Origin of the sequence: Rhodococcus sp. PvP016, from assembly GCF_017832185.1 — a bacterium.
Lineage (GTDB): Bacteria > Actinomycetota > Actinomycetes > Mycobacteriales > Mycobacteriaceae > Rhodococcoides.
This window is the reverse complement of record NZ_JAFIBH010000001.1, coordinates 4,441,821-4,498,002: the sequence shown is the minus strand read 5'-3', so window position 1 is coordinate 4,498,002 and position 56,182 is coordinate 4,441,821. Positions and strand designations below refer to the sequence as shown.

Sequence of the window (56,182 nt, the reverse complement as noted above, 5' to 3'; positions counted from 1 at the left end):
CCTGCAGTTCGTACACCGTGCGGCCGTCCTCCTCACGGGCCCGCCGCACCGCGGAGTGACCGGACGGGGCGATGTCCATCATGTGCAGATCCATGTCCCTCGACAGTCGTTCGAACACCTCGACCCCGCGCACGCTGTTGCCGCGGTCGTCGAGTCGTGGGGAGTGGACGGCGATCCCGAGCTGGCCGGGCAGCACCCCGATGATCGCGCCGGACACACCGCTCTTCGCGGGAATGCCGACGTTCGCGATCCAGTCGCCCGTGCCGTCGTACATCCCGCACGTGGTCATGGTCGAGAGCACCTGTCGCACGACAGCGGACGTCGCCACCCGGTCGCCACTCTCGGGATGGACACCGCCGTTCGCCATCGTCGCGGCGAGCATCGCGAGGTCGGGTGTGGTGACGTCGATGCTGCACTGTCGGGCGTACCCGGTGACGACCTCGTGTGCATCGCACTCGAGGACCTTCACCGAGGCGAGCATGTGGGCGAGCGCCAGATTCCGGTCGCTCGACTCCATCTCGGCATCGAACACGTCGTCGTCGATCGCGAGGTCGCGGCCGACGAACGCGGAGTGCAGCGCGAGGATCCGGTCGACGCGATGCTCGACGTCGCGCCCCTCGACCAACGAATGTGCCGCGATCGCACCGGCATTGATCAGCGCGTTGCGCGGTCGGCCGGTGTCGCGTTCGAGCGAGATCTCGTTGAACGCGTCACCCGATGGCTCGACGTCGATCTTGCGGTGCACGGCGTCGAGCCCACGGTCGGCCAGCGCGAGGGCGTAGGTGAGTGCCTTGGAGATGGACTGGATCGAGAAGGACGAGTCCACGTCGCCGGCGCAGTAGACCGTGCCCTCGACGGTGACGACGGCGACCGAGAACACGTCGGGGTCGGCCTCGGAGAGGATGCGGTTGCCCGTGAGGACCTCGCCGCCGTCCGAGTCCCGGCAGTCGCGCAGTACGGCCTCCAGGTAGTCGGTGATCGGTGACGTCACCGTGGCTGCCACTCGATGTGCGCGCGCCGGAGGATGTCGTCGGGGGTGACGGCGTGCAGTGCGTCCAGATAGGCGACCGCGAACGAGCCGGGCGCGGTGGCGGTCTCGGCCGCGATGTCGGCGGCGACCGTGGCGTGCGTGTGGGCCGCGATCGTCGCGACGCCGTGGTCGTCGACAGCGGCGCAGTATGCGGCGACGAGGGCGCCGAGCGAACACCCGGTTCCGGTCACCTTCGTCATGAGGACGCTGCCGCCGTGCACCGTCGCGAGTCCGCCCTCGTGGGCGATGTGGTCGATCGCCCCGCTCGCGGACACCGCTGTCGAGTAGGCGAGCAGGCCACGTGCGGCGTCGACCGCGTCCGCCGGATCGTCCGAGCTGTCCACACCGCGTCCGGACCCGTTCCGCCCGTCGGTGTCGAGTCCGGTCAGGCGGTACAGACCGATGATCTCGGAGGCATTGCCTCGCACGGCTGCGGGCCGGTGCTCGAGGAGCTCGCGGGCGAGTGCACCTCGCCACGGCAGTCCGCCGGCCGCGATGGGGTCCAGCACCCACGGGGTGCCAGCAGCGGCGGCGGCGGACGCGGTGGCCAGGTAGACCTCGCGCAGCTGCGGCTGGGGTGTGCCGAGGTTGATCAGCACCGCGTCGGCCACCCCGGCGAACAGCGGCGCCTCGTCCTCGTTGTCCACCATGGCCGCACTGGCGCCGGCGGCGAGGAGCACGTTCGCGGTGAAACCCGCTGTGACGTAATTGGTCACGGCGTGGACGAGGGGCGCGCGGTCGCGCAGCGCGACGAGCGCGTCGGCCACGGAGGTCGTCGGGTCGGTCATGAGACGCGTATACCCGCTCGGTGCTTCGCGTCACCTCACGCGGTACCGGTGGCGCATGGTCCCCGGTGTGTTGTAGCCTTATCGCAGCTGACAGGTCGTAGTTTTTGTGTGTTCGTGTTCATGCACGCTCGCTGGGAACTTGTAGTTGCGAGCGTGTGCGTCTTTCTGAGGAAACTCGGAGTTCGTCACGTTCAGTGCCGGCCCGGGTTTCACACGGTGTGAAACTCGAAGTATCAGCTGTAGGGAGCAACACCATGACTCAGGGCACCGTCAAGTGGTTCAACGCCGAAAAGGGCTTCGGCTTCATCGCTCAGGAAGATGGACCTGACGTGTTCGTCCACTTCTCCGAGATCCAGGGCACCGGCTTCAAGAGCCTCGAAGAGAACCAGCGCGTCGAGTTCGAGGTCACCTCGGGCGCCAAGGGTCCTCAGGCGAGCGGCGTTCGCGCGATCTGATTTCGGAGTAACCCACCGAAACTTCACACTGGGGCCGGACACCGACAGGTGTCCGGCCCCAGTGGCATGTCCGGGGGTGGGTCGCGCACAGGTTTTCGGACGGACGCTCGGCGCTCGTCCGACGCTCGGGTTAATGTTCCATCACAGCCACGAGCGAAACGGAGCACACCCGTGCCGAACACCCTTTCCAGAGCAACACTCTCCACCGTCGCAGTCGCGAGCGCGTTCACCCTGGTCACCGCCTGTGGGTCAGCGCCGGAAGACAGCGCGAGCGGCGGATCCGACTCGGGTGACTTCACCCCGTGCATGGTCTCCGACTCCGGCGGCTTCGACGACAAGTCCTTCAACCAGCTGAGCTACGAGGGCCTGCAGACCGCGGCCGGCGAACTGAACGTCGAGCCGATCACGGTGCAGTCGAACTCTCCGACGGACTACACCCCCAACTTGAACAACCTCGTCGACCAGGGCTGCGGACTCGTGGTCACGGTCGGCTTCGCGCTCGCGGACGCCACCAAGGAAGCCGCGGAGCAGAACACGGACGTCAACTTCGCCATCGTCGACGACTCGTCCATCGAACTGGACAACGTCAAGCCGCTGACCTACGACACGGCGCAGTCCGCGTTCCTCGCCGGCTACGCCGCCGCGAGCTACAGCAAGACGAACACCGTGGGCACCTTCGGCGGATCGCAGTTCCCCACCGTCACCATCTTCATGGACGGCTTCGCCGACGGTGTGAAGTACTTCAACGAGCAGAAGAACCGCGACGTCCGCGTCATCGGCTGGGACGTCGATGCCCAGAACGGCTCCTTCACAGGCGGATTCGAGGCGAACGAGGTCGCGAAGAACACCGCGCAGGGCCTCATCGACCAGAACGCCGACGTCATCTTCCCGGTCGGTGGCCCGATCTACCAGTCCGCCGCGCAGGCCATCCGTGACGCAAACCGTCCGATCGCGCTGATCGGCGCCGACGCCGACGTGTACGTCTCCGACCCGTCGGTGTCCGACCTCGTGCTCACCTCGGTGACCAAGGGCCTCGCCACCAGTACCGAGCAAGTGGTCAAGGCGGTCGGCGACGGCTCCTTCGACAACACCCCGTACGTCGGCACGCTCGAGAACGACGGTGTCGGCATCGCACCGTTCCACGATTTCGAGTCGCAGATCGATCCGGCTCTGCAGGGTGAACTCGACACGATCCGCGCGGGCATCATCGACGGATCGATCACGGTCACGTCGCCCTCGTCGCCCAACTGACGATGGCGTCGAACGACACCGCGTCCACGCTCGACAGCAGCCCCGGGCACGACCTGCCGAAGCTCGAACTCCGGGGCATCACCAAGCGTTTCGGTTCCCTGGTCGCCAACGACCACATCGATCTCACGGTCGAGGCGGGCGAGATCCATTGCCTGCTCGGTGAGAACGGTGCCGGGAAGTCGACGTTGATGAACGTCCTCAGCGGCCTGTACCGGGCGGAGGAGGGCGAGATCCTCATCGACGGGGAACGGCGCACCTTCGCCGGCCCCGGCGAGGCGATGAGCGCCGGGATCGGCATGGTGCACCAGCACTTCATGTTGATCCCGGTGTTCACCGTCGCGGAGAACATCATCCTGGGCAACGAGAAGACGACCTTCGGCGGTCGCCTGGACCTCGACGCGGCTCGTGCGCTGGTACGGGAGGTGTCGGCCCGCTTCGGGTTCGACGTGGATCCGGACGCGATCGTGGGCGATCTCCCGGTCGGCGTGCAGCAACGCGTCGAGATCATCAAGGCGCTCTCCCGCGAGGCCGACATCCTGGTCTTCGACGAGCCCACGGCCGTCCTCACGCCGCAGGAGACCGACGAGCTCATGACGATCATGCGTCAGCTCGCCGATGCTGGGACGGCCATCGTCTTCATCACGCACAAGCTGCGTGAGGTGCGCGTGGTCGCCGATCGCATCACCGTCGTCCGCCTCGGGAAGGTCGTGGGCCAGGCCGAACCGACCGCCACCGACGGCGAACTGGCATCCCTCATGGTCGGTCGCGACGTGCAGTTGCGCGTCGCCAAGGACCCGGCGCAGCTGGGCGACGCGGCGCTGGTCGTGTCGAGCCTGACGGTTCCGGGTGCTGCCGGCCCGGTGGTGAACGACGTGTCCTTCGAGGTGCGCGCCGGCGAGATCCTGGCGATCGCGGGCGTGCAGGGCAACGGTCAGACGGAGCTCGCCGAAGCACTGCTGGGTCTGCATCCGGCGATGACCGGTGAGATCACCCTCGACGGAGCCTCGCTGGTCGGTCGCGACGTGAAGTCCGTGCTGGACGCCGGTGTGGGTTTCGTTCCCGAGGACCGCACCGAGGACGGACTCGTCGGCGAGTTCACCATCGCCGAGAACCTCATGCTCGACCGGTCGCACGGTGGGCCGTTCTCGGCGCGGGGCAGCATCGTGCGGTCCTTCCTCCGGTCCTTCGCGTCGGAGAAGGTGTCGGAGTTCGACATCCGCACGCCGAGCATCGACACGGCCGTCGGACGCCTGTCGGGGGGTAATCAGCAGAAGGTCGTGCTGGCACGGGAACTCGGGCGCGACCTGCGCCTGCTCATCGCGTCGCAACCCACGCGCGGAATCGACGTGGGATCCATCGAATTCGTGCACAAGCGCATCGTCGCGACGCGGGACGCGGGCACGCCCGTCATCGTGATCTCGTCCGAGCTGGACGAGGTGTCGGCTCTGGCCGACCGCATCGCGGTGATGTATCGAGGCGCCATCGTCGGCATCGTGTCCGGCGACGCCTCGCGAGAAGAGTTGGGACTGCTCATGGCCGGAGGCCACTCCACCGACGCGAACACCGAGGGAGCCGCGTGACCGCGACGGACACCGCGACGCCGCCGTCGACGTCCGAGTCGGTGCTGCGCAAGATCGCCAGTGGCAGTGTGCTGCTGTCCCTGCTGTCGGTCCTGATGGCGTTCGTGGTCGGCGCGATACTCATCGCCGTCACCGATCCGCAGGTGCGTGAGACGGCGGGCTACTTCTTCTCGCGGCCCACGGACATGCTCTCCGCGATCTGGGACTCGGTCTGGGGTGCCTACTCGGCGCTCTTCCAAGGCAGTGTCTACAACTTCCGACGGCCTCGGTTCGCGGACGGTATCCGTCCGCTCACCGAGACCCTCACCTTCGCCACTCCGCTCATCGCCGCGGGTCTCGGTGTCGCACTGGCGTTCCGAGTCGGCATGTTCAACATCGGCGGCCGCGGCCAGATGCTCATCGCCGCCGCGTGTGCAGGCTACGTCGGTTTCACCTTCGACCTGCCGCCCTACGTGCACCTGATCGTCGCGATCCTGGCCGGTGTCGTCGGCGGCGCGCTGTGGGGCGGCATCGCCGGACTGCTGCGAGCGCGGACCGGCGCGCACGAGGTGATCGTGACGATCATGCTCAACTACGTCGCGTTCTACCTGATCTCGTACCTGCTGCGCACTCCCGGCGCGCTGCAGGCACCCGGCTCCAACAACCCCAAGACGCCCGCGATGATGGACGACGCGATCCTGCCGTCGCTGTTCGGCTCGAAGTACTCGCTGCACTGGGGATTCGTCCTCGTCATCGCCGTGACCGCAGCAGTGTGGTGGTTGCTCGAGAGGTCGAGCGTCGGCTTCCGGTTCCGCGTCGTGGGGGAGAACGCCTCCGCTGCCCGCGTGGCCGGCATCAAGGTCGAGCGCGTGTACATCTACGCGATGGTCCTCTCGGGTGCCCTGGTCGGCCTCGCCGGTGTCGCACAGGTTCTCGGGACCGTCACCACGGGCTTCTCCGCGGACATCGACGCCGGCATCGGCTTCGACGCCATCACGGTGGCACTGCTGGGGCGCTCGCGTCCGTGGGGAGTGTTCGCCGCCGGCATCCTGTTCGGAGCCTTCAAGGCGGGCGGCTTCGCGATGCAGGCCGCGGAGTCGATCCCCATCGACATCGTGCTCGTCGTCCAGTCGGTCATCGTCCTGTTCATCGCCGCGCCGCCCCTGGTGCGAGCGGTGTTCCGGTTACCCGAACCTCGAGCGAAAGGGGTGAGCTGATGGGCACACTCGCCACGGCTCCTCCCGACGCCGGGTCCCGTCCCGCCGCCTCCTGGAAGCTTCCCGTCGTCCTGGGCGTCGTCACCGTCGTCGCGCTGCTCGCCTTCGGGCTGCGGGGCGACAGCGGCACCAGCACGTTCTCGCTGGCCAGTGACAGCGACTTCGTCAGGTTGCCGGACGTGGGACTGCCCGCGCGCGCCACGTGCATCGCGCTGGTGATCCTGCTCGCCGCCCTCACGCTGGTCAGTGCGGTCCGCACTCGGGCGGGGCAGCGCACACCGGTGGCGATCACCGCGGTGTTCGCCGTCGCGTTCGTCCTGCTGTTCCTCACCTGGTCCGCGGTGGGCGAGACCATTCCCGTGCCGGGGCTGCTGCTCGGAACCGTCGCCCTCAGCACGCCGCTCATCTTCGGTGCGCTCGGCGGCGTCGTCTCCGAGCGTGTCGGCATCATCAACATCGCCATCGAGGGCCAGCTCCTCGGCGGCGCGTTCGTCAGCGCGGTGGTCGCGACGCTCACCGGGTCGCCGTACGTCGGTCTCGCCGCAGCCCTCGTCGCAGGAGCGTTGGTGGGCAGCGTCCTCGCGGTGTTCTCCATTCGGTATTTCGTCAACCAGGTCATCGTCGGCGTGGTGCTCAACGTGCTCGTCGTCGGGCTCACCAGCTTTCTGTACTCCAAGGTGCTGGTCCCCAGCGCGGCGACACTGAACACGCCGCCGCGCTTTCCCCGCATCGAGATCCCGCTGCTCTCGCAGATCCCGATCATCGGTCCGGTGCTGTTCCGGCAGACGGTCATCGAGTACGTCATGTACATCGCGGTCGCGGCCGTGTTCGTCGGCCTCTTCCGCACGCGGTGGGGCCTGCGGTTGCGCGCGGTCGGTGAGCATCCGCGCGCTGCGGACTCCGTGGGTATCGACGTCGCCCGCACTCGTTTCTGGAACGTCTGCCTCGCGGGCGCCATCGCCGGCATGGGCGGCGCGTACTTCACCCTGGGGTCGGTCGGTGCGTTCGGTAAGGAGATGACCGCCGGCGCCGGCTACATCGCCCTCGCCGCCGTGATCTTCGGACGCTGGGATCCCGTCCGTGCGACGCTGGCGGCCCTGCTGTTCGGATTCGCGTCCAACCTGCAGAACGTGCTCGGCATCATCGGGTCGCCGGTGCCCAGCGAGTTCATGTTGATGCTGCCCTACGTGGTCACCATCCTGGCGGTCGCCGGGCTCGTCGGAAAGGTGCGCGGCCCCGCTGCGGCGGGACGGCCGTACCCCTGAGTGCGGCCCTGATGTTTGTCGGGCACCGACCGTAGGGAACCCCCCTCTCCGGACGGTCGCACGGCCGCCCGTGCTCGAAGAAGGGACACCCGGAACTCATGTCACGCATCGCAGTCGTCGGCGGCCACGGCAAGATCGCCCTGAAGCTCGCGAAGATCCTGACCGAGAGTGGGCACCAGGTCACCTCGTTGATCCGCAATCCCGATCAGACCGCCGACATCGAGAAGACCGGCGCCACCGCCGTCGTCGCGGACGTCGAGGCGCAGACCACCCAGGAGATCGCCGGAACCGTGACGGGCCACGACGCCGTCGTCTTCGCTGCCGGCGCCGGGGGCGGCGATGCCGACCGCACGTACGCGGTGGATCGCGACGCCGCCATCCGCTGCATCGACGCGGCGTCTGCGTCGGGCGTCCCGCGCTTCGTGTTGGTGTCGTACTTCGGTGCGGGCCCGGATCACGGTGTCTCCCCGGACGACTCCTTCTACGCGTACGCCGAGGCGAAGGCCGAGGCCGACCAGCACCTGAAGAACAGCGACCTGTCCTGGACCATCGTCGCGCCGTCCGGCCTCACCGACGACGCCGGCACCGGCTCCATCACCACCAAGGAGCAGGGAGCGACGGGCGCCTCGGTCAGTCGTGACGACGTGGCCGCGGTGATCGCCACCGTGCTCGACACCCCGTCCACCGCCGGCCGCATGATCGAGTTCGACCAGGGCGAGACGCCCATCGCCGACGCGCTGAGCTGACTCCCGGTCGGAGCGGTCACCGGGTGAGAGGCTGACCCGGTGACCGTCCGACTCTTCGCCACCGATCTCGACGGGACGCTGCTGCGCTCCGACCGGACCATCTCCGCACGCACCGCCGACGCCATGGCGGCAGCGCGGGACGCGGGGATCGACGTGGTGTGGGCCACCGCCCGTGCCCGGCACTCCGTGCACGAGTTCGCCGAGCAGAGCGGTTTCCGCGGAATCGCGGTGTGCGCCAACGGCGCCGTGCTCATCGATCTCGCCGACGGGACGCCCGTCATCATCGAGACGGTGGGGATGGACGTCGCCGTCGGCCAGGCCGCGGTCGATCGGGTGCGCACCCTCGTACCGGGAACCGTGGTCGCCGCGGTCGGCCCCACCTCGTTCGTCGCGGAGACGGGCTACGCCGCGCTGTGCGTGTTCTCCGACCATCACCGCGACCCGTCCACCATGGACATCTCCAGTACGACACGTTTCCCGTGGTTGCGGGAGGACATGGTGAAGATCGTCGCCCGCCACGCCACCGTGCCGAGCGTGGATCTCTACCGCGCGTTGCTCGCAGGCGGCGTCGACGATGTCTCGGTGACCCATTCCGGCGCGCCCTACGTGGAGATCGCCGCGCGCGGAGTGTCCAAGGCGACCGCCCTGGCGGCGCTGTGCGAGCGCCGCGGCATCGCTCGGCGTGATGTCGCGGCCGCCGGCGACGCACGCAACGATCTGGAGATGTTGGCGTGGGCCGGCACAGCGATCTGTCCTTCCAATGCCATTCCCGAGGTGCAGGCTCTCGTCGATCGGGTGGTCGCGAGCCACGACGACGACGGCATCGCGGAGTACCTCGAGGAATTGGCACACCCCCGCGCCGGTCAGAGTTAGGCTACCCTCAGCTGCATGAGCGACGCAGCGACCAGCGAGCAGACCAAGGGCTGGCAGGGCACTGTCCTCAAGCTGATGGGCGGCTCGGACGTGCTGCTCACCGTCCTCGCGGCGGAGGACGTCACCCCGCACTACCGGCGGCTGACGGTCTCCGCGGGTGGACTGTTCACGCGCAAGCCGGTGCATCCGACGATGTGGTTGCGCCTGTGGTTTCCCACCGACGACGGCAGTGCGTCGCTGCACCACCGTGCCTACACGGTCGTGAACCCGGACCCGGAGAACGACCGCTTCGACCTCGAGTTCGCGCTACATGACGGTCCGGCCGCGCGCTGGGCCCGACGCGCCACCCCCGGCGCCACCCTCGAGGCGACGTTCCAGGGCTCGAAGTACGCGGTACCGGACCCGCTTCCCGCCGGATACCTCATCGCGGGGGACAGCGCGGCACTTCCCGCGGTGAACTCGTTGCTGGCCGCTCTGCCCGACGATCTCCCCGTCACCCTGTGGCTCGAGACCGTGCACGACGGCGACGATGCGCTCCCGCTCGCGGCGACGAGTGCCACGCAGGTCCATCGAGTACGACGGCGTGACGACGGTGCCTCGATGGTGGAAGCCGTCTCGGCCGCGGCCTTCGACGCGTCTCGCCACGCCGCGTGGGTCGCGTGCGACACGGTCACGACGCGCTCGATCGCGTCGATCCTGAAGTCCGACTACCGCGTTCCCCGTAAGTCGGTGAAGGCTCAGGGGTACTGGATCCCCTGAGCGTCACGCTCGACGGGGGCCGTCAGGAACGACCGTGATACGTCTTCGCCGCAGTGGTGGACAGCAGGGCCACGATGACGAACCCCATCAGGCCGTTGACGATCGCGGAGCCAAACGCTGCGGTGATGGCTCCCGCGGCGAGGAACGGCAGCACGATGACCGCGACGACCACCAGGCCGGCGATCCAGCTGAAGAACGTGTTCGGTGACGGCACCGCTTGGAACAGCAGGAGCATGAACGCTCCGGCGAGGATCGCGGCGAGGGCGCCGTACACACCGGCGATCCAGGGATCCTCCAGTCCGTACATCCAGAACACGCTGGTTCCGGTGCGGTTGTAGACGGCCTGGACGATCGCCGTGGCCACCCACCCTGCGATGAACGTCGTGATGGCGGTGGCGACGACTCCGCCGATGAACGGGCCGACGTCGAACTTCAGTCCGGACGATGCCGGCTTCTGCGGCGCGTAGCGCTGACCACCGGGCTCGGCGTAGGGCTCCTGCCGACCGTAGGCCCGAGTGCGGTCGTCGTAGCCGTAGTTGCCGACGTCGCGGTTGTCGGAGTCGCGCGGGTAGCGATCGCTCATCTGCCCAGTCCTCTCGATCGGCCGCGCACGCGTCAGCGCCGCAGCGTTCAATGGCCCAACCCTAGCTGCGTGTACCCGTCACCGGTGGTACCGCACCGGCCCGTCGGATCTCGTCGTCGAGCGCCGCGGCGATGGTCTGGGCCGTGGCGGGCAGGACGGTCACCACGTCGGTCGCGTGCACCAGGTAGCGACCGTCGTCGACGGCGTCGATCCACCGTCTGCCCGCGATCGCCTCGAGCGGACCGTCGCCGCCGTGTCCCACGACGATCTCACCGAGCCCGTCCCGTGGTCCGTCGAGAATGTGGATCACGCGCTCGCGGTCGGTGTCGCCACGCGAATCGTGCAGGTGGGACGACGGAGCGCGGACCACGTCGTCGCGGGACACGGACGATGACGCCCTCTGTCCCGGGCGGCGGTGGGGCAGCGCCGCCGCGACGGTGTGGGCGACGCGCTCCGCTGGTACGGCATGAACGTGCACCGTGCCGCCGGTGTCGGAGGTGGGTCCCGGTTCCTGGACCACCACGACGGCGAGCGGGATTGCGGAGTACGAGGTTGCGGCTCGGATGCGGACACGTCGATCTCCCGACTCCACCCCGCAGGCGGTGACCTGGAGTCCGGGTCCGCCGAGCAGGGACACGGCGGCCAGCAGCGATCGGTCGCCGAGGCGGCGGCGGGCGGCCTCGCGCTCCGCACGCAAGTCTGCGGCTGTGCGGGCGGGCGTGGTCCAGGAGAAGGGGAACGGCACTCGATCGCGGCCGATTCGATCGAGGAGTACGGCGAACTCGAGTGACGTGAGGTTCCACGAGGCGACCCCCGTGGGAGCCGCTCGAACGATCACCCGATCACCGGGGGAGCGACGAGCGGGAGCTCTCCGATCAGGCGGTCGCCATTGTCCGCCGTGACCAGGTAGCCCGCCGTGGTGTGTTCGCCGTCCTGGTCTCCACCGGCGCGGCTCCCCGGCATCATCGCGCCCGGTCCGTAGGCCCCCGCGCGGGTGCCGGCTCCGGAACCGCCGGCGCCGGCCGCCGTCGCGCTCTGCAGGACGGGACCGGTGGTACCGCCCGAGGCGCTGCGCCCGGACGAGGATCCCGGACCGAGTGTCCGCGCGCCCGACCCGCCGGATCCCGACGACGAACGCTGCCCTGCCGTCCCGTACCCGGCGGGGGTCGAGCCTCGTCCGAAGCCCGCCGGTGAGGTCGCGGCCGGCCGGGGCGCCGACGGGCCGACCGGTGCCGTGTTTACGGGTGCGACACCCGCCGGCGTAGCTGCGCCACTCGGGGTGCCGCTCGTACCGGCTCCCGCAGAGTTCGGGGCGGCGGCCGCGGGCGGTGTCCCCGCGACGGGTGTCGAGTCGCCGACCGACGCCGCCGTGGTCGGCGCGGGAGTCGCGGAGAGAGACGAGAGTGCCGTCGAACCGAGCGATGCGGCGTCGACACCTCCGCGCGCGCCACCGGCGGCCGCCGCCGACGACGAGGAACCCGACGCGGAGCCGCCCGCCGGATCTCCCGGCGGCGTCAATACCGGCACGCCGTGATCGGCTCGGACGGCGGTGGGGACGTAGGTGCCGTTCATGACCGCCACGGCCTCGGCGCGCCGCTCCTCCTCCTCGGCCATCATCGCGGTGATCGACCCGGCGGCGCCGACGGGTCCGAGGAACGCGGCGGTCATCGCGGTGCGCGCCCAGTCCGACGGTGTGAAGGACTGTGGGGCGGGCATGGTGGCGCGGGTGAGCGCGAACCCGTCACGAGACTGCTCGAGCTTGCCCGCGACTATGTCCATGAGGTCGAGGGTGCGCAGAGACTCGGTGCGGTAGGTCGTGATCGCGGCGAGTGCGGAGTCCGCCGCTGCTCCCTGCCAGTCCGTCCCGAGCACGGCGCCGAGGTCGTTCCACAGGGTCCACACCAGCACGGTCGTCCTGGTGTGGGCCTCACGCCACATCGCGGCCCCGGAATCGAGCAGCTCCGGCGTGAGTTCGGTGGTGTGCGCGAACATCTCGGGGTGCGACATGCCGTCGAACGACTCCGGGACCACGACACTCTCGCCGCTCGCCGTGTCGCCCACCCTGGACCTGTCGACGGCCTCGCGGGCGACCCGGACGGCGTCGTCGGCGTGGAACTCCGCCGTCAGTCGCGCCGCGGACTCCGCCGCGTCGCTGTCGTGTCCCGTCGCGAAGTCGACCATCTCCGACGCCGCGCCCGAGATCGTCTCGCCCGCGGCGCCGATCACTCCCGTGATGTCGAACCCCATGTTCGTGTCCTCCCCGACCGCGATGCCACGATCCCCGTGACATTCGACGCGCGGACCGGCCGCACGGTTCCGCGTACGGTTGACGCGTCTCTCCCACGCGCCGCGATGCTCCTCGAGAGATCGCCGACGCTCCCGACACCGAAGGAACATGCACCATGTCGGACCACTCAGTGCCGGGCGAGGTTCGCGAGAGCACTCCGTCCGGCGGGCCGCCCGTGGGCCGGCTCGCCGTCGTGACGATCGTTCTCGCGATCCTTTTCGGGACGCCGCTGTGGACACTCGCGTACACCGGCGCGGACTGGCCGATCGCTGCGAGGATCACCGCGACGGTCGTTGCGGTCGGTGCTGCCGCAGCGCTCGTGGTCGGCATGGCGAAGGGGCACGGCCGGGCACACTCCGACCGATGGGCCCGCATCGGGGACACCCTGCTCGGACTGGTGTGGATCGCGTTCGTGTGGTCCGTCATCGGCCTCGTCGTCCGGCTCGGCCTCGGCCTCGTCGGGGTCGACGATCCACTGCGATCACGCATCGTCGCCGGCGCGGTGCTGGCTGTCATCGTCGCACTGGCGGTGTGGGGACGACGCGAGGCGATGCGGCTGCCGCGCACGAAGCACGTGACGGTGACGCTCGATCGACTCGGCGCGGGACTCGACGGGCTCCGCATCGTCCTGGTCACGGACACGCACTACGGTCCGATCGAACGGTCCGTGTGGTCCTCCGACGTTGTGGCGGAGATCAATCGTCAGGACGCCGACATCGTCTGCCACGTGGGTGATCTCGCCGACGGGTCGGTGGAGCGTCGACGCGAGCAGGTGGCTCCGCTCGAACGGGTGCACGCGAAGTCGGCGCGCGTCTACGTCACGGGCAATCACGAGTACTTCGGCGAGGCCCAGGAGTGGCTCGACCACATGACGTCACTGGGCTGGGACTCGTTGCACAACAGGCACATCACCGTCATGCGCGGTGGTGACAGGCTCGTCGTCGCAGGGGTCGACGACAGGACCGCCCGCGGGTCGGGCGAGGTGGGGCACGGCGCGGATCTCACCGCCGCGCTGACGGACGCAGAACCGTCGCTGCCGATCTTCCTGCTGGCGCATCAGCCGAAGCAGATCGACGCGGCCGTGGCGGCGGGAGTGGATCTGCAGGTCTCCGGGCACACACACGGCGGGCAGATCTGGCCGTTCGGGCTGCTCGTCCGACTCGATCAACCGGTCGTCCACGGCCTCAGCCGACACGGTGCCCGCACCCAGCTCTACACGAGCCGGGGCACGGGTTTCTGGGGTCCGCCGTTCCGCGTCTTCGCACCGAGCGAGATCACCGTGCTGACGTTGCGGTCGAGCTCTCTGGTGTGACGTTTCCGGCGTGAGTCGCGGCGACGCCGGCCACCGCGTCCGCCCAGTGTCCGGAGCGGACCAGGGCCAGGGTGAGGAGGAGCCGGTCGTCCGGTGCGGTGATGGATCGGCCGGTCAGTTCCTCGACCTGATGGAGCCGGTATATCACCGTGTTCCGGTGGCAGTACAGGAGTTTGGCGGCGTTGGTGGGTGAGCCGTCGGTGGCGAGGACGTGCGCCAGAGTCCGGAGCAGTACCTCCCGCTGCGCGGGTGGGTGTCCGTTCAGCGATCCGAGCGCGTGGGACACGACCAGATCCGAGATCTCGTCGTCGGCGGACATGACGATGTGGGGCAGTCGGTCCGTGGCCACCGCCGCGGGCGTGTCGCCCGCGCCGATGGTGGCCGCGGCACGCGCGGCAGCTCGGTAGGCGGCGGCGAAGGACACGAGTCCGTCCGCCGACGCCGCGATGCCCACCGGTCCTACCGCGCGCGCGGCGAGAGCCTCGGCCACGGGCGCGAGGTCGGTCTTGGCCGGGCACACGACGCCGAACTGGACGCCGTCGCGAATGTGCCAGTGCGACAGCGATGTCACGCCGTCGACCGCGTCCTCCGGTGAGGTCAGGGGTGGATCGCCCCGCTCGGACAGCGGGCCCACCACACACGCGACCCGATGCTGTGTGGTGAGGCCCAGTGTGTTCCGCGCATCGACGACGAACGCGGGATCGGCTCCGCGCCCGTCGCGCAGTCCGTCGAGAACGGCGAGGATCTTGGTGACGTCGCGCTGCTGCATCCGTGCGGTCTCACGCCGGTAGGAGTCGACGAGAATCGTGTTCTGCGCATCGAGTGCGTGCCACAACCGTTGGCCGGCGACGAGAAGCAGTCGCGGCTCGAGCAGCCCGGGATTCGCGCCGCGAGCGTTGACGAGTTCCTCCCACAACGTGCGACTACCGAGGGTGTACGCCTTGAGCACGAGTTCCATGGGGATGCCCTGGCGCGCCCGTTCGCGACCCGTGCGCCGCCACACCTCGGTGTTGTCCTCGCTTCCGTGCTGCGTGCCGCTGAGCTTGCGCAGCCCCAGACGGATGTGTTCCCGCGTGCTGCGACGGACCACGGCCGTGATGTCGGAGCCGGCCTGGAGGTAGTCGGGGTCCTGCTCGAACAGGGCCAGCGTGATGGAGTCGGCGATGGCGTCCGCCTCCGGGATCAGCGCCGCCCACGCGCGTTGGATCGCGGCTCGTTCCTCCGTCGACAGCCGTCCGCGGACAGGGTGCAGCCCCGATCCACGGCCGATCGACGGCGACGCCATGCGCGCATTTTTGCGCACAGCGCCCGACGGTTAGAGCGGTTTGACCGAAATTGGTGCCCCGGGCATGACCCTTTTCGTGCGCGGAGACCATATCGCCGACTGTGCGGAGTGACCATAGTGAGTGCCACCGAGATGTGAGGTGGGCCACTGTGTCAACGATCGAGACCATGACCGAGTCCGTGTTCGAGCTGTCGTCCGTCACCGTGTCGTTCGGCGGCATCGTCGCCCTGTCGGACGTCGGACTCGATGTCCGACGGAGCGAGGTCGTCGGTGTCATCGGACCCAACGGGGCCGGCAAGACGACACTGTTCAACGTCGCGTGCGGCCTCGTCGCGCCGCAGTCGGGCACCGTGACCCGGAACGGCCGGGTGGTGCGCCGGCTGAAGCCGACCGCGCTGGCCGCACTCGGCATGAGCCGCACACTGCAGGGCCTCGGGCTGTTCGACCGGATGACCGTGGTGGAGAACGTCATGGTCGGTGCGGACCATCTCGCCCGGACCTCGATCGCCGCCGGGCTGCTCGGACTCGCCCGGAGCGGGGCCGACACCGCCGCGATCCGCGACCGTGCTCTGGCCACGTTGTCCGAACTCCGCATCGACGAGTACGCCGACCGATATCCGCCCAGCCTGCCGTACGCGGTGCGCAAACGCGTCGCGCTCGCGCGGGCGCTGGTGGGGGAGCCGACGTTGCTTCTTCTCGACGAGCCGGCGTCGGGTCTGTCGAACGCGGAGATGGACGAGTTGGGTGAGCTGGTCCGCGGGCTCACCTCGCGGATGTCGATCCTGCTGGTCGAGCACCACATGGATCTGGTCATGAGTGTCTGTGATCGGTTGGTGGTCCTGGACTTCGGGAAGGTCATCGCGCGCGGGACACCCGACACGGTGCGCGAGGATCCCGCTGTGCTCGCTGCCTACCTGGGGGACGAGGTGGACCGTGACGCGTGACGTCGTGCGGGACGAGGCCACCCTCGACGCCCTGACCGTGTCCGATCTGACGGTGCGGTACGGCGCCGTCACCGCGCTCGACTCCGTGTCGCTGCGAGTGCCCCGCGGCGCGGTCACCGCGGTGCTCGGGGCCAACGGTGCCGGCAAGACGACCCTGCTCCGGACGATCTCCGCGCTGCACCCGCCGGTGTCCGGCCACATCCGGATGGGCGAGGTCGACCTCGTCGGGGCGAGTCCGGAGTCGATGTCACGACGGGGACTGTCGCACGTGCCCGAGGGTCGCGGGGTCATCGTCGAACTCACCGTCGAGGAGAACCTGCGGCTGGGAGCGTTGGGCCGCAACACGTCCGCGGCCGCGGTGGGGATCGATCGCGTGCTGACCATGTTCCCGGCTCTCGCGGAGCGTCGGGCGTCGACCGCGCACACGCTGTCGGGCGGTGAGCGCCAGATGCTGGTGATCGGGCGCGCCCTCATGGCGACTCCGACGATCCTGCTGCTCGACGAACCGTCGCTCGGGCTCGCTCCCCGCGTGGTGGCACAGATCTTCCAGACGCTGCGTGACTCGGTCGACGCGGACGGCCTCACCGTCGTACTGGTCGAGCAGAACGCCCGCAGCGCACTGTCCATCGCCGAACACGCCGTCGTGCTGTCCCTGGGGACGGTCGCGCGGGAGGGGCCGGCGGCCGACCTCGTCGGCGACGAGGAACTCCGCCACGCCTACCTCGGCTTCTGACCACCCTCACGAAAGGACGACAGAGTGCAACAACTGCTCACCATCGTCATCAACGGAGTGACCAACGGGATGGTCTATGCCGCATTCGCTCTGGCGCTCGTGCTCATCTGGCGCTCGACGCGCATCGTGAACTTCGCGCAGGCGCCCATGGCCATGATCACCACCTACGTGGCGCTCGTCGTGGTCGATGCCGGCTACTCCTACTGGGTCGGCTTCGCCGCCGCGCTCGTGTCCGGTCTGGTGCTCGGCGCGCTGATCGAGCGGCTGATCATCCGGTACGTCGACAGCGCGTCGCACATCAATCCGGTGATCCTCACCCTCGGTCTCTTCATCGTGATCCATGCGGTGGCGGCGCTGGTCTTCGGCAACCAGTTCCGGTCCTTTCCCGCTCCCTTCGGGCTCGACGGTCGGCGCATCGGGTCCGTGGACGTGGCGCTGACGGGCAACGACATCTACAAGGTCGTCGCGGTGCTGGTGGTGCTCGCCGCGCTGGTCGCGCTGTTCCGGTTCACCGATCTCGGACTCACGATGCGCGCCAGTGCTTTCAGTCAGGAGGTGTCGCGCCTGCTGGGAGTGCGGGTGGGCCGCATGCTCACGCTGGGATGGGCGCTGGCCGCGGTGGTGGGGTCGGTCGCAGGTCTGCTCATCGCCGGCGGGTCGTTGGTGCACCCCGGCTACATGGACTCCGTCGTGGTGTTCGGATTCGTGGCCGCCGTGCTCGGCGGTCTCGACAGCCCGGTGGGCGCCGTGGTGGGCGGTCTGCTGATGGGCGTCGGCCTCAGTGCAGTCAGTGGCTACATCGGGCAGGACCTGGTGTCCTTCGCGGCGCTGGTCATCCTCATTGCGGTGTTGTTGTTGCGTCCCAACGGATTGTTCGCTGCCGCGGCAGCGAGGAGGGTCTGACATGACCGTGACGACGACCGACACGCCCACCCCCTCACCCGCACGCTCGCGCGTCGCCCGCGCGGTGTCGACTCCGGTGCGGCGCCACCTGCTCGGCGCTCTGCTGGCCCTCGTCGTGGTGATTCTCGTGCTGGAGAGCGTCAGCACGTTCCGGCAGAGCCAGCTGACGTCGGTGGCGTATCTCGCGATCGCCGCGGCCGGACTGACCGTGCTCACCGGACTCAACGGTCAGCTCTCCCTCGGGCACGGCGCGTTCATGGCGGTCGGCGCGTACACCGCGGCACTGATGTTGCGGGCGAACGAGTCCGGCTGGTCGGTGCCCCTGGTCCTGATCGCGGCCACCGTCGTGGCCGGTCTGGTCGGGGTCGTCGTCGGGGTCGCCGCGGCGCGATTGCACGGGCCCTACCTGGCCGGCGCGACGTTGGCGCTCGCCGTCGCCGTCCCCGGTCTCGCGCTGTACTTCTCGGAGTACCTCGGGGGCGAGCAGGGGCTCATCGTGCCCAGTCCCGACGTGCCGTCCGCGCTCGACGACATCGCCTTCTTCGTCACCGGGAACGAACTGACGTCCACGAAGTTCGTGGCCTACGTCGGGTGGTTCCTGCTCGTGCTGGTGTTCTTCCTGTTGGCCAACGTGTCGTCGAGTCGTGTCGGACGGCGGTGGCGCGCCGTGCGTGACGACGAGGTGTCGGCCGAGATCGCGGGGATCGACCTCGGCCGGGCACGGGTCCTGGCCTTCGTGGTCAGCGCCGCGTGTGCCGGTGCCGCCGGCGCGATCATGGCGATGGCCTCCCGCATCGCCGCGCCCAGCGGGTTCACGCTGGTGTTGTCGCTGACACTGCTCTCCGCGGTGGTCATCGGCGGACTCGGTTCGCTGACAGGTGCTCTCATCGGTGCCGCGCTCCTCACCTACATTCCGCCGGTGGTGACCAACCTGGGCCTCGACGCCGGGTTGAGCAGCCTGCAGGCCGCGGAACTCGCGCCTCTGGTCACCGGCATCTTCACCGTGGTCGTGATCCTCTTCGCGCCACTCGGACTGGTCGGCACGGTCCGCGGTCGTCTCGTACAGCGTCGTCTGAAGAGAGAAGGAGTTCGATGAACAGGTTCCGAACATGGGCGCAGCGGGGCACCGCTCTCGCGGCGGCCGTCGTACTGGTGGCCTCGTGCGGTGCGGGTGGCCGTGAGGAGGCGGAGGAGTCCACGGAGGGCTCGACCGTCGGCATCACCGACACCTCGGTGAAAATCGGTGCGCACTACCCCCTGACGGGAGTCGCTGCGCCCGGGTACAGCGAGATCCCCACGGGCGCCAAGGCCTACTTCGACTACGTCAACGCCGCCGGCGGAGTGAACGGTCGTCAGATCGAGTACCTCGTGCGTGACGACGCGTACGACCCGACCACCACCACACAGGTGGTCAACGAGCTGGTCCTGCAGGACGAGGTGTTCGCGATGGTCGGCGGTCTGGGCACCGCGACCCACAGCGCGGTCATCGACTTCCTCAACGAGGAGGGTGTCCCCGATCTCTTCGTGTCCTCGGGTGCGATCATGTGGGGCAACGATCCGGCCAAGTACCCCAACACCTTCGGATGGCAGCCCGACTATCAGGTCGAGGGCAAGATCATCGGCGACTGGGTGCAGAAGAACCGGCCGGACGCCAAGGTGGGGCTGTTCCTGCAGGACGACGACCTCGGCCGGGACAGCGAGGCCGCGGTGCGGCAGTACCTCGAGGATCAGATCGTCGGCGTCGCCCGCTACACGTCCGGCAACACCGACGTCGCCCCGCAGATCGCGTCACTCCAGGCGGCGGGTGCCGATCTGATCCTGGGCTTCAACGTCCCGTCCTACACCGCGCTGAGCCAGCTGGTCTCCCGCCGACTGAACTACACGCCCGAATGGTTCTACAGCTCCATCGGATCCGACGTGGACCTCGTGGGGTCGCTGCTCGGGCGCTTCTCGCAGGGCGCGGTGACCGACGGCGCCTCGTCGCTCGAGAACATGATCTCCCTCGAGTACATCCCCGGCATCGACTCGCCGGACAACCCGTGGACACAGTTGTGGCAGAAGGTGTGGGCCGCCAACGGAACCGGCGAGGAGCTGACCAACTACCGCATCTACGGCATGAGCCACGCCTACGCCTTCGTGCAGGCCCTGCAGGCCGCGGGCGAGAACCCGACCAGGGAGTCGATCGTGTCGGCGCTGCAGTCGCAGGGCAAGGATCTGCCCGGTCCTCAGCTCGCCCCGTTCCGCTACTCGGAGGACAGTCACCTCGGCATCTCCGGTGCCAGCGTCTACAAGATCACGAACGGCAAGCCGGAGAACCTGACCCCTGTCCTGGTCACGGACATCGGCGACTCGGCCGTCGAGGAGTACACCGGTGAGGAGGCGACCCCACCGGAGAGCGGCATACCCGACACCCAGCCGGCGGGATGACTCGGTAGGCGGGATGACCCGGGGGCGGGGGCGTCGACACGCCCCCGCCCCCGTCACGTGTCGGCCCCGCTCGTCGGCAGTGGTCTACCCGCCGTGCTCGGTTCCATGCAGGACGGCGGTCGCGAGAACGGCAGGGTGAGCCCGTCCGGCCCACGTGCCGACCAGGGCGTGGCGATCGGCCGGGTCGTCCAGCGGGACGTGGTGCAGGGTGAGCGCGGCGGTGCCGACGTCGACGACGGTGTCGGTGCCGCGGGTGTCGACCGACGGCGCGTGGACGTCGGGAACGTCGGCGTCGGCCTGTCCGGTTCCGTGGACGAGCGCGGTGACGGTCCGCTCGGGACCGGGCTCGGCGTACTCGAACGTCGCCTGAGTTCCGCCCGTGAGAACGGTCCGCAGCAGCGTCGCGAGGTACACCGGATCGTGCGCCGCGTCGTGCACGTGGCGGGTCCCGAGCACGCTGTGTTCCATGGTGGTGATCAGCGCCGTCTCGGCGCCGGGAAGCGGTGCCGATCGGTAGGTGAGGGGCACGTGCAGGATCGTCCCGTCGGCGGCGCGGAGCAGGTGCGACTCCAGTCCCACCTCGCCGTCGGGATCGTCGAAGCGGTAGGCGTCGACGACCTCGAGCGTGCCGACGTCGATGCCTGTCGCCCACGGCTGCAGTGGAACCCACTGCCGCAGCAGGTCGATCTTGGTGGGAACGATGGTCGCGCGATGAATCAGGGCCACGCCGCGCACGCTACGCCGCGGTGTCAGTCCTCGGCGGAGGTCTCTGCGGCAACGGTGCCGAAGATGTCCGCGCGTCCCACGCCGTCGAGTACCGCGTGCCGGAGCTCGGGTGGCACCAGCAACACCTCTCCGCCGACGAGCAGTCCCTGGTCGATGAACGCTCGGAGCTTCGCGGTCACCAACTCCGCCGTCCGCTTGTCCTCGCCCTCGAGGTCGTCGTAGTTCTCGTCCAGATTGCCCTCGGGCGGGTCCGGCGTCATGGCGGCAAGGACCGCCTGGGCGACGAAGCTGTCGGCCACCGAGGCGGAGACATCGATCTCGTCGTCGGCGGACAACTGCGCCGTGACGTGCGCCGCGACGACGGTGCGCAGAGCGTCCGCCTCGCGCGCCCGGACGTTCGCCGCGAGTGGTCCGGGAGCGGCGCCGGCGTCCGAGATCTCCACGACGCCGGACGACACGGCGGTGGTCCAGGCGTGGGCGAGTTCCGGGACGTCGGCGGGCATCTGGAACGTCGACGCGGGCACGGTGAGCCCCAGCGCGGCGGCCACCTCCTTCGCGTCGATCGGCCGACCGGTGCTCGACCAGGCGAGCAGGGCGTCGACGTCGCGGACGATCGCGAGCTCGGCCAGTGCCGCCGACTCCGCGTCCGCAGTCACCTCGGGCAGGGTGATGTCCTCGGGCGTCAGCGTGTCGGGGACGCCGTCGACGAAATCGGTGAGGTCCTCCATGCAGTGCTCGTAGTCGGCGTCGCTGCCGCTCCAGATGTCCTCGTCGTCGAGGAACGTCAGATAGGACAGGGCGCTGAACACGAGGTGGAGCGCGGCGTCCTCGCTCGCCTCGGTGTTCTGCGCGAGGACGGACTCGGCGGCGTCGAGAACGAGGTGGGCGTCGTCCGGGGTCCAGGCCGTGGGGGTGAATCCCTCGTGAACTCGGGTGAGCTCACCCAGGAGCGATTCGACGACGCGACGCGTCGGCTCGACGTCTCCCGCGCCCTCCTGCGCGGCCATCCACGTCACGAAGCGAGCCAGCACCCGCTCGGTCGTGGACGCTGTCGGCCCCGAGGTCTGTCGGCGTCGCCGCGCCGCGGTCTTGGCGGCGCGCTTCTGTCCGCGGTTCGACGGTCGGTTGGATCCCATGCGCCGACCTTAATGCGATCACCGGTCCGGTCGTCCCGTCAGGTCGACGCGGGCTGTGACCCAGATCATGTGTCGTCGGCGCGCGCTTCTCCGTTCTCTGTACGACTCACCTTCATACGAACACGAGCGCGCCCGGTAGGGGCAGCGTCGAAAGGAGTGCATCATGGCCGACTTCATCGAGAAGGCTCAGAACAAGGTCGACGAGGCCGCAGGCGCCGCGAAGAAGAAGGCCGGAGAGGTCACGGGCGACGATTCGCTGCGTACCGAGGGTGCAGCCCAGCAGACCAAGGCGGACGGCAAGCAGGCCGCCGACAAGGCCGGTCAGGCTGTCGACGACGCCGCGGGTGCCGTGAAGGACAAGGCCGGGGACGTCGCAGACAAGGCGGAGAACGCGGCGAACAAGGCCTCCGGCAAGGCCGACGAGGTCGCGGACAAGGCTGCCGACAAGGCGAACGAGGTGGCCGACAAGGCCGGAGACGTCGCGGAGAAGGCAGCCGACAAGGCGAACGAGGTCGCTGCCAAGGCGCAGGACAAGGCCGGCGAGGTCGCCGATCGTGCCAAGCACGCCGCGGACAACGTCGCCCAGCAGGTGCGCAGCTTCGACGCGAACTCCTCCGACGTGAAGAAGGCCTCCGCAGTGAGCGCCCCCGTCATCGCGGCCGTCATCGGTGCGATCGTGGCCGTCGTCGTGGTGCGCCGCCGGCGCAACGCCCCGCGCCGGGTCGCCCAGAAGCGATTGTCCGCCGCGCAGAGCTTCGGTCAGGATCTGGCCGAGACGGTGAAGCACAAGCTCGACCGCTGATCACCGAGAGATATCCGGGTCAATGCTGCGGACTGTTCGTTCGAACGAGGGGGCAGCGTTGATCTGATCACCGTGCACCGTCACCACGGTGCACAGTGACCACCATCCGAATGCGGCGTCTGCGCGAGGCAGGCGCCGCATTCGTGTGTCCGGACGCCGCTGACCGGTCCCGCGGGAACCGAATGCGAGTCCCTCCCGTCCATGCCTGCACACGCCGCCGACGACCGGTCGCCGGCGCCGGGCGGGGGGAGCACGGCATGGAACACACGGCTGTCGACGCGGCGACCATGGTGGACGCGGCCAGGGCGTTGAGCAGGGTGTCGCTGGATCTCGAGCGGGAGGTCGCGGAGGCCGCCTCGGTCGTCGCCGCGGTGTCCGCCTCGTGGCAGGGCAGTGCGGCGACAGCGTTCGTCGACGGGTGGGACACCGTTCACCACGGCGCCCGGTCGGTGGTCGCGGCGCTCGAGGACTCAGCGGGTCGACTCGAGATCGCAGCGACTGCCTATGTGGGACAGGACGACACGGCCGCGGCCGCGATCGCGGGTGCGGTGTGACGGGCTACCGGGTCGACCTGGCCGAACTGGATGCCGTGGTGGTTCGGCTGACACGGTTGGCCGAGGCCACGCGGGTCGCCCTCGACGACGTGTCGGTGCGGGTGTCCGCCCTGCCGTGGGAGGGCGGGGCGGCAGAGGCTCATCGCGCTGCGCAGAGCGCATGGTCGGCGGGGGCTCGCGAGATGGCGGTCGGTGTCGAGACCGTGAGAGATGCTGCACGCCGGGCACACTCGTCGTACGCCGCGGTCGTCGAGGCGAACAGCCGCATGTTCGGGCACGACTGATGGCGCCTCCGGTCGTTCTCGACGTGTCACCCGAGGTCTACGCCGAGGCGGCTCGCTCGGTGTATCGCGCGGACGAGATCATGGCGAGTGCGGTGAACGTCCACCACGGTGCCGCGCGCGCGTGGGCGGCGATGGCGGGAAGCGACGCCGCGGGCGAACAGTGGGGCCGGGCGTACGACGGGAACGTCGTCGATCTCTCCCGCGCACTCGCCACGACGTTCTCGGCGACGTCGGTGCTGGCGCGGCTCGTCGATCAGGCGGGCGCCAATCACGCTGCGGCGGAATCGATCGCGGTGGTTCCGGGTACGCCGCCGCCGCCGGGCCGGGCACCGGCCGCCGTGCGGCAGCTCGAGTATCCGAGCGCCGTGGGTGACCTCGGCCCGGGTCTCCAGGGTGCGGTGGAGCTGGCCGACGCGGTCGGCGTGCCGTGCCCCAACGGCGACACCGACGCGCTGCGGGACGCGTCGAGCGCGTGGATCGTGCTGGGGCAGGCGATGCTCGATGCACGGTCCGAGGTGCTCGGTGCCGCAGCCGATCTGGGTGCCGTGGACGTGCCGGAGCGGGAGTCGATGGTGCGGGACCTCCGTCGACTGTCCGAGGCCGTGGAAGCGGTGGCGGGTGCGTGCTCGGGACTGGCCGCCGCGTGCCGCGACTACGCCGAGCAACTCGAGAAGACGCGCCGCGACATCCGCGACCTGATCGAGCAGTTCGCGGTGGAGGAAGCGGCGGCCGTCGCGGTCGGTATCGGGTTGGCCTTCGTGTCCGCGGGACTGTCGGCGGCGGCGGGAGCGGCGATCACGGCCGGTCGTTTCGCACGTACCGCCTCGAGAGTGCGCGCGGTCATCGCGGCGCTGCACGCGTTCGCTCGGATGCGGCGCACGGAGACGTCGATGGCGACGGTGCGACGAGCGGCCGACGACGTGGAGGATCTGGCCACTCGCGTCCCCGTCGGCCTGGACGACGTGGCTGCCGCGGAGCGTGCTGCCGGTCCGCCGCCGGGCGGGTGGTCGTCCAGTCGTGCGCTCGACGACCACTTCGCGCGCCACGGCGCCGACGTGGGTGCGCGGTCGGCCGACGAGTACGCCGACCTCGCGGCGCGGTTCCGCACGGAGGGCTCGCATCAGGTCAAGGTCGGCCCGGACGGCACCGTGCGGATGTACGACCCGGAGACCAACACGTTCGCGTCCTACGCGCCGGACGGCACCACCAAGACATACTTCAAACCCGGATCCGGTGCGTCGTACTGGGACCGTCAACCAGGAGTTCCGGAATGACCACTCACCTCTGCCCGGTCTGCCACTATCCCGGTCTCGCGGACCCGCCGTGGTCGGAGGCGGGCCCGTCGTACGAGATCTGCCCGTCGTGCGGCTACGAGTTCGGTGTCACCGACGACGACCTGGGAGTGACGCCCGAATCCTGGCGCCGGCTGTGGATCGACCGCGGGCATCCGTGGAGTTCGACGGCACCGCCGCCGCCCGGTTGGGACGGCACACGGCAACTCCGGCGGTGAACTGCGGGAAGGCCGGAGGCCGGTCGGTGGACTGCGGGAAGGCCGGAGGCCGGTCGGTGGACTGCGGGAAGGCCGGAGGCCGGTCGGTGGACTGCGAGAAGGCCGGAGGCCGGTCGGGCAATCTCCAGTCAGGGGAGCAGGTGGGAGTACGCGGAGCAGGTCGACGCGACGCCGATGTAGACGAGTCCGTCCGACTGCTCGTCCGACCATCCGCGCACCCGCGTCCGGTCGGCGGTGTCGGCGAGGATGTCGATTCCGGTGCGTCCGACGGCGAGGTCCCGGCAGATCGAGGTGACCGAGGTGTCCATGAAGGCGGCGGTGTCCGGGTCGATCGGGTAGCCGGCCATCTGCATGATCTCGGCGAAGGCATCGAACGGTTCCTCGGCGGCCTGCTGGGCGAGGGGAGCGATCTGCACCGCCGGGGTGTCGAGCGCGACGGGCGTGTCGACTGCGGCGACCGGCGCGGCGGGTGCCGGGGCGTCCGAGGCGTTGGCCGTGGCGGGGGCACTGTCGGACAGCACCATAGTGGTGGTGGCTGCGCCGGCGAGCACGGTCACCGCGGCGCCGATCACCGCGATCCGTCGTCCGGTGCGAGTCGGTCGCCGATGTGCTGGCATCACGTGTCCTCGGTTGGTGGGTCAGTCGCTGACTTATACCCAATTCCGAGCAAAATGTTACTGGAGTCTCACAAGAACGAGGGAGACGCGCGCATGGAGAAGGTGACGGCCCGAACTCTCGGGGCCTGGGTCATCACGGTGAACCCCCGCAGGACCGATGTCGTCTCCTTGCTCGCCGACGGCCACGCGGGCGGTGACTGGTGCGTGGCGCCCAACTACCGGTCCCGGCTCATGGCGGCGGGTCAACCGATCCTGCTGTGGGTGAGCAACCGTTCCGGTGCGCACCCGGCACGGGGATTCTGGGGCGTCGGAACCGTGCTCGGCCCCGCTGTCGACATGCGGGATCCCGACGATCCGCGTCTGCACGTCCCGACCGAGATCACCACACTCGGCGAGCCCGTGACGGCCACGGAGTGCGCCGCGACGGCCGGGCTGGACCGACTCGAGATGCTCCGGTCGCCCCAGCAGTCGAATCCGTCCGTGGTCACCGCCTCGGAGTGGTCGCTCCTTCGCGCTCGTCTCGAACGGGCACCGGAGGCGCCCGGCCTTCTCTAGTGTCCGAGGTATGACAGCTGATGTTCGCGCGAGCACGGTCGACGCAGTCCTGACGCGGTCGGCGCGTCGGTACCCGGACCGGGCAGCCCTGGAGTTCGACGGTCGAACGCACACCTACGCGGAACTGGACGCGGTGGTGTCCCGAGTCGCTCGGTACCTGGTGTCGACGGGGCTCGCACCGGGAGACCGGGTGGCGGCCTACGGCACCAACTCAGACTCCTACATCGTCGGGTTCCTCGCCTGCTGCCGTGCCGGACTGGTGCACGTGCCGATCAACTACGCCCTGGTCGAGGACGAGCTGACCTACCTGGTCCGTCAGTCCGGAGCCCGCGCACTGCTGGTCGACGATGCTCTGGCATCGGCGGTCGACGCCGTGCGGAACGGTCTCGCTCTCGGCGTCGTGCTCTCTCTGCAGGAGCTTCTCGATCTTCCCGACGCGTCGGTCACGCTGCCCACGGTGCGGACCACGGATCTCGCCCAGTTGCTGTACACCTCGGGAACGACGTCGAAGCCCAAGGGCGCGATGATGTCTCACGGCGCTCTGGTGAGCGAGTACGTGTCGTCCGTCCTGGCGCTGGCGTTCACCGCCGACGACGCCCCACTCATCGCGATGCCGCTGTACCACTCGGCCGGCATGCACGTGTTCGCCCTGCCGTACCTGTCGGTCGGCGCGACGGTGCGTCTGATGGCGAAGCCGGACGTCGCAGAGATCCTGCGCCGTGTCGAGGCCGACCGCATAGGTTCGCTGTTCCTGGCGCCGACGGTCTGGGTCCCCTTGGCGGGGCACCCGGATCTCGAGACCCGCGATCTCTCGTCCCTGACCAAAGCTCAGTACGGGGCATCGATCATGCCGGTCACGGTGCTGGAGCGGCTGCGGGCGCGGTATCCGGACCTCCGGTTCTTCAACTGTTTCGGACAGTCGGAGATCGGTCCGTTGGCGACGGTGTTGCAACCGGCGGAGCACGACGCACGGCCCGCTTCGTGCGGGCGCGCGGTCTTCTTCGTCGAGACGCGGGTGGTGAACGCCGACGGAGAGGACGTGGCGGACGGTGAACCCGGCGAGATCCTCTACCGCTCACCGCAGTTGTGCGACGGGTACTGGGAGAACCCGGAGGCCACTGCAGAGGCCTTCCGTGACGGATGGTTCCACTCCGGTGATCTGGTGACCCGTGACGCGGAGGGATTCGTGACGGTGGTGGATCGCATCAAGGACGTCATCAACACCGGCGGCATCCTGGTGGCGTCGCGGGAGGTCGAGGACGCGATCTACACGCATCCGGCGGTGGCCGAGGTCGCGGTGATCGGCGTTCCGGACGAGAAGTGGATCGAGGCGATCACAGCGGTGGTGACGGTGAAGGACGGTCGTGCGGTGACCGCCGAGGAGATCATCGCCCACGTCTCTGGTCGTATCGCACCGTTCAAGATCCCCAAGCAGGTGCGGTTCATGGACGAATTGCCGCGTAACCAGAGCGGCAAGCTGCTCAAACGCGCGCTGAGGTGATCCACCCGGTGTTCGGCGTGTTACCTGTGTGACTGGTGTGACAGGTGGTACTTCTGACACGGAGAGCTGCCGCGTGTCGCGGTAGCCGAAGCGGTCGGGGGAGTCGGTCATGCAGGTCCGTGGACGCGTTGCGCAGATTCTGTTGGTGGTGGCGACGGTGATCGCAACCCTGTCGGTGCCGACCGCGTCGGCAGCGAGTCCGTATGTCGGACGCCAGGGCATCGGACTCAACGGCATCGACTTCCGGAGCAGCTCGAGCGCCCAGCAGGCGCAGGCGACCCGGGTCGCGGGCACGGGTGCCAAGTGGGTCCGCATCGAGATCGACTGGTGGTACGTCCAGGACGGTGGGCCGACGGCTTACAACTGGTCGGGTCCGGACGGTGCTGTGGCGGCGGCCAAGGCGAAGTCCCTCAACGTCCTGCTGCTCATCCAGAAGACACCGCCGTGGGCGCGGACCACGAGCGACGGCAGCACGCCGCCCACGAACCCGAGCGATTACGCGACGTTCGCCGCCAAGGTCGTGAGCAGGTACGCGCCGCAGGGGGTTCGGTCGTTCGAGGTGTGGAACGAGCCGAATCTGTGGATGTTCTGGGCCGACCCGGTGACGGGTAAGCCGAACGTGCAGGGTTACGTCGATCTGCTGAAGGCGGCCTACCCGAAGATGAAGGCCGCCACCACCAGTGCCATCAGCATCGTGGCGGCCGGACTGTCCCCTTACGGCACCACGGGTCAGAGTCCGGAAGGGCACGCCATCTCCCCGATCACGTACCTGGACCAGATGTACGACCTCGGCGCGGGTCCGTACTTCGACGCCGTCGGCTGGCACCCGTACACCGCGCCCGCGTTGCCGAACGACACCGCGGACTGGAACGCCTGGTCACAGATGAGCGTGGACTTCCGGAACCCGGACGGCACCGTCTATCAGAAGAGCGCACGCACGATCATGAGCGAGAACGGCGACGGCGGGAAGCTCATCGTCATGACCGAGGCCGGCGCGGCCACCGCCGGCGATCCCAGCGTCAGCGAGCAGGTGCAGGCGACGGCCTATCGGCAGGCCATCGACAACCGCCTGTCCTACTCGTGGGCCGGGCCGATCTTCTTCTACGAGACCACCGACCGGGCCGCGATGACCGCGGTGAACCCCGACAAGGAGAACTACTTCGGGGTCTACCGCTCGAACGGGGTGGCCAAGCCGGCGGTGGCGGTGCTCAAGAGCGTGCGCTGAGCGCACTCACAGGCTGTCACTCACACCCGACGCCGTCTCCGTCGCGGTCCAGGTGCGAGCCGTAACCGGGATCGCCTGCGTACACGGGTGCGGCGCCCGCATTCCTGGCCGCGGTGCAGTTCTTGTAGTACGCCGATCCGGACGACTCGGGAACGACGGCCGGCGCGACGTAGGGAGCCGGTGCGGGCACCGGCGCGACGAACGGCACGGGCGCCGGGACGTAGGCGCGGTCGACGTCGGGAACCTCGACGTACGGGGTCTCCACGTACGGCACCGTCGTGGTGGGCGGCGGTGCGTACACGGTGACGGTCTCGGGAGTGGTGGTGACGGCGGTGGTCGTCGACGTCGTGGTGGTCGGCCGCGGGGTGGTGGTCGTCGCGCGGGGAGTGGTGGTCGGTGCGGCCGACGTGGTGGTGAGGGTGGTCTCCGCGCTCGCGGCGACGGGTTCGGGTTCCTGCATCAGCCCCAGTCCGACGACGGACAGGCCCACGAAGGCGGCGACAGCGGCGGTGATCTTGCCCTTGTTGCCCTTCTTGCGGGACTCGATGTGGGGCGGCTGGAACGGCGGCGGATACGCGGTCATGCAGGTCCTCGGGTGAATGGCAGCAATGGGTCACACCACACGTCGCGCGGGGCGGGCGTCTCGTTACAGCGTGGTCGGTTTCCAGCCGTTCGCGCTGCTCAGGGCAGGGCGCTCAGAGTCCGGACCACGTCCGAAGAATGCAGGACATCGGTGACCACGCGATCGATCCGCCCGGCGTCCTCCGCGCCGACGAGCCGTTCGATCTTCTCCAGTATCTGTGTGTGGTCCAACGGGAAATGGTCGACGTCGCCCACCGGATCCGGCGAGCCGGCCGACAGGGTCTCGCCGGAGACGAGGACGATGTCGACCTCCGCGGCGCGTCGGTCGGGCAGCAGGGCAGTGAGTGCGGGTGACGACTCGACGTCCACCCGTGCGCTGAACTCCTCCGCTGCACGGAAGGTCGCGCTGCCGGGCGTCAGGGTCGCCGCGTCGATGCTTCCGGCCACCACCGCGGCGGACACCACGAACGGCAGCGAGAACATCGCGCCGAGCCGCGTCGAGGGGTGCCGACCGAACAGTGGTTCCGCCAGCGCGTGGGTGCGGACGCGCACACTCTCGATGTCGGCGGGATCCAGGTTCGTGCGCAGAGCCTGCACGATGTCGACGGCGGCGTGGGTGTACGAGCAGCTGGCATGGCGTTTCGCGTACCCCTGGTCGAGGGCGAACGCGCCGTCCGGCGCCGGTGCGAGCCTGTCGGCATCGAGAGTGCCGACGATGTCCCCCAGAGTCGCCGCCGCCGCGCCGCTGTTGTGCACCAGTCCCGCCGAGGACAACCGCGCGGCGTCGAGTCCCGCACGGACGGCGCCGCCGATCCACAGGTTCCGGGCGAAGTTGCCTGCGAGCACCACGGCCCACGGTGCGACGTGCACGAGCGCGGTCGAGGCGTCGATCGCGGCCACCGTGCGCTCGGCGTCGAGATCCCAGACGACGGCAGCGGCAGCAGCAGCGCCGGTCGCTCCCCAGTGTCCGTGGGTGTGCCACCGCGGGTCGCGGGTCAGTGCGGCACCGAAGCGGGTGGCCACCTCGTACCCGGCCACCACGGCGGCGACGAACCGGTCGCCCGCCACCGGCTGCGCGCTGAGTCGGGCAGCTGCGATGGCAGCCGGAAGCACATGGGCGGCAGGGTGCCCCGCCGCGTACTTGTTGCCCTCGTCCAGTTCCAGGCAGCACGAGGCGATCGCGTCCAGGTAGGCCGCGGTCTCCGCGCCGGTGTGGGCGCCGCGACCGATGGTGGCCGTCGTGCCCGGTTCGGCTCGCCACCGCGTGAGAAGTGCGGTCAGTTCCGGTGTCCGCGCTCCTGCCAGGGTGACGCCCAGGAGGTCGAGCAGCACGGTGCGGATCCGACTCTCGTACGCGGTACCGGTCGCGGGTAGGTCGACGCAGAACCGCGCCAGATCATCGATGCGCGTCCGCACGTGTTCCGCTGGAAGGAACGAGGCCGAGTCGGTCATGCGGCAACGCTAGGACCGACGCTCGTGCAGGTCAATACATCTGCCGGACGTGATCAGGGCTGCTAGGGTCGGCATCGACAACAGTCAGGCATTCCTGTGTCTCCGGTGTTGATCCGCTCAGCGGAACAGTGCGCACCGTGAACCCAGTCCAGAGGAGAGAATCGAGCCATGTCGGACAGACTTCTCGAGGCCGTCACGGCCGGTGTACGCACGGTCGATCTCGGACGCCAGCTGCGGGTCGGTATGCCGCAGTCGCCGAATCACCCGCAGTTCTGGCACACGCTTCCGCGTCGGCACGGCGACATGACCCGGTCGGACGGTGGCAGCGCCGCGAACGACATGATCACCACCGGAACGCATGTCGGTACCCACATCGACGCGCTCGCCCACGTCTCCCACGAGGGAAAGATGCACGGCGGTGTCAATGCGGCCGAGGCCGGTGTCGGCGGCAAGTACGTCGAGCTCGGGGTGCACACGATCGCGCCGATGATCCGCCGCGGCATCCTGCTCGACATTCCGGCCGTGCGCGGAACCGAGCGACTCGAGGGCGGCGACGAGATCACGGTCGACGATCTCGAGTCCGCCTGCGCCGCCCAGGGTGTCGAGGTGTCGGCCGGCGACGTCGTGTTGATCCGCAGTGGGTGGGCGCAGTTGTTCGACGAGGGTCAGCCCTATGTCGGTGGCCCGTCCGGGGTTCCCGGTGTCGGCGAGCCCGGCGCGCAGTGGCTCGCGTCCCGAGAGGTGCACGCCGCGGGCGCCGACACCATCGCCTTCGAGCGCCTCGCGCCGGGCGGTGGCCACGCGCTGCTCCCCGCTCATCGAGTGTTGTTGGTGGAGAGCGGCATCTACATCATCGAGGCCCTCGATCTCGAGGAGCTCGCACGCACCCGGACGTACGAGTTCACCTTCGTCCTGGTGCCGCTCAACATCTTCGGCGCCACGGGATCGCCGGTGCGCCCACTCGCGGTGGTGTCGGCATGACCGAGTCCACACTCGCCCGCACGCTGGCGGAGTTCGCGGTGGAGCACTCGTTCGAGGATCTGCCGGTCGACGTGGTCGACAGCATCGGGCTCCGCGTCCTCGACACGCTCGGGATCGCGATCGCGGCCACGGAACTCGACACCAGCGCGATGGCCACCGCGTGGGCGCGGGAGCAGGGCGGCCGTGCCGTCGCCTCGGCTGTCGGCGTAGAGGAGAACCTCCCGCCGACCCTCGCGGCCTTCGTCAACGGGGTGCTCGCGCACTCCCTCGATTTCGATGACACTCACCTGCCTTCAGTGCTGCACCCGAGTGCGTCGGTCGTGCCGGCCGCACTCGCGGCGGCGCAGCAGCACGGCGCCTCCGGCCGGGACCTGGTGCGCGGTATCGCCATCGGCCTCGAGGTGTGTGTCCGCCTCGGCATGGCGGGCTTCGATCCGGAGACGAAGAACTCGGTGTTCTTCGAGAACGGACAGCACGCCACGTCCATCTGCGGAGCCATGGGCGGCGCGGCGGCTGCCGCGGTGATCGGCGGCGCCTCGGCCGACGGGATCGTCGACACGCTCGGTATCGCGGCGTCGATGGCGGCCGGCATCATCGAGGCGAACCGCACCGGCGGCACGGTCAAGCGCATGCACTGCGGGTGGGCGGCGCACTCGGCCGTGTCCGCGGCGGGCCTCGCTCGGCACGGCATCACCGGACCGCCGACGGTGCTCGAGGGCAGGTTCGGATTCTTCCAGGCGTGGCTTCACCAGAGCGGGCGCGCCGCCGAGATCACCGACGGCCTGGGCAGCACCTGGGCCGCGCCGGGTCTCTTCGTGAAGCCCTACCCGGCCAACCACTTCACACACGCGGCTCTCGACGCGGCGGCGGCGTTGCGTAGTCGGGGCATCACGCCGGCGGACGTCGAGCGGTTCGTCCTCGGTGTCCCCGCTGCCAACCTCCGGACCATCGGCGAACCCATCGAGGTCAAGCGCACACCGCAGACCGGGTACATGGCACAGTTCAGCGGGCCGTACGCGGTGGCGGTGGGCATGCTCGGTGGCGGTGGACTCGGTGCGGTACTGGACGACTACACCGACGAGAAGGCCACGTCGGCGGAGCGTCGCGACATCATGGCGCGCGTCGACGTCGCCCCGGACGCACAGTGCGACGCCATCTTCCCGCACCAGTTCCCGGCCGTTCTCACGGCGCATCTCACCGACGGCACCACCGTCGTCGAAGAGGTGTTGACCACGCGCGGCGGACCGGACCGCCCGTTGTCGTTCGAGGACGTTCGAGCAAAGTTCACGGCCAACGTCGACGGCCTGCTGAGCGTGCAGGCAGCCGACGCCTTCGCAGCGCAGTGCGCCGGCCTCGCCGACCTCGAGGACCCGGGTGTGCTGTTCGATTCGGTTCGCACCCTGGGGAATTAGAGTCGGACGCGGGCCAGGATTTCCCGGGCGCCGCGGACCACGGCCTCGTCGACGAAGCGTCCGTCGTCGTCGACCGTGGGCCCGCCGGCCGCCCGGTCGAACAGGTCGACGAGGCGCACGGCCCGGCGTACGTCGTCCGCCGCCGGCGTCAGGGCATCGTTGATCACGGGCACCTGACCGGGATGCACCGCGGTGCGGGAGCGGAAGCCCATGTGCACGAAGTGCGCGGTGGTGGTGACGAATGCGTCGAGGTCGCGAAAATCGGTGGAGGTCGGTGCGATCGGTGCCTCCAGACCCGCTGCTGCGCAGCCGATCACGATGTCCGCGCGGATGGCGTCGACCACGTGCTCGGTGTCCGCCGCGCGGGTGATCCGCAGATCGGCCAGCAGGTCCACCTCGCCGATGCCGACGGTCACCAGTCGGGAACTGCTTGCCAGGTCGGTCAGGCCGCGTAGGGCGGCTGCGGTCTCCACCAGACCCACCATCGCGATGTCCGCGTCTCCGAGTCGCTCGTCCGCCTCCGTGAGGGAGGCGGTCGAGCATTTGGCCACGATGATTCCCGTGACGCCGGGACGGTTCGCCGCGGCGAGGTCCTCGGCGAGGAACTCGGGTGTCACGCGAACCCACACCTGCGCTCCACCCTTGCGCGGACGGTCCAGCCATTGCGCGACATCGGTTCTCGCCGTGTCCTTCTGCGCGAGTGGGACCGCGTCCTCGAGATCGAGGATGACGGCGTCGGCCGGTCCCGAGGCGGCCTTGTCGAACAGGGCGGGCTTCACGGCCGGCACGTAGAGGAACGAGCGCGGCATGCGGCGGGTCATCGGGCGGCCCGCGCTTCGAGGCTCTGCGTGATCGCGCGTGCGGCGGCCAGCACCTGACCGGCGTGCGCCACGTGATCGTCGTCGGCGGTGGCGGAGTAGCGGAAGGCCGGTCCGGAGGAGCTGACGGAGCCGAGCACGTGGCCTGCCGCGTCGAAGAACGGGGCGGCGATGGAGGCGGCGCCGGTGTTGCGCTCGTTGATGGAGGTCCCGTAGCCGGTGTCCCGGATCTCCTGGAGCCGCGCCAGGAACGTCGTCTCGTCGGCGTCCGGAGTACTTCCCCTCAGTTCCTCGAAGGCTTCGTGCGCGTAGTGCGGCGGGAGGAACGCGAGGATGGCGCGGCTCGATGCGCCGGAGTGCAGCGGGTACTGCGGGCCGATCTCCACCACCATCTTCACCTCCTGCGGGCTCTCGTACTGGTCCAGGTAGACCCGTCGATGTCCCACCAGCACGGACAACGTCGCCGTCTCGAGAGTCTGCGCACGCAGTCGACGCAGGATCGGAGCGGCGATGGAACGGACGTCGAGCTGGCTCCATGCCTTCGTGCCGAGTCCGATGGCCGCGGGTCCGAGGGAGTAGGTGGACTCGCCCGCCACCGGCTGCACGATCGAGCGCGATGCCAGGGACTGCAGGATCCGGTGCACCACAGCCTTGCTCAGGTCCAGGCGGCGCGCGAGCTCCGTGACACCCAGCGCACGGTCGGATTGCGCGAAGGACAGCAGGACGTCGGCCACCCGATCCGCCGATTCGGTTCCCGTCGACGCGGAGTCGGTGCCGGTCGAGCTGGTAGTTGCGGCCATGGGGCCAACCTTCCACATTCGCTGAGTACGTGCGCGGGTTCGACGCGTTCCGCTGAGCGAACCATACGCGTAACAAGAAAGTCATCAAAGAGCCTGTTCTAGCCCAGTGATGCGTGTAATACTCAGTACTGCAGGGAATAGCCACCCACTAAGTGGTGCGCTGAGCGGAACACAGGCCGTGTCCTTCGGTCACACGGTTTCCCGAGACTCGGCGCCTCGATCGGCGCGGAAGGCAGATCCAATCATGAGAAAAGTCGTAGGCGTGCTCGCCGCAGTGGCCCTTCTGGGCACGGCTGCGTGTGGATCCTCGTCCGGATCGGACGGTTCGGGTCCCATCAAGATCGGATCCGTGCACCCCACCACCGGTGCTCTGGCCGGTGTCGGTGGACTGATGAACGACGGTGCCGCACTGGCCGTCGAGGACATCAACGGTGCCGGCGGTATCGCCTCGCTCGAGGGACGTCCGCTGGAACTCGTCACCGGCGACAGCCAGGGCAAGGCGGAGGTCGGCCAGAGCGAGGCGCAGCGTCTGATCGACGACGGCGCGGTCGCCCTGGTGGGCACCTATCAGAGTGACGTGACGCAGAACGTCGCGTCGGTCGCCGAGCGCTCGCGGGTGCCGCTGGTCATCGACGTCGCGGTCGACGACAAGATCCTCGACCAGGGCTACCAGTACGCGTTCCGCATTCAGCCGAACGCCTCCAGCATGGGCACCGACGGCGCCAAGGCGCTCGCGGCCATCGAGGAGCAGACCGGCCAGCCGATCGATCGGGTGTCCTACCTGCACATCGAGGGCTCCTTCGGAGACAGCGTGTTCGACGCCTTCGAGAAGGAAGCCGCGAACCAGGGCATCTCCTCGGTGCAGGAGATCACCTACCCGGCCACCAACTTCTCCGACGCCACGACGCAGGTGCGCGAGGCCGCGGTCTCCAACCCCGACGTCATCGTCGCCACGGGCTACTACCCGGACGGTCTGCTCATCGCCAAAGCCGTCGAGCAGTTGAACGTGAACGTCAAGGGTGTCTACGGCATCGCCAACGGTGCTTTCGACGACAGTTCCTTCCCGGCTGCCGCCGGCACCGCCGGTGAGGGCGTGCTGTCCGCCAACTACCACTTCGATGCCACCAGCGATCGGGTCAACGACATCCGCTCGCGCTTCGAGGAGAAGTACGGCCGTCCGATGGAGACGGCGGCGATGCTGTCCTACCAGGCCGTCGAGGTCATCGCGGCCGGGCTCGAGGACGGCGCCGACGCAGATCCGGAAGCGTTGCGCGAGGCCATCTCCGGGGTGACCATCGACGACCCGCTGCTCGCCTTCTCCGGGCCCATCCAGTTCGACGAGACCGGTCAGAACTCCAACGCGACGGTCATCGTGATGCAGGTGCGCGACGGCCAGGTCACCCAGGTCTTCCCGGACGAGTTCGCCACCGAGGCCATCGAGTTCCCCGCGGGAGCCGGCCGGTGACGGTCGTCGCCGAGAGCGCGGCCACGGAGAAGACCCGGCGCGCCGTGAATCCCGGTGTCACCGTGGGGGGAGCGCTCGTCGTGATCCTCGCCGTCATCTTCTTCGTCGGTGGCAAGGACCAGGGCCTGGTCGGCCAGGCCATCGTGTCCGGTCTGCTGCTCGGCGGGGTCTACGCACTGATCTCGGTCGGCCTGACACTCATCTTCGGAGTGCTCGGCATCGTGAACTTCGCCCAGGGCGCGATGCTGACCCTGGCGATGTACATCGTGTACGCGCTGTCGACGGCGGGGTTGCCCGTCTATGTGGCAACGCTTCTCGCGGTTCCCGTCATGTTCGTGTTCGGCATGATCGTGCAGGCCACCCTGCTGACCAAGCTCACCATCGGCGGGAGTCACGAGGGTCCGCTGCTGGTGACCCTCGGGTTGTCGTTGCTCATCATCAACGTGCTCCTCATGGTCTTCGGCGGTCGGCCCAAGTCGGTCGAGGCGCCCGTGGACGGATCGATCTCCATCCTCGGCACCGTCGCGGCCTGGCCTCGGGTGCTCGCATTCGTCGGTGCCGCGGTCGTGGCGATCGCGCTGAAGTCGGTGCTCGAACGCACGCGCCTCGGGTTGTCGATCCGGGCCGTGGCGTCGAACTCGGAGGGCGCCAAGCTCGTCGGAGTCGACATCGGCCGTGTCTACGCGCTGACGTTCGGTATCGGCGCGGCGTGTGTGGCCGTCGCCGGCGGTCTGATGACACCGTTCACGTCCCTCACCCCGTCGGTGGGCGAGCAGTTCACGATCCTCGCGTTCGTCATCGTGGTGCTGGGCGGCCTCGGCAGTGTGGTCGGAGCCATGGTCGGCGGCATCGTCATCGGTCTGGTCCAGACGGTCGGCGCTCTGTACCTCCCCGGTACCGGATCGCTGATCCTCGTCTTCGCCGTGTTCGTCATGGTGCTCTTTCTCAAGCCCGAAGGTCTGTACGGAGGACGCCGATGACCACCACGACGGAAGTCTCGACGGACTCCGCGTCCGACACGCGTCTGAAGGACCCTTGGCTGCGACGCCAGTTGCTCACGCTCGTCATCGGATTCGTGGTCGTCGCCGCGTTCCCGCTCGTGCTCGGCGAGCAGGCGCAGACGGTCGCGGTCCGCACGCTGATCTTCGCGATCATGGCGGTCGGCTGGAATCTCATGAGCGGCTTCGGCGGCATGTTCAGCTTCGGTCACGCGGCGTTCTTCGGCATCGGCGCGTACACCGGTGCGTATCTGCTGGTGGAGCACGGCATCTCGCCGTGGATCTCCATGCTCGTCGGCGCCGTGGTGTCCGCCGCGGTGGGCACCACCATCGCCTACCTGTGCCTGCGCTACCGACTGGCCGGGTCGTACTTCGCCCTGGCGACGTTCGCCTTCGCGCAGATGTTCCTGCTGCTCGTGCAGAACCTCGAGGTCTTCAACAAGACCGAGGGCTTCAACGTGCCGATCCTGCCGCGTGATTCGTGGTGGATGCTGCAGTTCGAGAAGGGCAGTGCCAACTACCTGTGGATCCCGTTGGTGATCCTGGCGCTCGCGGTGCTGGGAACCATCTTCTACGTCCGGTCCCGGCCGGGGCAGTACGTGCAGGCGATCCGTGACGACGCCACCGCGGCAGCTTCTCTCGGCATCGACACGATGAAGTACCGGCTCATCGCGGTCGCGGCGAGCTGCGCCCTCACGGCCGTGGCCGGCGTGTACTACGTGCAGTACTACTTCTTCGTCGGGCCCGAGCAGGCGTTCGGATCCGCGGTGTCCGTCGAGGCCATCGTCCCGGCCGTCATCGGCGGCATCGGGACCATCTGGGGACCGGTGCTCGGCGCCGCGGTCATCGGGCCGCTGTCGGAGCTCATCAACGAGCTGCTGCGCAACCCGCCGGCGTTCCTCGAGTTCCTGCAGGGATCCATCGGACTCGACGTGGCGGTCTACTCGGTGATTCTCATCCTGATCGTGATCTTCCTGCCCAAGGGGATCTTCGGCACGATTCGCGAGAGGTGGCGCAAGTGAGCGTCCTCAGTATCGAGAATCTGAGCAAGTCGTTCTCGGGCATCCACGCGGTGCGCGACGTCAGCATCGACGTCCCGGACGAGCAGTTTCTCGGCATCATCGGCCCCAACGGCGCCGGCAAGACCACCCTGTTCTCTCTGCTGGCCGGCGAGCAGCCGCCCACGTCGGGTCGGGTGATCTTCGACGGCACCGACATCACGGGGTGGCCCGCGGACCGCATCGCCCGCGCGGGTCTCGTGCGGACGTTCCAGTTGATGCGGCCGTTCGAGTCGATGTCCGTCCTCGAGAACGTCACCATCGCCGCACTGTCCAAGCGGAAGTCGCGGAAGGACGCGCGTCGGCACGCCCTCGAGGTGCTCGACCGGGTACAGCTCTCCGACCAGGTGGGCGGGACGGTGTCGACGATGTCGACGGCCGGACTCAAGCGCCTGGAGCTGGCCCGCGCCCTCGCCATGGAACCGCGGGTGGTCCTGCTCGACGAGGTGCTCGCGGGACTCGTTCCGGCGGAACGTGCGCCGATGATCGAGCTGCTGCGCTCCCTGCACAGTGGCGGGCAGACCGTCCTGTTCGTCGAACACATCATGGCCGCGGTCATGGCGTTGTCCGAGCGCCTGGTCGTCATGCACGAGGGCGCGGTCCTCACAGCGGGGGATCCGCGCACCGTCATCGAGGACCACCGCGTCGTCGAGGCCTACCTGGGTGAGGAGACCGCATGATGCTCGAGATCGACGATCTGCACGCCGGCTACCGGCGACTGGAGATCCTGCACGGTGTCACGATGCATCTGGAGAAGGACGAGATCGTCTCTCTCATCGGCGCCAACGGTGCCGGCAAGACCACGACGCTGCGTGCCCTGTCGGGCCTGGTGACGCCCAGCAAGGGCCGCATCATGTTGGACGGCACCGACATCAGTGGCAACCGCGCCGATCGCATCGTCCGGTCGGGACTCGTGCACGTCGCTCAGGACCGCGCACTCTTCGGTTCGCTGCCGGTCTCCGAGAACCTGGAGATGGGCGCGTACACCCAGAAGCGCGGGTCCACGAAGGAGTCGCTCGACCGCGTCTTCGATCTGTTCCCCATTCTCGCCGAGCGGCGAACCCAGCGTGCGGACACCATGTCGGGCGGTCAGCAGCAGATGCTGGCCATCGGCCGCGCCATGATGTCGAAGCCGCGTGTGCTCACGCTCGACGAACCGTCCGTCGGCCTGGCGCCGAAGCTCGCCGCCGAGGTCCTCGAGGCCATCGTCCGGATCCGCGAGACCGGGGTGACCGTGCTGATCGTCGAGCAGAACGCCGCACAGGCTCTCGCGATCTCCGACCGCGCCTACGTCATCGAGAGCGGATCCATCGTGCTCACCGGTACGGGAGCCGAGCTCGCCCACGACGATCGCGTCAAGGCTGCGTACCTCGGCATCTGATGCCGCACCTCTCGTCAGGAGTTTCCCCGTGCGATTGCTCGCATACACCCCCATCCATGTCGACTTCGCCGAGTTCCGGCGACGTCAGGAGCGGTACGACGCACTGAGCCCCGCGGGCGTGTCCGTCGTCCTGCGCAACATCGGTCCCGATGCTCCGCGCGCGTTGGACACCGAGACCGACGTCCGAGCGTCCGAAGTGGCACTGGCTGCCGCCTTCCGCGCGTCCGATCCGGACGAGTTCGACGGGTACCTGCCCGACTGCGTGCTCGATCCGTGTGCGGAGGAGGCCGACTCCTTCGAGCGTCCCCTGTACGGACTGACCCGGCTCACCGCGTCGTTCTACGCCTCGCAGGGCCACCGCCTCGGCGCCCTCGCGCGCAATGCCGCCATCGCGGCCGAGCTCGATCGCCGGGTGGCGGGCTACGGCATCGCCGCCGAGCCGACCGTCGTCATGGACCTGTCGTTCGACGACATCGCGGACTCGCGGGCCTGGGCCGACGCGGTCACTGTCCACGCTCGTGCGCTCACGTGCTCGGTGGCCATCAACGCGTGCTCGGCGGTCGACCTCACCGGTCCCCGGACCACACCGCTGGTCGTGGACCCCACGGCCACCGCCCTGCGCCTGCTGGCGCTGCGCGACGAGTTGGAGATCGCCTCATGAGCGCGGACGGACCCGATCTGGTCGTCGCCGGTGCCGGCGGTGGACTGATCGCCGCGCTGCGTGCTGCCGAGCGCGGACTGGACGTGCTGGTCGTCGAGGCCAGCGACCACTTCAAGCGCGGCAACAACACCGCGATGTCGACGGCCATGATCCCCGGTGCGGGGTCTCGCTGGCAGCGCGAGGCGGGCATCGAGGACTCCCCGGAGACGTTCGTCGAGGACGTGCTCCGTAAGACGAAGGGCACGGCCGACGCGGAGCTCGCCGGAGCCCTTGCTCGGGTCAGCGCGCCTCTCGTCGAATGGATGGCAGATCACCTCGACGTGCCGCTGTCACTGGTCACCGATTTCGCCTACCCCGGTCACTCGGCACTGCGCTGCCACACCGTCGAGGGTCGGCACGGCAGCGTGTTGCTCGAGCACCTGGTGCGGGCGGTGACGGCGGAGCCGCGCATCGACGTGCTGGCACCGGCCCGGCTGACCGACGTCCGCGTCGACGACGGTCGCGTCACCGCCGCGGTCATCACGCTCCCCGACGGGTCGACCGAGACGATTCCCACCGACGCGGTCCTGTTGGCAACCAACGGGTACGGCGGTGACCACGAGCGGGTCGCCGCCCACGTCCCCGAGATCGCGCAGGCTCGCTACCACGGCAGCGAGCACTCTCGCGGAGATGCGCTCACCATCGGTGACCGTCTCGGTGCCGCGACCGCGTATCTCGATGCGTACCAGGGGCATGCGGCGCTGTCGAAGAAGGCGTCGACCCTGGTCGGGTGGGCCACCGTCATGCACGGCGGCGTCGTCCTCGACCTCACGGGGCGACGCTTCGGCGACGAGACGACGGGCTACTCCGAGTACGCCGCCCATCTCGCGGCCCGCCCGCAGTCCGAGGGCGTCATCGTCATCGACCGCGACATCCACGACAAGTGCCTGTCGTTCAACGACTTTCGTCAGACGGTCGATTCGGGTGCCGTCGTGTGGGCGGACACGCCTGCCGAGCTGGCCGACACGCTGGGGCTCCCTGCCGATGTGGTCGTCGACGAACTCGCGGCGGTCGAGAGGTTCGCGCGGGGTGAGGAGTCGGACCCGCACGGGCGCACCTCGTTCGAGCACGAACTCGTCGGCCCCTACGCCGCGATCCGCATCGTCCCTGCGCTCTTCCACACCCAGGGCGGTCTCGTCGTCGACGGGAACGCTCGGGTCCTGCGGCCCGACGGCACCGCGATCGAGGGACTGTTCGCCTCCGGCGGCGCCGCGATGGGCATCTCGGGCCACGGCGCCGCGGGGTACCTCGCCGGCAACGGACTGCTGCCCGCACTCGGACTCGCTTATCTGGCCGCAGATGTCGTGGCCGGTACTCATCACTAGAGAAGGATTGTCATGACGAAGCTTCTGATCACCAATGCCCGTGTCGTGCGACCCGGAACCGACCACCCCGAGGACGGCGAGTTCCTCGACCTGCTGATCGAGGACGGGAAGTTCACCCGCATCGAGGCGGGGATCGATCCGTCGAGCGCCGACACCGTCGTCGACGCTGCCGGCAAGGTCGCCTTCCCCGGTGTGGTGGACGCGCACCAGCACTGGGGCATCTACAACCCGCTGGGCGAGGACGCCTACACCGAGTCCAGGGCCTGCGTGCAGGGCGGTGTCACCACCTCGCTGTCCTACATGCGCACCGGTCAGTACTACATGAACACCGGCGGCTCCTACGCCGACGTGTTCCCGACGGTGCTCGAGGCCACCGAGGGCAAGCCGTTCGTCGACTACGCGTACCACCTAGCGCCGATGTCGAAGGAGCACATCGCCGAGATCCCCTCGCTCATCACCGATCACGGTGTGACGTCGTTCAAGATCTTCATGTTCTACGGCAGCCACGGTCTGCACGGGCGCTCCGCCGACCAGAGCGAATTCCTCATGACGCCGGAGGGTGAGCGCTACGACCTCGCGCACTTCGAGTTCGTCATGCGCGGCATCCAGGCCGCACGGGAGCAGCTCGGTGACAAGGCCGATCACATCTCGCTCTCGCTGCACTGCGAGACCGCCGAGATCATGAGCGCCTACACCAAGCTCGTCGAGGAGGAGGGAACGCTCACCGGCCTCGCGGCGTACAGCGCCTCGCGTCCGCCGCACTCCGAGGGGCTCGCGGTCACGATCGCGTCGTTCCTCGCCGACGAGACGCAGCTGCCCAACATCAACCTGCTGCACCTCTCCTCCCGCAAGGCTCTCACCGCCGCGATGCGGATGGCGAAGGCGTTCCCGCACGTGAACTTCCGTCGCGAGGTGACCATCGGTCACCTGCTCGCCGACATCGACACCGCCTACGGTCTGGGCGGCAAGGTCAACCCGCCGCTGCGTCCGCGCGACGACGTCGAGGCCCTGTGGGAGCACCTGCTCGGCGGCGACATCGACTGGGTGGTCAGCGATCACGCGTGCTGCAAGGACGAGAAGAAGTTCGCCGAGGATCGTGGCGACATCTTCGCGGCCAAGTCGGGATTCGGCGGCGCCGAGTACCTGCTGCCGGGACTGGTCAGCGAGGGCCGCAAGCGCGGACTCAGCTGGCGCCGCATCGCGGAGCTCACCTCGCTCAATCCCGCTCGTCGCTACGGACTTCCGGGCAAGGGCGAGATCGCCGTCGGCATGGACGCCGACCTGGCACTGGTCGATCCCGATCACACCTGGACGGTGCGTCCCGAGGACTCCGAGTCCACGCAGGAATACACCCCCTTCGAGGGCTTCGAACTCGGCGCGAAGGTCACCGACACGTTCGTGCGTGGTCACCGTGTTCTCGACAACGGCGCTGTCGCGGGGGAGCCGACCGGCCGTTACCTGCACAGGCCCTACAAGTGACCGGGCCCCTGGAGGGGATTCGCGTTCTCGACGCGTCCACCATCCTCGCCGGCCCGCTGGTCGCCCAGATCCTCGGCGATTTCGGTGCCGACGTCATCAAGATCGAGCACCCCACCAAGCCGGACGGGATGCGCGGGCACGGTCTGGACAAGGACGGGCACCCGTTGTGGTGGACGATGGTCAGCCGCAACAAGCGCGGCATGACGCTGAACCTCGGTAAGCCCGAGGGTGCCGACGTCTTCCGCAAGCTCGTCGCGGACGCCGACGTGGTGGTGGAGAACTTCCGGCCGGGCACCTTCGAGAAGTGGGGCCTCGGCTACGACGTGCTGTCCGAGATCAATCCGGGTCTGATCCTGTTGCGTGTCACCGGTTTCGGTCAGACCGGGCCCTATTCGACGAGGCCGGCGTTCGGCACCCTGGTCGAGTCGATGAGCGGGTTCGCCCACCTCACCGGCTCGGCCGACGGGCCGCCGACGCTTCCCGCCTTCGGTCTGGCGGATTCGCTGGCCGGCATCGCGGGATCGTCGGCGGTCTCGATGGCCCTGCTGCACCGGACGAAGACGGGTAAAGGCCAGCAGATCGATCTCGATCTGCTGAGCCCCATCATGACGGCGGTCGGGCCCGGCATCATCTACGCCGACCAGTTGGGCATCGACCAGGAGCGCACCGGTAACCGGTCGAGCAACAATGCGCCCCGCAATCTCTATCGGACCAAGGACCAGCACTGGCTGGCCATCTCCACCAGTGCCAACTCCATCGCCGAGCGCGTTCTCCGCCTCGTCGGTCACCCCGAGGTACTCGACGAGCCGTGGTTCGCCACCGGCCGTCAGCGCGCGGCCCACGCCGACCTGCTCGACGGATACGTCGGTGGGTGGATCGCCGAGCGCACGCGCGACGAGGTGATCGCGGCGTTCGAGGAGGCCGGCGCGGCGGTCGCCCCCGTCTACAAGCCGAGCGAGTTGCTCGACGATCCGCAGGTCAATGCCATCGAGATGGTCACCACTGTCGAGGACGACGAGCTCGGGCCGGTGCGCATGCAGAACGTCATGTGGCGCATGGGGGAGAGTCCCGGCAGCATCCGCCACACCGGTCGCCCCCACGGTGCCGACACCGACACCGTGCTCGCCGAGCTCGGTCTCAGCGACGACGAGGTGCGCACCCTGCACGAGACCGGCATCGTCTGACCGCTCGAGTGGGCACACTGGTGTCCATGACGTCAGCACAGCGTGTCGCGAAGGATCTCGGTCGACGGCTTCTCTGGTGGGGCGGCGGCAGTGTCGCAGTCGGTGCCGCCGCAGCGCTGGGCGGCGGGTCTCCCGCCGTCCGTGCCTTCGGTATCCAGACCGCGGGCTGGGGCGCCATCGACCTCGCCATCGCCGGGATCGGGGCGGCCCGGTCCACCGAGGTGACGGCCGACAAGCTGCGGAAGACGTTGTGGATCAACACCGGACTCGACGTCGTCTACGTCGCTCTGGGTGCACATCTCCTGTACCACCGGCCCACCTTCGGCGGGAGGGTGACGCCGGAGCAGTCGTCCGGGCACGGTGCCGCCGTCGTCGTGCAGGGTGCGGCTCTCCTGGCGCTCGACAGCGTGCACGCGAAGCGCGTGTGACTCAGGACTCGGCATACCGTCCGGTCCGAGGGGCACACTGGACTGGAGTCCGCGGACCGACGTGGGCCTCGTGGCCGGTGCGTCCGTCGGGGGCGCACCGGCCGCCCTCATTCGGTGGTGTTGAAATCCCCACCGTGTAATTCTCGTTTGTCAAGTACCGACACGTGCTGTTGTTGCGGCATGCCCACTTTTCGGCAACACTCACCACATCAGTCACATGAGTCACGTGAGTCACACAGTCGATCGGTGGGGGTCGGAGTATGCGAGCACGAAGTCGGCAGATCGCGGTGGGGGCCGCGCTGACGTTGGTGGCCAGCGGTCTGGGTGTGCTGTCGGCACCGGTCGCGTCCGCGGAACCGTGCGGTGGTCTCGGTGGCCCCGGCTCGTCCCTGCTGGGCAGCTTCTTCGGGAGCAGCGGCTCGAGTGGCGGCGGGGGCAGCAACCCGCGCGGGACTCAGCAGCCGCTCGCCCCGATCCGGAGTGGGAACACGCAGTCCGTCGGATGGGTGACCGGACCCCTCAGCGCCAACAACACCTACGACCGTTTCGGCATCTCGGGTACCGATCTCGGCATCAGCTGGGACAACGGCACTGGTCAGACCCTCATGGCGTTCGGTGACTCCTTCGGTAACTGCTCGGTGAACGGGCAGCAGTGGCGCAACAACCTGCTGCTGCGGTCCAGCGACGACAATCTCTCCGACGGCATCACCGTTCCCGACGCCGTGCCTGGCGACAGTGCGTCGGGTTCCATCGTCCTGCCGGCGACGCCTCGCTATGCCGAACAGATCGTCCCGACGCTGCGGTTGCCGGAGATCGAGGTGACCACCATCCCGACGGCCGCCATCGCCATCGACGGCGTGCAGTACCTGAACTACATGTCTGTGCAGAGTTGGGGAGCGCCCGGCCGGTGGGTCACCAACTTCTCGGCCATCGCGACGTCGAGGGACAACGGGCAGAGCTGGACGACGGACCCGATGACCATTCGCGTCAACAAGGGCGTCACGATTCCCGGTGTCGCTCAGGTCAACGAGGCCAACGGCCGATTCCAGATGAATGCCTACGCCAAGGGTCCCGACGGGTGGCTCTACCAGTTCGGAACGCCCAACGGCCGTTTCGGTGCAGCCTTCCTCGCCCGTGTGCAGCCGGCGGACATCCTCGACCTGACGAAGTACGAGTACTCCACCGGTGATGTCGCGCGACCGTGGTCGACGAATGTCGCTGATTCCAAGAAGGTCGTCGACGAACCGGTGAGCGAGCTCAGCGTCTCGTGGAACGCGTACCTGAAGAAGTACGTGATGCTCTACGGCGACGAGAACCAGGGCTCGATCGTCGCCCGCACCGCCACGGATCCGCAGGGACCGTGGAGCCCGATGAAAACTCTGCTCGGGCGTGCGGAGACCATCGGCGGTGTCTACGCGCCGTACATCCACCCGAAGTCGAGTGGGCGCGACCTGTACTTCACTGCCTCGCGCTGGTCCGACTACAACGTGATGCTGTTGAAGACGGATCTCGATGCGCTGAAGTGACGGCTACTTCGGCGTGATGCTCTGTGCCGCTTCGCTGTCGATGGACTCGTAGTTCCGACCCATCTCGGTGAAGGTGTCGGCGAGCGACGACGCGATCGCGATGTGCGCCTGGAGCATCGTCGACAAGGACCCCGGCCCACCCACCGCGAGCTCGGAGTACTTGCGCGCCAGCGCCAGGCCGGAGGGGAGGGTGCCGAAGCCTTGTGCGAAGTCCTGCACTTGGATGGTCGACCTCACCGCGGTGATGCCTTCGGCGAATTCTGCGCACGCACGGGCACATCGCTCTGCGGCCTCTGTGGTTATGTCGAGCTCGTTCAACCCTGTCACGGTGCCCCCGTCATGGTGGTGTCGCGCTCTCGAGAGCGCCTGAAATGCGTGTGGCTTCCGCGCAGTAGTCGCCGACGGTTGATGGATCACCCGCGTTTCTCACGGCGAACTCGATTGCCCCTGCGGTAGACGCGTACGCGATGTGGCAAGCCTCGTCGAGCGTTCCCGGCAGTTGCTGGAAGCTGAGCGCTGGGCGCCCGCCGACATCGATATCTTCTGCGTTCACGGATCGACTGTCTCCGCGGAACTCTGATACCGCGTTGGTCGTCGACGAAATGGTCAAGACGAACCAGTCCTGCCGGAACGAGCAGAACCGCCACTCATCGTTTCCCTGATCGACTTGACCCGAGTCGACGATCTCCGGGTTCACCCCGGCCTCCGTGAGAGCGTCACTCGGAATGGTGCACGGATCCCACAACTCCGCGACGGGTTCGCCCGAAACGCCAGGGGAGCAGGCGCCGCACAACACGAGCGCAGCCACAGCCACTCCACCTCGAATCCATCGCACTCGAACTTGGACGCGGTCAGCGGCCCGGCGGTTCCCACGACTATCCGAGCGAGTTCTGGTCAGCTGCGTGCGCTGCAACCGGCGCGGGTGTCTGGAAGCGGCGCGGATCCGCTAGCACCGCCATCCGCGCACCCCCCGCCACTGCACGCCGGCCACGGACTACGCGTCTACGGCACCGACCGACGCAGCGTCCCGATCCGCACGGGTTCTGGTCAGCCGCGTGCGCTGCAACCGGCGCGGGTGTCTGGAAGCGGCGCGGATCCGCTAGCACCGCCATCCGCGCACCTACCGCCACTGCGCGCCGGCCACGCCCCGTGCGCACTGCTGCACGACTGCACCGCCAACTCCACACCCCGCCCGGTAGCGTCGACACCGTGATCTCCGCCGAGGACTGCGCCCGCGCACTGCGCCGCGCGGGCCTCGACGATGTGCTCACCGATGGCACGACCCGCGCCGCCTATTCGTCGGACGCATCCCTCTACCGCGTGCACCCGCTCGTCGTCGCTCGGCCCCGTCGCGCCGAGGACATCTCGGCGGCGGTCGCGGTGTGCCGCGAGATCGGGGTTCCGCTCACCACGCGAGGCGGCGGCACGTCCGTGGCCGGCAACGCGGTGGGTACCGGGGTGGTGCTCGACGTCAGTCGGCACCTGAACCGGGTGCTCCACGTCGACCCCGAGGCACGCACCGCGACGGTCGAACCCGGGGCCGTCCAGTCGGTGGTGCAGAAGGCAGCGGCGCAGCACGGGCTGCGGTTCGGCCCCGACCCGTCCACCTTCACGCGCTGCACCGTCGGCGGCATGATCGGGAACAATGCGTGCGGCTCGCGCACCCTCGGCTACGGCCGTACCTCCGACAACGTGTCCGCGCTCGACGTGGTGACGGGCAGCGGGGAGCAGTTGCACCTGCCGAGGGACACCACGTCTCCGACTCTCGACGCGCTGCGGCAGATCGTCGCCGGCGGACTCGGCACCGTCAGAACGGAATTCGGCACATTCGGCCGCCAGGTCTCCGGCTACGCGTTGGAGAACCTGTTGCCGGAGAACCGGTTCGACGTTCGCCGAATGCTGGTGGGCAGTGAGGGCACGCTCGCGGTCACCACGCGCGCCACCGTCGACCTGGTGACGGAGCCGGCGTTCCGCATCCTCATCGTTCTCGGGTATTCGGACATCGCCACGGCCGGTGACGCCGCACCCACCGTCCTGACGTTCGCACCCACCGCCTGCGAGGGCATCGATTCGCGCATCGTCGACGTCGTCCGTGAGCGCCGCGGACCCCATGCGGTTCCGCCTCTTCCCAGCGGCGCGGCGTGGCTGTTCGTCGAGGTCGTCGGCGATACCCGCGAGCAGGCCATGCAGCGTGCCGACGCGGTCGCACGCGGCTGCGGAGCGGTCGACTCCCTGGTGGTCACCGACGCGGAACGCACGGCTCGGTTGTGGCAGATCCGAGCAGACGGAGCCGGACTCGCCGGGCGCAGTCCCGCGGGGTTGCCGGCACACGCCGGGTGGGAGGACGCGGCGGTACCACCGGCATCGCTGGGCCGATACCTGCGCGACTTCGACGAGCTCATGACGCAGTACGGGGTGACCGGTCTGCCGTACGGGCACTTCGGTGACGGGTGCCTGCACGTGCGCATCGACCTCCCGCTCGACAAGCCCGGTGGGACAGGGGTGTTCCGCCGATTCCTCGTCGACGCGGCAACGCTGGTGGCGCGGTACGGCGGGTCGTTGTCCGGTGAGCACGGGGACGGCCGTGCGCGCAGTGAACTCCTGCCGCTGATGTACTCGGCGGACGCACTCGCGTTGTTCGGTGCCGTCAAGCATGTCTTCGATCCCGACGGCATCCTCAATCCCGGTGTGCTCGTCGATCCTCGACCTCTCGATGCGGATCTGCGTGTCCCGTCCGCAAGGCCTCGGACGCTGCTCGCAATGGCCTACGCCGAGGACGGCGGCGACTTCAGTCAGGCCGTGCACCGGTGCACGGGCGTCGGCAAGTGCCGCGCGGACACCACCGGCACCAGCGGGGTGATGTGCCCGTCGTATCTGGCGACTCGTGAGGAGAAGGACTCCACCCGTGGGCGCGCCCGAGTACTGCAGGAGATGATCAACGGCACCGATGTCACCGGCGGGTGGCGCTCGCCCGAGGTGCACGAAGCCCTCGATCTGTGCCTGTCCTGCAAGGGATGTGCCTCGGACTGTCCGACCGGTGTCGACATGGCGTCGTACAAGGCGGAGGTGCTGCACCAGAGCTACCGACGTCGACTACGCCCCGCGGCGCACTACTCGCTCGGGTGGCTCCCGCGCTGGGCCGCTGTCGCCGCTCGGGCGCCGCGCGCCGTCAACGCCGCGGCACGGCTTCCGGGTGTGGGTCCGCTGGCACTGCGGGCGGCGGGCATCGATCCACGCCGCTCGATACCCGAGTTCGCCCCGAGGACGTTCCGGCAGTGGTTCGACGAATCGCACCGGCCCACCAACGGTGATCCCGTCGTGCTCTTCGTCGACTCCTTCACCAATCACTTCACGCCCGAGGTGGGCCGGGCGACGGTGCGTGTGCTCGAGGCGGCGGGCTATCGGCCCCGGCTGACCGAGAAGCAGCAGTGTTGCGGTCTCACGTGGATCTCGACCGGTCAACTGGACGCCGCGAAGCGCATCCTGGGACGCACCGTGCACGCCTTGACCGAGGCGTCGGAGGGCGGTGTTCCCATCGTGGGTATCGAACCGTCGTGCACCGGTGTACTTCGAAGCGATGCAATGGAACTGCTCGGCAAGGAGCGTGCCGAGCCGGTCGCAGAGGCCACCCGCACGCTGGCCGAACTGCTCACCGAGCGCGGGTGGGAGCCGCCGTACTTGAACGGCCGAGAGGTGGTGGCACAGCCGCACTGTCACCATCACGCCGTGATGGGGTGGGGCGCAGACGCGGCTCTGCTCGAGAGAGCGGGTGCCCATGTGCAGCGCCTCGGTAGTTGCTGCGGTCTCGCGGGTAACTTCGGCGTCGAGAAGGGGCACTACGACGTCTCGGTCACCATCGCCGGTCAGCAACTTCTGCCGGCTGTGCAGTCGGCGTCGGACACCGCGTCGATCCTGGCCGACGGCTACTCCTGCCGCACCCAGCTGTCCGATCTCACGGATCGCCGCGGTGAGCACCTCGCGCAAGTGTTCGCGAATGCGTTGCCCGATGAGACGGAGTGACGTGTAACACTCGGTGAGGTGGGGTATGCCCTGCCGAAACAACGGTCCTGGGGGGACATCATGGCTTTCGATCTGACGCTCACACCGGCCCAACACGAGTTGGTCGGTCGTGCTCACGACTTCGCCGAGAACGTGGTGCGACCCGTCGCGCAGCATTACGACAAGGAGCAGGAGTTCCCGTGGCCGGTACTACAGGAGGCGGCGCGGGCAGGCTTCTACTCTCCGTTGTTCTATCGCGACCTCATCGGTGATCCGACCGGGCTCTCACTGCCGGTGTTCATGGAGGAATTGTTCTGGGGTTGTGCGGGAATCGGTCTCGCGGTGGTGATGCCGGCGCTCGCGCTCTCGGCCATCGGTCAGGCGGCGACGCCCGAGCAGATGCTCGAGTGGGCGCCGCAGTGCTTCGGCACCCCGGACGATCTGAAGTTGGCAGCGCTCGCCATCTCCGAACCCGAGGGCGGCAGCGACGTTCGCAACCTGCGGACCACCGCGCGGCAGGACGGTGACGACTGGATCATCGACGGCCACAAGATGTGGATCGGCAACGGTGGCATCGCGGACGTGCATGTGGTCAATGCCAATGTCGATCCCGAACTTGGTCACAAGGGTCAGGCGCTGTTCATCGTTCCGGGCGGGACGCCGGGGCTTGAGCTCGTCCGCAAGCTGGACAAGCTGGGGTGCCGCGCCTCCCACACTGCGGAGCTGAAATTCAACGGTGTCCGCATTCCCGGTGCGAACCTCCTGGGTGGCCTCGACAAGCTCGAGCACAAGCTGGCCAAGGCCCGCGAGGCGGAGAAGACCGGGATCAGAGGTCGCTCCGCCACACTCGGAGCGCTCGAGCAGACGCGACCGATGGTGGCCGCTCAGGCACTCGGAATCGCCCGTGCGTCATTGGAGTACGCGACGAGGTACGCCAACGAGCGTGAGGCGTTCGGGTCGCCGATCATCGACAACCAGGGCATCGCGTTCCCGCTGGCGGATCTTGCGATGCGGATCGACGCGGCGCGATTGTTGACGTGGCGCGCCAGTTGGATGGCGGCCACGGGTGTCGCCTTCGAGCGCGGCGAGGGGTCGATGGCCAAGCTCGCCGCCACCGAGGTCGCGGTGGCCTCCACCGAGCGGGCGATCCAGACGATGGGCGGGTGGGGCTACATCACCGATCACCCGGTGGAGAAGTGGTACCGCGACGCCAAGCTGTACACGATCTTCGAGGGCACCAGTGAGATCCAGCGCGTCGTCATCAGCAATGCGATCGCGCAGCAGGACGGCGCTCCGCCGCTGCACGTACAGATGGATGCCGAAGGTTCGGCGCTCAACAAGGCGTTCGGCCGCGGAACCGAGACGCGCACCAGGGTGATGGACAAGGCGATGGCGGCCAAGGACAAGGTGCCCGAGCCCGTTCTGCGCGGCGCCATGAAGTTTCTCCAGCCGCCCAGCCGCAAGTAGCTCCCGGAGTCATCGCGCGAGTGGCACGACGTCTCCGAGAAACGCGAGCTGGTCGGCGATGATCCGGGGGAAGAGCGGCTCGACGTAGGGGTCGAAGTGTCCGCCCTCGTACGTCACCACGGTGGCGCGCGGGATCTTTCGTGCGGTGCGCAGCGCGATGTCCGTGGGAGTGATGGCGTCGTTCGTGGCGATCTGGACGAGGGCGGGGCACGTGATGTTCGCGGCGGTCTTCCCCGGCGAGTACAGGCCGATGTGGAGCAGGATGCGGGCGGCGACCGTCTCGGGGTAGTCACCGGTGCGCAGTCCCGACGCCTCGAGGAGACGGTCACGTCCCGCGGCGGCATCGGGCGAGACCATGGCGGCGAGAGCACCGGGTGCCCCGATCGAGTCGATGTAGCGGGGCTCGCGGCCGAGGAGTGCCCGGACCTTGTCCGAGAGGGCTGCCGGTGCGAGACGCAGGGTCTGGCGCAGGCCTGCGGACCGCACGGCGGCGATGCCGTCCACGTGCGGGACCTGCGCGATGATCGCTGCCAGTCGTTCGCCCGTGCCCGCCAGAGTGAGGACGTGGCCACCGCCGAACGAGGTGCCCCATGCGACGACGCGGTCAGGGTCGACGCCGTCGAGTCGGCGAACGAAGGCGAGTGCGTTGCGCCAGTCCTCGAGCTGTCTACGCACGTCCAGCAGCTGCCGTGGAGTTCCTTCGCTGTCGCCGAAGTGCCGGTAGTCGAACAGCGCGACGATGTAGCCGGCCTGGACGAACTGGTCCGCGTAGGCGGGGAGGCGCAACGCACGCACCGATCCGAAACCGTGGGCCATGACGATGATCGGAGCGGGACCGGCGAGCTCGGCGGGTCGAAGGACCGAGATCGCGCAGCGATCGGAACCGGAATCGAACCACAGGTCGTCGCGAACGGTGTCAGGCATGCGGGCTCCTCTTGATTGACGTTCAAGAGAACGTAGCAGCGTCTTGATCGCGCATCAAGATAGAGTGGCCGCATGCCTCGGAACAGACGTCCGCAGGATCGGGAAGAGAAACGGGCCGAGATCGTCGACGCCGCGACGGCCCTGTTCGTCGACGCCGGATTCGACGGCACCCCGCTGAGCCGGATAGCGCAGAGCGCCGGCGTCACGCCCAACACCATCTACTGGTACTTCTCCGACAAGGACGAACTGCTCGTCGCAGCCCTCACCGAGATCACGGCGACGGCGTTGACGCGCTTCGCCGGGCTGGAGGTGACATCACCGCAGGAACGGCTGACGTGGGTGGTCACCGAGCTCGAGCGCTACCACCGGCTGGTGGACACCGTGCATGCCCGCGCCGCGGTGTCGATACCGATCGACGAGTGGCACAACGGGTTCCATGCCATGGCCGATGCGCTGGTCGCGGAAGAGCTGCGCCGTGTCGGCGTCGCCGAGGAGCGGATCGCCGCGCGGACCAAGGTCGTGGTGTTCGCGGTCGAGGGGATGTTGACTCATCCGCAGAGCGCTGCCGAGAAGGCTGCGATCGTGGACGCCCTCTTCGATTAGACCGGCGGCAGTCGCTTCTCGATCCGCTCGACGACGGCAGGCCAGATCTCCGATCGCGGATCGACGACGTCGAAGTGCCCGCCCGGTCCCTCCACGAGATCGATGTCGTCGCCCGCTCGGCGCGCAGCGTCCACGTACTCGCGGCCGATGTCGTTCAGATTCGGATCGTCCGATGCCGCGACCACGACGATCTGCGGAATCCCGAGGGGCAGTCGCGCTCTGGGGGAGGACTCCACGTGAGCATCCGTGTAGCGGGAGCCCAGGGCAGCGCTCACCGCGCCGTCGCCCAGGCCGCGGTCGTCGGCGATCTGCAGGTCGAGGACTCCGGCGAGACTCACGGCCAGTGCGGGACGGGCATCGGCGGCCCAGCGCATCGCGAGCTGCCCTCCCGCCGAATGACCGAGGACGGCCCGCGCACCGGCGTGGTCCAGAGCCGCGGCGACATCCGCCGTCGTCGTCTCCCACCCGTGTTCGTCGGGGCTGCGGTACTCGATGTTCCACGTCACGTAGCCGCGTTCGGCGAGATCGATGGCCGCGGCGTCGAGCGAGTCGAGTCGCCACGGTGCCCGCCAGTAGCCGCCGTGGATCAGGGCGACGACGGGTCCGCCGGTGCCGCGCACCTCTGCGAACTGCTCGGGGTGCGCGCCGTACCGTTCGACGTTCGCCGGGTGCCGACGGTGGTGCACGATCCGATCGACGGCGTAGCGGAGCCCGCCGAGTCCCCGACCGCGGATGTGGGCGTGCAGGCCCGTGGAGAGGTCCGCGGCCACATAGCCGTAGTCCACGCGGACGACACAGCGGCCGTCGGACGGCGCGTCGACGTGGCCTCCGGGCGCAGGCACCACGATGACGTCGCCCGATGCGATCGACGGATCGTCGGACACGTGCACCTCTCCGGTGGCGCCGCGCGCGTCCAGCGCTGCGTGCACCAACTCCTCGACTGTGCCGAGGTGCCGCACCGACTCGGGATGCAGCACGACGTCGATCCGGTCCGAGGAAGCGCTCATCCCTCGAATCTACGTCCTAGGCTCGGGGGAATCGACGGAAGAGGAGCAATGGACGAGCGCGCCATCGAGAAGGACATCGTCACCGATTTCCGCGAGCGGATGAGTTACGGGGCGTACCTCGATCTCGACACTCTGCTCAGTGCGCAGAAACCGGTGAGTGTTCCGGAGCATCACGACGAGTTGCTGTTCATCATCCAGCACCAGACCACCGAGCTGTGGTTCAAGCTCGTGCTGCACGAACTGCTCGCCGCACGTGACGCGTTCGACGCCGACGACCTCGGTTTCGCGCTGAAGTGCGTCGCTCGTGTCAAGCACATCCAGAAGACGCTGACCGAGCAGTGGTCGGTGCTCGCGACGCTCACGCCCACCGAGTACGCGCAATTCCGCGGGTTCCTCGGCAACTCGTCGGGGTTCCAGTCCGCGCAGTACCGCGCGGTGGAGTTCGTGCTGGGCAACAAGAACGCGGCGATGCTGACGGTCTTCGAATCCGACTCGGTAGCAACGGAACTGCTGACGCGGGTGCACCGCGAGCCGAGTGTGTACGACGCCCTGTGGCGGTGCCTGGCCCGCGCAGGACTCGACGTTCCGGAGAGCGCGCTGCGGCGAGACGTCACCGCGCCGTACGCGCGCAACGACGATCTGATGCCACTGATCACACACGTCTACGAGAACTCGACCGAGAACTGGGCCGCGTACGAGGCGTTCGAGGAATTCGTCGACCTGGAGGAGAACTTCCAGCTCTGGCGGTTCCGACACATGCGCACAGTGCTCCGTACGATCGGGCAGAAGAGCGGCACCGGCGGCTCCAGTGGTGTCGGCTTCCTCCAGCGTGCCCTCGAGTTGACGTTCTTCCCCGAGTTGTTCGCCGCCCGCACCGAGATCGGACAGACATGACCGCAGCAGACCTCGATGCTCGAGATCCCCTACGCGAGTACCGCTCTCGCTTCCACACCGACGATGCCGATCCCGTCGTGTCCTATCTCGACGGCAATTCGCTCGGCAGGCCGACGACGGCGAGCATCGAGCGTGTCTCGACGTTCATGACGCAGGCGTGGGGCGGCCGGCTGATCCGCGGGTGGGACGAGGAGTGGTTCGAGCTGCCGATCACGCTGGGCGACAAGCTCGGTCGGGTGGCCCTGGGTGCAGCAGCCGGGCAGACCGTCATTGGTGACTCCACCACCGTGCTGCTCTACAAGATCGCGCGCGGGGCGGCGGCGCTGAGGCCGGACCGAACCGAGATGGTGCTCGATAGGGACAACTTCCCGA

The 56,182-nt window shown here is 68.7% G+C and carries 57 protein-coding genes (2 of these 57 only partly in view); 40 read left to right on the top strand and 17 right to left on the bottom strand.

The genetic code is table 11. The annotated features are described in order from the left end of the window. Positions 1 to 991 carry the 5' portion of a glutaminase A gene (glsA, locus tag JOE30_RS21100; RefSeq protein WP_204868881.1) on the bottom strand. 203 nt of this gene lie to the left of the window's left edge, so the window shows 991 of its 1,194 coding nt (coding positions 1–991); its start codon is at positions 989 to 991; its stop codon lies beyond the left edge, outside the window. Next, positions 988 to 1,818, bottom strand: a complete 831-nt coding sequence (thiM, locus tag JOE30_RS21095; RefSeq protein WP_204868880.1) for a hydroxyethylthiazole kinase — start codon at positions 1,816 to 1,818, stop codon at positions 988 to 990. Before thiM ends, glsA begins: the two co-directional genes overlap by 4 nt. A gap of 254 nt (positions 1,819 to 2,072) precedes the next feature. On the opposite strand from thiM, the gene JOE30_RS21090 reads away from it, so the two are divergent. From JOE30_RS21090 to JOE30_RS21055, 8 genes are all read left to right on the top strand, one after another. Beyond that, the gene (locus tag JOE30_RS21090; protein WP_027504730.1) at positions 2,073 to 2,273 is read left to right on the top strand and encodes a cold-shock protein; all 201 of its coding nucleotides are present in this window, start codon (positions 2,073 to 2,075) and stop codon (positions 2,271 to 2,273) included. A gap of 171 nt (positions 2,274 to 2,444) precedes the next feature. Then, positions 2,445 to 3,524 carry a BMP family ABC transporter substrate-binding protein gene (locus JOE30_RS21085; RefSeq protein WP_307806277.1) on the top strand — a complete coding sequence of 360 codons (1,080 nt, stop codon included), beginning with the start codon at positions 2,445 to 2,447 and terminating at the stop codon, positions 3,522 to 3,524. Positions 3,525 to 3,526: 2 nt separating this feature from the next. Then, complete coding sequence (locus tag JOE30_RS21080; RefSeq protein WP_204868879.1) at positions 3,527 to 5,104, top strand: ABC transporter ATP-binding protein; 1,578 nt, start codon at positions 3,527 to 3,529, stop codon at positions 5,102 to 5,104. Then, a complete protein-coding gene (locus JOE30_RS21075; RefSeq protein ID WP_231476227.1) occupies positions 5,101 to 6,300 on the top strand; it encodes an ABC transporter permease in 1,200 nt (399 codons plus the stop codon). Before JOE30_RS21080 ends, JOE30_RS21075 begins: the two co-directional genes overlap by 4 nt. Next, on the top strand, positions 6,300 to 7,565 hold the full coding sequence (locus tag JOE30_RS21070; protein ID WP_204868878.1) for an ABC transporter permease: 1,266 nt from the start codon (positions 6,300 to 6,302) through the stop codon (positions 7,563 to 7,565). The genes JOE30_RS21075 and JOE30_RS21070 overlap by 1 nt, the downstream gene beginning before the upstream one ends. Positions 7,566 to 7,663: 98 nt before the next feature. Further along, on the top strand, positions 7,664 to 8,311 hold the full coding sequence (locus JOE30_RS21065; protein WP_027504733.1) for an SDR family oxidoreductase: 648 nt from the start codon (positions 7,664 to 7,666) through the stop codon (positions 8,309 to 8,311). A gap of 39 nt (positions 8,312 to 8,350) precedes the next feature. Continuing rightward, positions 8,351 to 9,184: an HAD family hydrolase gene (locus JOE30_RS21060; RefSeq protein WP_204868877.1), complete on the top strand. Its 834-nt coding sequence runs from the start codon at positions 8,351 to 8,353 to the stop codon at positions 9,182 to 9,184. 15 nt (positions 9,185 to 9,199) lie between these two features. Next, positions 9,200 to 9,943 carry a siderophore-interacting protein gene (locus tag JOE30_RS21055; RefSeq protein WP_204868876.1) on the top strand — a complete coding sequence of 248 codons (744 nt, stop codon included), beginning with the start codon at positions 9,200 to 9,202 and terminating at the stop codon, positions 9,941 to 9,943. Positions 9,944 to 9,965: 22 nt separating this feature from the next. On the opposite strand, the gene JOE30_RS21050 is transcribed toward JOE30_RS21055, so the two are convergent. From JOE30_RS21050 to JOE30_RS21040, 3 genes are all read right to left on the bottom strand, one after another. After that, positions 9,966 to 10,526, bottom strand: coding sequence for a hypothetical protein (locus JOE30_RS21050; protein WP_204868875.1), 561 nt, complete (start codon positions 10,524 to 10,526; stop codon positions 9,966 to 9,968). 61 nt (positions 10,527 to 10,587) lie between these two features. After that, positions 10,588 to 11,364, bottom strand: a complete 777-nt coding sequence (locus JOE30_RS21045; RefSeq protein ID WP_204868874.1) for an ESX secretion-associated protein EspG — start codon at positions 11,362 to 11,364, stop codon at positions 10,588 to 10,590. Then, on the bottom strand, positions 11,361 to 12,773 hold the full coding sequence (locus tag JOE30_RS21040; protein ID WP_204868873.1) for a hypothetical protein: 1,413 nt from the start codon (positions 12,771 to 12,773) through the stop codon (positions 11,361 to 11,363). Before JOE30_RS21040 ends, JOE30_RS21045 begins: the two co-directional genes overlap by 4 nt. A gap of 155 nt (positions 12,774 to 12,928) precedes the next feature. Here JOE30_RS21040 and JOE30_RS21035 point away from each other — a divergent pair, with 155 nt between their 5' ends. Beyond that, a complete protein-coding gene (locus JOE30_RS21035; protein WP_204868872.1) occupies positions 12,929 to 14,125 on the top strand; it encodes a metallophosphoesterase in 1,197 nt (398 codons plus the stop codon). Here the strand turns inward: JOE30_RS21035 and JOE30_RS21030 are convergent. Next, a complete protein-coding gene (locus JOE30_RS21030; protein WP_204868871.1) occupies positions 14,088 to 15,410 on the bottom strand; it encodes a CdaR family transcriptional regulator in 1,323 nt (440 codons plus the stop codon). The genes JOE30_RS21035 and JOE30_RS21030 overlap by 38 nt on opposite strands. A 167-nt stretch (positions 15,411 to 15,577) precedes the next feature. Between JOE30_RS21030 and JOE30_RS21025 the strand changes: the two genes are divergently transcribed. From JOE30_RS21025 to JOE30_RS21005, 5 genes are read left to right on the top strand one after another with little or no spacing between them, the layout of a single operon-like run. Further along, complete coding sequence (locus JOE30_RS21025) at positions 15,578 to 16,354, top strand: ABC transporter ATP-binding protein (protein WP_239532446.1); 777 nt, start codon at positions 15,578 to 15,580, stop codon at positions 16,352 to 16,354. Continuing rightward, positions 16,344 to 17,087, top strand: coding sequence for an ABC transporter ATP-binding protein (locus JOE30_RS21020; protein ID WP_307806276.1), 744 nt, complete (start codon positions 16,344 to 16,346; stop codon positions 17,085 to 17,087). Before JOE30_RS21025 ends, JOE30_RS21020 begins: the two co-directional genes overlap by 11 nt. Positions 17,088 to 17,111: 24 nt before the next feature. Then, positions 17,112 to 17,990 carry a branched-chain amino acid ABC transporter permease gene (locus JOE30_RS21015; protein WP_027504741.1) on the top strand — a complete coding sequence of 293 codons (879 nt, stop codon included), beginning with the start codon at positions 17,112 to 17,114 and terminating at the stop codon, positions 17,988 to 17,990. A gap of 1 nt (position 17,991) precedes the next feature. After that, complete coding sequence (locus JOE30_RS21010) at positions 17,992 to 19,086, top strand: branched-chain amino acid ABC transporter permease (protein ID WP_204868870.1); 1,095 nt, start codon at positions 17,992 to 17,994, stop codon at positions 19,084 to 19,086. Then, on the top strand, positions 19,083 to 20,417 hold the full coding sequence (locus JOE30_RS21005) for an ABC transporter substrate-binding protein (RefSeq protein WP_204868869.1): 1,335 nt from the start codon (positions 19,083 to 19,085) through the stop codon (positions 20,415 to 20,417). The genes JOE30_RS21010 and JOE30_RS21005 overlap by 4 nt, the downstream gene beginning before the upstream one ends. 84 nt (positions 20,418 to 20,501) lie before the next feature. Here JOE30_RS21005 and JOE30_RS21000 read toward each other — a convergent pair whose 3' ends face one another. Continuing rightward, positions 20,502 to 21,143 carry a hypothetical protein gene (locus JOE30_RS21000; RefSeq protein ID WP_204868868.1) on the bottom strand — a complete coding sequence of 214 codons (642 nt, stop codon included), beginning with the start codon at positions 21,141 to 21,143 and terminating at the stop codon, positions 20,502 to 20,504. A gap of 23 nt (positions 21,144 to 21,166) precedes the next feature. Then, positions 21,167 to 22,279, bottom strand: a complete 1,113-nt coding sequence (locus JOE30_RS20995; RefSeq protein WP_204868867.1) for a hypothetical protein — start codon at positions 22,277 to 22,279, stop codon at positions 21,167 to 21,169. Positions 22,280 to 22,442: 163 nt separating this feature from the next. Here JOE30_RS20995 and JOE30_RS20990 point away from each other — a divergent pair, with 163 nt between their 5' ends. The 5 genes from JOE30_RS20990 (at position 22,443) to JOE30_RS20970 (ending at position 25,429) form a co-directional block, all read left to right on the top strand. Continuing rightward, a complete protein-coding gene (locus JOE30_RS20990; protein WP_204868866.1) occupies positions 22,443 to 23,081 on the top strand; it encodes a CsbD family protein in 639 nt (212 codons plus the stop codon). 257 nt (positions 23,082 to 23,338) lie between these two features. Then, entirely contained in the window at positions 23,339 to 23,635 is a 297-nt protein-coding gene (locus JOE30_RS20985) for a WXG100 family type VII secretion target (protein ID WP_204868865.1), read from the top strand. Beyond that, entirely contained in the window at positions 23,632 to 23,919 is a 288-nt protein-coding gene (locus JOE30_RS20980; RefSeq protein ID WP_204868864.1) for a WXG100 family type VII secretion target, read from the top strand. The genes JOE30_RS20985 and JOE30_RS20980 overlap by 4 nt, the downstream gene beginning before the upstream one ends. Next, positions 23,919 to 25,193, top strand: a complete 1,275-nt coding sequence (locus JOE30_RS20975) for a hypothetical protein (protein WP_204868863.1) — start codon at positions 23,919 to 23,921, stop codon at positions 25,191 to 25,193. Before JOE30_RS20980 ends, JOE30_RS20975 begins: the two co-directional genes overlap by 1 nt. Continuing rightward, a complete protein-coding gene (locus tag JOE30_RS20970) occupies positions 25,190 to 25,429 on the top strand; it encodes a hypothetical protein (protein ID WP_204868862.1) in 240 nt (79 codons plus the stop codon). The genes JOE30_RS20975 and JOE30_RS20970 overlap by 4 nt, the downstream gene beginning before the upstream one ends. A gap of 128 nt (positions 25,430 to 25,557) precedes the next feature. Here JOE30_RS20970 and JOE30_RS20965 read toward each other — a convergent pair whose 3' ends face one another. Continuing rightward, positions 25,558 to 26,046: a hypothetical protein gene (locus tag JOE30_RS20965; RefSeq protein WP_204868861.1), complete on the bottom strand. Its 489-nt coding sequence runs from the start codon at positions 26,044 to 26,046 to the stop codon at positions 25,558 to 25,560. A 93-nt stretch (positions 26,047 to 26,139) separates the two neighbouring features. On the opposite strand from JOE30_RS20965, the gene JOE30_RS20960 reads away from it, so the two are divergent. The 3 genes from JOE30_RS20960 to JOE30_RS20950 all read left to right on the top strand — a co-directional run bounded on the left by JOE30_RS20960 (position 26,140) and on the right by JOE30_RS20950 (position 29,327). Next, a complete protein-coding gene (locus tag JOE30_RS20960; RefSeq protein ID WP_204868860.1) occupies positions 26,140 to 26,601 on the top strand; it encodes a hypothetical protein in 462 nt (153 codons plus the stop codon). A 10-nt stretch (positions 26,602 to 26,611) separates the two neighbouring features. Beyond that, the gene (locus JOE30_RS20955) at positions 26,612 to 28,102 is read left to right on the top strand and encodes a fatty acyl-CoA synthetase (protein WP_204868859.1); all 1,491 of its coding nucleotides are present in this window, start codon (positions 26,612 to 26,614) and stop codon (positions 28,100 to 28,102) included. A 109-nt stretch (positions 28,103 to 28,211) separates the two neighbouring features. Then, positions 28,212 to 29,327, top strand: a complete 1,116-nt coding sequence (locus JOE30_RS20950; RefSeq protein ID WP_204868858.1) for a cellulase family glycosylhydrolase — start codon at positions 28,212 to 28,214, stop codon at positions 29,325 to 29,327. Positions 29,328 to 29,343: 16 nt separating this feature from the next. On the opposite strand, the gene JOE30_RS20945 is transcribed toward JOE30_RS20950, so the two are convergent. Both JOE30_RS20945 and JOE30_RS20940 read right to left on the bottom strand, forming a co-directional pair. Then, the gene (locus JOE30_RS20945) at positions 29,344 to 29,910 is read right to left on the bottom strand and encodes an excalibur calcium-binding domain-containing protein (RefSeq protein ID WP_239532445.1); all 567 of its coding nucleotides are present in this window, start codon (positions 29,908 to 29,910) and stop codon (positions 29,344 to 29,346) included. A 98-nt stretch (positions 29,911 to 30,008) separates the two neighbouring features. Continuing rightward, complete coding sequence (locus JOE30_RS20940) at positions 30,009 to 31,361, bottom strand: MmgE/PrpD family protein (protein ID WP_204868857.1); 1,353 nt, start codon at positions 31,359 to 31,361, stop codon at positions 30,009 to 30,011. Positions 31,362 to 31,529: 168 nt separating this feature from the next. Here JOE30_RS20940 and JOE30_RS20935 point away from each other — a divergent pair, with 168 nt between their 5' ends. Further along, positions 31,530 to 32,342 (top strand): cyclase family protein, encoded by an 813-nt coding sequence (locus tag JOE30_RS20935; protein WP_204868856.1) that lies wholly within the window; start codon positions 31,530 to 31,532, stop codon positions 32,340 to 32,342. Continuing rightward, entirely contained in the window at positions 32,339 to 33,754 is a 1,416-nt protein-coding gene (locus JOE30_RS20930; RefSeq protein ID WP_204868855.1) for an MmgE/PrpD family protein, read from the top strand. The genes JOE30_RS20935 and JOE30_RS20930 overlap by 4 nt, the downstream gene beginning before the upstream one ends. Here JOE30_RS20930 and JOE30_RS20925 read toward each other — a convergent pair. After that, complete coding sequence (locus tag JOE30_RS20925) at positions 33,751 to 34,563, bottom strand: CoA ester lyase (protein ID WP_204868854.1); 813 nt, start codon at positions 34,561 to 34,563, stop codon at positions 33,751 to 33,753. The two genes, JOE30_RS20930 and JOE30_RS20925, sit on opposite strands and share 4 nt — an antisense overlap. An 8-nt stretch (positions 34,564 to 34,571) precedes the next feature. Next, a complete protein-coding gene (locus JOE30_RS20920; protein ID WP_204868853.1) occupies positions 34,572 to 35,372 on the bottom strand; it encodes an IclR family transcriptional regulator in 801 nt (266 codons plus the stop codon). A 244-nt stretch (positions 35,373 to 35,616) separates the two neighbouring features. On the opposite strand from JOE30_RS20920, the gene JOE30_RS20915 reads away from it, so the two are divergent. The 11 genes from JOE30_RS20915 (at position 35,617) to JOE30_RS20865 (ending at position 46,916) form a co-directional block, all read left to right on the top strand. Then, entirely contained in the window at positions 35,617 to 36,837 is a 1,221-nt protein-coding gene (locus JOE30_RS20915; protein ID WP_204868852.1) for an ABC transporter substrate-binding protein, read from the top strand. Next, entirely contained in the window at positions 36,834 to 37,817 is a 984-nt protein-coding gene (locus tag JOE30_RS20910) for a branched-chain amino acid ABC transporter permease (RefSeq protein ID WP_204868851.1), read from the top strand. Before JOE30_RS20915 ends, JOE30_RS20910 begins: the two co-directional genes overlap by 4 nt. Continuing rightward, positions 37,814 to 38,857 carry a branched-chain amino acid ABC transporter permease gene (locus tag JOE30_RS20905; RefSeq protein WP_204868850.1) on the top strand — a complete coding sequence of 348 codons (1,044 nt, stop codon included), beginning with the start codon at positions 37,814 to 37,816 and terminating at the stop codon, positions 38,855 to 38,857. The genes JOE30_RS20910 and JOE30_RS20905 overlap by 4 nt, the downstream gene beginning before the upstream one ends. After that, positions 38,854 to 39,573 (top strand): ABC transporter ATP-binding protein, encoded by a 720-nt coding sequence (locus tag JOE30_RS20900; protein WP_197027740.1) that lies wholly within the window; start codon positions 38,854 to 38,856, stop codon positions 39,571 to 39,573. Before JOE30_RS20905 ends, JOE30_RS20900 begins: the two co-directional genes overlap by 4 nt. After that, positions 39,570 to 40,274: an ABC transporter ATP-binding protein gene (locus tag JOE30_RS20895; RefSeq protein WP_204868849.1), complete on the top strand. Its 705-nt coding sequence runs from the start codon at positions 39,570 to 39,572 to the stop codon at positions 40,272 to 40,274. Before JOE30_RS20900 ends, JOE30_RS20895 begins: the two co-directional genes overlap by 4 nt. A gap of 28 nt (positions 40,275 to 40,302) precedes the next feature. After that, entirely contained in the window at positions 40,303 to 40,935 is a 633-nt protein-coding gene (locus JOE30_RS20890; protein ID WP_204868848.1) for a hydantoin racemase, read from the top strand. After that, entirely contained in the window at positions 40,932 to 42,299 is a 1,368-nt protein-coding gene (locus JOE30_RS20885; RefSeq protein WP_204868847.1) for an FAD-binding protein, read from the top strand. The genes JOE30_RS20890 and JOE30_RS20885 overlap by 4 nt, the downstream gene beginning before the upstream one ends. A 12-nt stretch (positions 42,300 to 42,311) precedes the next feature. Continuing rightward, on the top strand, positions 42,312 to 43,778 hold the full coding sequence (locus JOE30_RS20880; protein WP_204868846.1) for a dihydroorotase family protein: 1,467 nt from the start codon (positions 42,312 to 42,314) through the stop codon (positions 43,776 to 43,778). Next, positions 43,775 to 44,962, top strand: a complete 1,188-nt coding sequence (locus tag JOE30_RS20875; protein WP_204868845.1) for a CaiB/BaiF CoA-transferase family protein — start codon at positions 43,775 to 43,777, stop codon at positions 44,960 to 44,962. Before JOE30_RS20880 ends, JOE30_RS20875 begins: the two co-directional genes overlap by 4 nt. Positions 44,963 to 44,988: 26 nt before the next feature. After that, complete coding sequence (locus JOE30_RS20870; RefSeq protein WP_204868844.1) at positions 44,989 to 45,390, top strand: hypothetical protein; 402 nt, start codon at positions 44,989 to 44,991, stop codon at positions 45,388 to 45,390. Positions 45,391 to 45,650: 260 nt separating this feature from the next. Beyond that, positions 45,651 to 46,916 (top strand): DUF4185 domain-containing protein, encoded by a 1,266-nt coding sequence (locus JOE30_RS20865; RefSeq protein ID WP_204868843.1) that lies wholly within the window; start codon positions 45,651 to 45,653, stop codon positions 46,914 to 46,916. Between the two features lie 3 nt (positions 46,917 to 46,919). On the opposite strand, the gene JOE30_RS20860 is transcribed toward JOE30_RS20865, so the two are convergent. Both JOE30_RS20860 and JOE30_RS20855 read right to left on the bottom strand, forming a co-directional pair. Then, positions 46,920 to 47,153 (bottom strand): hypothetical protein, encoded by a 234-nt coding sequence (locus tag JOE30_RS20860; RefSeq protein WP_204868842.1) that lies wholly within the window; start codon positions 47,151 to 47,153, stop codon positions 46,920 to 46,922. Between the two features lie 100 nt (positions 47,154 to 47,253). After that, positions 47,254 to 47,712, bottom strand: coding sequence for a DUF3558 family protein (locus tag JOE30_RS20855; RefSeq protein ID WP_307806316.1), 459 nt, complete (start codon positions 47,710 to 47,712; stop codon positions 47,254 to 47,256). Between the two features lie 413 nt (positions 47,713 to 48,125). On the opposite strand from JOE30_RS20855, the gene JOE30_RS20850 reads away from it, so the two are divergent. Together JOE30_RS20850 and JOE30_RS20845 are read left to right on the top strand one after the other, a co-directional pair. Then, positions 48,126 to 50,936 (top strand): FAD-binding and (Fe-S)-binding domain-containing protein, encoded by a 2,811-nt coding sequence (locus JOE30_RS20850; protein ID WP_204868840.1) that lies wholly within the window; start codon positions 48,126 to 48,128, stop codon positions 50,934 to 50,936. A gap of 60 nt (positions 50,937 to 50,996) precedes the next feature. After that, positions 50,997 to 52,382, top strand: a complete 1,386-nt coding sequence (locus JOE30_RS20845; protein ID WP_204868839.1) for an acyl-CoA dehydrogenase family protein — start codon at positions 50,997 to 50,999, stop codon at positions 52,380 to 52,382. A gap of 9 nt (positions 52,383 to 52,391) precedes the next feature. Here the strand turns inward: JOE30_RS20845 and JOE30_RS20840 are convergent, their stop codons facing one another. After that, a complete protein-coding gene (locus tag JOE30_RS20840) occupies positions 52,392 to 53,306 on the bottom strand; it encodes an alpha/beta hydrolase (RefSeq protein ID WP_204868838.1) in 915 nt (304 codons plus the stop codon). A 72-nt stretch (positions 53,307 to 53,378) separates the two neighbouring features. Between JOE30_RS20840 and JOE30_RS20835 the strand changes: the two genes are divergently transcribed. After that, positions 53,379 to 53,909: a TetR/AcrR family transcriptional regulator gene (locus JOE30_RS20835; protein WP_204868837.1), complete on the top strand. Its 531-nt coding sequence runs from the start codon at positions 53,379 to 53,381 to the stop codon at positions 53,907 to 53,909. Here JOE30_RS20835 and JOE30_RS20830 read toward each other — a convergent pair. After that, positions 53,906 to 54,916 (bottom strand): alpha/beta hydrolase, encoded by a 1,011-nt coding sequence (locus JOE30_RS20830; protein WP_204868836.1) that lies wholly within the window; start codon positions 54,914 to 54,916, stop codon positions 53,906 to 53,908. The two genes, JOE30_RS20835 and JOE30_RS20830, sit on opposite strands and share 4 nt — an antisense overlap. A 48-nt stretch (positions 54,917 to 54,964) precedes the next feature. Here JOE30_RS20830 and JOE30_RS20825 point away from each other — a divergent pair, with 48 nt between their 5' ends. Continuing rightward, on the top strand, positions 54,965 to 55,810 hold the full coding sequence (locus tag JOE30_RS20825; RefSeq protein ID WP_204868835.1) for a tryptophan 2,3-dioxygenase: 846 nt from the start codon (positions 54,965 to 54,967) through the stop codon (positions 55,808 to 55,810). Next, positions 55,807 to 56,182, top strand: the start of a protein-coding gene (gene kynU / locus JOE30_RS20820) for a kynureninase (protein WP_204868834.1). The gene runs 836 nt beyond the window's last position; 376 of the gene's 1,212 nt are visible here — the first part of the coding sequence; the start codon lies at positions 55,807 to 55,809; its stop codon lies off the right edge, out of view. The genes JOE30_RS20825 and kynU overlap by 4 nt, the downstream gene beginning before the upstream one ends.

Coding starts and splice junctions, on each gene's coding strand:
- thiM (WP_204868880.1), bottom strand. CDS start 1,818: ATGACCGACCCGACGACCTCCGTGGCCGACGCGCTCGTCGCGCTGCGC.
- JOE30_RS21090 (WP_027504730.1), top strand. CDS start 2,073: ATGACTCAGGGCACCGTCAAGTGGTTCAACGCCGAAAAGGGCTTCGGC.
- JOE30_RS21080 (WP_204868879.1), top strand. CDS start 3,527: ATGGCGTCGAACGACACCGCGTCCACGCTCGACAGCAGCCCCGGGCAC.
- JOE30_RS21070 (WP_204868878.1), top strand. CDS start 6,300: ATGGGCACACTCGCCACGGCTCCTCCCGACGCCGGGTCCCGTCCCGCC.
- JOE30_RS21065 (WP_027504733.1), top strand. CDS start 7,664: ATGTCACGCATCGCAGTCGTCGGCGGCCACGGCAAGATCGCCCTGAAG.
- JOE30_RS21055 (WP_204868876.1), top strand. CDS start 9,200: ATGAGCGACGCAGCGACCAGCGAGCAGACCAAGGGCTGGCAGGGCACT.
- JOE30_RS21050 (WP_204868875.1), bottom strand. CDS start 10,526: ATGAGCGATCGCTACCCGCGCGACTCCGACAACCGCGACGTCGGCAAC.
- JOE30_RS21040 (WP_204868873.1), bottom strand. CDS start 12,773: ATGGGGTTCGACATCACGGGAGTGATCGGCGCCGCGGGCGAGACGATC.
- JOE30_RS21035 (WP_204868872.1), top strand. CDS start 12,929: ATGTCGGACCACTCAGTGCCGGGCGAGGTTCGCGAGAGCACTCCGTCC.
- JOE30_RS21030 (WP_204868871.1), bottom strand. CDS start 15,410: ATGGCGTCGCCGTCGATCGGCCGTGGATCGGGGCTGCACCCTGTCCGC.
- JOE30_RS21025 (WP_239532446.1), top strand. CDS start 15,578: ATGACCGAGTCCGTGTTCGAGCTGTCGTCCGTCACCGTGTCGTTCGGC.
- JOE30_RS21010 (WP_204868870.1), top strand. CDS start 17,992: ATGACCGTGACGACGACCGACACGCCCACCCCCTCACCCGCACGCTCG.
- JOE30_RS21005 (WP_204868869.1), top strand. CDS start 19,083: ATGAACAGGTTCCGAACATGGGCGCAGCGGGGCACCGCTCTCGCGGCG.
- JOE30_RS20995 (WP_204868867.1), bottom strand. CDS start 22,279: ATGGGATCCAACCGACCGTCGAACCGCGGACAGAAGCGCGCCGCCAAG.
- JOE30_RS20990 (WP_204868866.1), top strand. CDS start 22,443: ATGGCCGACTTCATCGAGAAGGCTCAGAACAAGGTCGACGAGGCCGCA.
- JOE30_RS20985 (WP_204868865.1), top strand. CDS start 23,339: ATGGAACACACGGCTGTCGACGCGGCGACCATGGTGGACGCGGCCAGG.
- JOE30_RS20975 (WP_204868863.1), top strand. CDS start 23,919: ATGGCGCCTCCGGTCGTTCTCGACGTGTCACCCGAGGTCTACGCCGAG.
- JOE30_RS20970 (WP_204868862.1), top strand. CDS start 25,190: ATGACCACTCACCTCTGCCCGGTCTGCCACTATCCCGGTCTCGCGGAC.
- JOE30_RS20965 (WP_204868861.1), bottom strand. CDS start 26,046: ATGCCAGCACATCGGCGACCGACTCGCACCGGACGACGGATCGCGGTG.
- JOE30_RS20960 (WP_204868860.1), top strand. CDS start 26,140: ATGGAGAAGGTGACGGCCCGAACTCTCGGGGCCTGGGTCATCACGGTG.
- JOE30_RS20955 (WP_204868859.1), top strand. CDS start 26,612: ATGACAGCTGATGTTCGCGCGAGCACGGTCGACGCAGTCCTGACGCGG.
- JOE30_RS20950 (WP_204868858.1), top strand. CDS start 28,212: ATGCAGGTCCGTGGACGCGTTGCGCAGATTCTGTTGGTGGTGGCGACG.
- JOE30_RS20945 (WP_239532445.1), bottom strand. CDS start 29,910: ATGACCGCGTATCCGCCGCCGTTCCAGCCGCCCCACATCGAGTCCCGC.
- JOE30_RS20940 (WP_204868857.1), bottom strand. CDS start 31,361: ATGACCGACTCGGCCTCGTTCCTTCCAGCGGAACACGTGCGGACGCGC.
- JOE30_RS20935 (WP_204868856.1), top strand. CDS start 31,530: ATGTCGGACAGACTTCTCGAGGCCGTCACGGCCGGTGTACGCACGGTC.
- JOE30_RS20930 (WP_204868855.1), top strand. CDS start 32,339: ATGACCGAGTCCACACTCGCCCGCACGCTGGCGGAGTTCGCGGTGGAG.
- JOE30_RS20925 (WP_204868854.1), bottom strand. CDS start 34,563: ATGCCGCGCTCGTTCCTCTACGTGCCGGCCGTGAAGCCCGCCCTGTTC.
- JOE30_RS20920 (WP_204868853.1), bottom strand. CDS start 35,372: ATGGCCGCAACTACCAGCTCGACCGGCACCGACTCCGCGTCGACGGGA.
- JOE30_RS20915 (WP_204868852.1), top strand. CDS start 35,617: ATGAGAAAAGTCGTAGGCGTGCTCGCCGCAGTGGCCCTTCTGGGCACG.
- JOE30_RS20905 (WP_204868850.1), top strand. CDS start 37,814: ATGACCACCACGACGGAAGTCTCGACGGACTCCGCGTCCGACACGCGT.
- JOE30_RS20895 (WP_204868849.1), top strand. CDS start 39,570: ATGATGCTCGAGATCGACGATCTGCACGCCGGCTACCGGCGACTGGAG.
- JOE30_RS20885 (WP_204868847.1), top strand. CDS start 40,932: ATGAGCGCGGACGGACCCGATCTGGTCGTCGCCGGTGCCGGCGGTGGA.
- JOE30_RS20880 (WP_204868846.1), top strand. CDS start 42,312: ATGACGAAGCTTCTGATCACCAATGCCCGTGTCGTGCGACCCGGAACC.
- JOE30_RS20870 (WP_204868844.1), top strand. CDS start 44,989: ATGACGTCAGCACAGCGTGTCGCGAAGGATCTCGGTCGACGGCTTCTC.
- JOE30_RS20865 (WP_204868843.1), top strand. CDS start 45,651: ATGCGAGCACGAAGTCGGCAGATCGCGGTGGGGGCCGCGCTGACGTTG.
- JOE30_RS20845 (WP_204868839.1), top strand. CDS start 50,997: ATGGCTTTCGATCTGACGCTCACACCGGCCCAACACGAGTTGGTCGGT.
- JOE30_RS20840 (WP_204868838.1), bottom strand. CDS start 53,306: ATGCCTGACACCGTTCGCGACGACCTGTGGTTCGATTCCGGTTCCGAT.
- JOE30_RS20835 (WP_204868837.1), top strand. CDS start 53,379: ATGCCTCGGAACAGACGTCCGCAGGATCGGGAAGAGAAACGGGCCGAG.
- JOE30_RS20830 (WP_204868836.1), bottom strand. CDS start 54,916: ATGAGCGCTTCCTCGGACCGGATCGACGTCGTGCTGCATCCCGAGTCG.
- JOE30_RS20825 (WP_204868835.1), top strand. CDS start 54,965: ATGGACGAGCGCGCCATCGAGAAGGACATCGTCACCGATTTCCGCGAG.